The following is a 55,434-nucleotide window of genomic DNA, read 5'->3' as shown; positions in this document are numbered from 1 at the left end:
CAGGACCTGGAAGCCGCGCCCGACGGCCGCCGGGTCGATGACGGCCCGGTAGCCGCTGATCACCCCCGACTCCTCAAGGTTGCGGACGCGGCGCAGACAGGGCGAGGGGGTGAGCCTCACCCGCTCGGCGAGTTCGAGGTTGCTGAGCCTGCCCTCCACCTGGAGAAGGCCGATGATTGCGCGATCTGTGGCATCCATGGCATCGGATGCTATCCACTCAGCAGCGGACAATAAATATTGACATCATATTTCGGACAGCCTGACATAACCTTGCGGCAACCAAAGTGCACCACGGCAAGACGGGACCACCGATCATGACGATCTCCGCCGAAACCCGCGCAACGGCTCCCGACGACCGATACGCCCTCGAAGAGGGCCAGGTGTTCATGACCGGCACGCAGGCCCTGGTCCGCGTGATCCTCGACCAGATGCGCGCCGACCGCGTGGCCGGTCTCGAAACCGGCGCCATGGTCTCCGGCTATCCCGGTTCCCCCCTCGGGGGCTTCGACCTCGAACTCTCCCGCTCGCGGCGGCACGCCGAGCCCCTGGACGTCGTGCACCGTCCCGGCCAGAACGAGGAGCTCGGCGCCACGGCCGTCTGGGGCAGCCAGCTCGTCCCCGGCCTGCCCCGGCCGCGCAAGGCCGGCGTCCTCGGCGTCTGGTACGGCAAGGCCCCCGGTGTCGACCGCGCCGCCGACGCGCTGCGGCACGGCAACTTCGTCGGCGCCCACCCCGACGGCGGCCTGATCGCCCTGTGCGGGGACGACCCGATCTGCAAGTCCTCCACGCTCCCCTCCGCGACGGAGAGCACACTGGCCTCCTTCGGCATGCCGATCGTCCATCCGGGAAGCGTCCAGGAGCTGCTCGACCTCGGCCGTCACGCCATCGCCGCCTCCCGGGCAAGTGGCCTGTGGGTGGCCGTCAAGACGGTGACCGACGTCGTCGACGCCAGCGGCACGGTCGAGGTGGGGCCCGGCCGTGTGGTCCCGGTCATGCCCGTCGTCGAGTACCAGGGCAGGCCGTACCGGCACGTGCCCGACGCGACCCTGCTCACGCCGTGGTCACTGGAGATGGAGCGGACCCTCACCGGCCCGCGCCTCGACCTCGCCCGCGCCTACGCCAGGGAGAACGGCCTCAACCGCGTCACCGTCGACCCCCGGGACGCCTGGCTCGGCGTCGTGGCCTCCGGCACCGCCTACTACGACGTGTGCGAGGCCTTCCGCAGGCTGGGCGTCGACCCGGCGGAGCTCGGCGTCCGCGTCCTCAAGATAGGCATGATCTGGCCGCTCGAACCGGAGATCGTCAGGACCTTCGCCAGGGGGCTCAAGGAGATCCTCGTCGTCGAGGAGAAGGACCCGCTGCTCGAGGGCCTGGTCAAGGACGTCCTGTACGGCACCGCCGACGCCCCCCGCGTGCTGGGCAAGCTCGACGAGAACGGCGCCCCGCTGATCCCGAGGAGCGGCGGCGTCGACGCCGACCTGGCGGCGAAGGCGCTGGCCTTCCGGCTGCGCAGGGCCGGGCTCGACCCGGCGGCCGGCGACCGGGTCGACAGGGGGCTGGCGGTGATCTCCCGTCCGGCGCCGCTGAAGCTGCTCGGCCCGCAGCGCACCCCCTTCTTCTGCTCCGGCTGCCCGCACAACCGCTCGACCGCGGTGCCCGACGGCGCCCCCGTCGGCGCGGGGATCGGCTGCCACACGATGATCGTGATCAACCGCGAGGGCAAGGGCACGCTGACCGGCCTGACCCAGATGGGCGGCGAGGGGGCGCAGTGGATCGGGCAGGCGCCTTTCACCGACACCCCGCACATCTTCCAGAACCTGGGGGACGGCACCTTCCACCACTCGGGCTCGCTGGCCGTACGGGCGGCCGTCGGGGCGGGGGTCAACATCACCTACAAGCTGCTCTACAACAGCGCGGTCGCGATGACCGGCGGGCAGACGATCACCCCGTCGCTCGCGGTGGCCGACCTGACCCGCTGGCTGGAGACCGAGGGCGTGCGCAGGGTGATCGTCACGACCGACGAGCCCGAGCGTTACCGGGGGGTCAGGCTCTCCCGGATCGCCGAGGTCCGCGACCGGAGCGCGCTCGAGCAGGCGCAGCGGGAGCTGGCCTCGGTCCCCGGCGTGACCGTGCTGGTCCACGACCAGCAGTGCGCGGCGGAGAAGCGGCGGCTGCGCAAACGGGGCGAACTGCCCGACCCGGTCAGGCGGGTGGCCATCAACCAGCGGGTGTGCGAGGGCTGCGGCGACTGCGGGCAGAAGTCGGAGTGCCTGTCCGTGCTCCCGGTCGAGACGGAGTTCGGCCGCAAGACCGAGATCCACCAGTCCTCGTGCAACAAGGACTACTCGTGCGTCGAGGGCGACTGCCCGTCCTTCGTGACCGTCGTGCCCGGCAAGGACACCCGGCGGCGCCGGGCCGTACCCGTGCCGCCCGAACTGCCCGCGCCCGAGCCCCGCACCGGGGAGACGACGATCAGGCTGGTCGGCATCGGCGGGACCGGGGTGGTCTCCGTGGCGCAGATGCTCGGCACCGCGGCGATGCTGGACGGCAAGCGCTCACGCGGGCTCGACCAGACCGGCCTGGCCCAGAAGGGCGGCACCGTGGTCTCCGACGTCCGGATCTTCGAGGACGGCGAGGACCGCTCCGCGCGGGCGGGCACCGGCGCAGTCGACGCCTACCTGGCGCTCGACCTGCTCGGCGCGACCGACCCCAAGCACCTGAGCGCCGCCGATCCCGGACGGACCGTCGCGGTGGTCTCGACCAGCCTGGTCCCCACCGGTTCCATGGTCGTCGACCCGTCCAGGCACGTCACCGAGCTCGGCTCACCGATCGGCGCGCTGGAGTCACGCACCAGGAGCGAGCTGAACGTCTACCTCGACGCCGAGGACCTGGCCCAGGCGCTGTTCGGCGACCACATGCCGGCCAACACGATCGTGGTCGGCGCGGCCTGGCAGCGCGGGCTCATCCCGCTCAGCCTGGAGTCGATCGAGCGGGCCGTACGGCAGGGCGGGGGCAAGACCGTCGACCTGACGATCGCCGCCTTCCACTGGGGCAGGGCCGTCGTCGCCGCCCCCGAGGCCGTCGCCGAGGCCGCCCGCCCGCCCGCGCCGCCCGCCTCCCGTCCCGACCCGGAGCTCGCCCGGCTCGTCGGCTCGATCGCCGAGCCCGGCACCGAGCTGCACCGCCTCCTGACGGTCAGGGTGCCCGATCTGGCCGCCTACCAGAACCCGCGCTACGCGGCCGGGTACGCCGAGGCGGTGCGCGCGGTCAAGGCCGAGGAGGCGAAGGTCTCCGGGAGTGCCGCCGGGGACTCGCTGCCGATCACCGAGGCCTACGCCCGCCACCTGCACCGGCTCATGGCCTACAAGGACGAGTACGAGGTCGCCAGGCTGCACCTCGACCCCGCCGAGCGGGCCAGGATCGCCGCCGAGTTCGGGCCGGGCGCGAAGGTCTCCTACAACCTGCACCCGCCGGTGCTGCGTGCCATGGGCATGAACCGCAAGATCCGCCTCGGCACCTGGTTCGACCCCGCCTTCCGCCTGCTGTACGGCATGCGCGGGCTGCGCGGCACCCGGCTGGACCCGTTCGGCATGGCCGGGGTGCGCAGGACCGAACGGGCGCTGGTCGCGGAGTACACCCGCGACGTGCGGCGGGCCCTGTCCCACCTGACCCCCGAGACCGCGGCGACGGTCCTGGAACTGGCCGAACTGCCGGACGTCGTGCGCGGTTACGAGCACGTCAAGATGCGCAACGTGGCCACCTATCGGGCCTCCGCCGCCTCCCTTCTCGGCCGCCTGTCCGGCGGCCGCAGGCCCGGCTCCCCCGAGCGGGGGTGAGCCGGGGCCGTGAGGCCCTCCGCACCGGTCAACGGCGCCCGGTGCGGAGAGGCGGCCCGCCTCCGGCAGGCCGGGCCTCTTGCCCGCCTCCGGCAGGGCTAACGGTTCACCAGCGGGCCGGAGCCGGTCGAGCGGCGCACGACCAGCTCGGGCTGGAAGACCAGTTCGACGTTCCTGCCCCGGGTGCCGCTGATCTCCTCGATGAGGGCCGCGACGGCGGCCGCGGCCATCGCGCCGACGGGCTTGCGGACGGTGGTCAGCGGCGGGTCGGTGAAGGCGATCAGCGGCGAGTCGTCGAAGCCGACCACCGAGACGTCCTCGGGCACGGACAGCCCCCGTTCCCGGCAGGCTCTGATCACGCCGAGCGCCATCAGGTCGGAGGCGCAGACGATCCCGGTGCACCCCTGTTCGAGCAGCCGGACCGCGGCGGCCTGACCGCCCTCGACGGAGAACAGCGAGTGCGAGATCAGCTCGTCGGTCTCGTCCGCGCCGAGCAGGTGCGCCATCGCCTGGCGGTAGCCCTCGATCTTGCGGATCACCGGCACGTACCGGCGCGGCCCGAGGGCCATGCCGATCCGCTCGTGCCCGAGGTCCACCAGGTGCTGTACGGCCAGCCCCGCCGCCGCCCTGTCGTCAGGGGAGATGAAGGGGGCCTCGATCCGGTCGCTGTAGCCGTCCAGCAGCACGATCGGCAGGCCCCGGCCGACCAGGCGGGTGTAGCGCTCGACGTCGGCGGTGGTGTCGGCGTGCAGCCCGGAGACGAAGACGATGCCGCTGGCCCCCCGCTCCGTCAGCATCTCGGTGAACTCGTCCTCGGGGGCGCCGCCGGGAAGCTGGGTGCACAGCATCGGCGTGTAGCCGTGCTGGGTCAGCTCTCTGCCGATCGCCTGGGCGAACGCGGGGAAGATCGGGTTGTCCAGCTCGGGGATCACCAGGCCGACCACCCCGTTGCTGCTCCCGCGCGGGCGCTGCGGGCGCTCGTAGCCGAGCACGTCCAGCGCGGCCAGCACCGCCTGCCTGGTCGTGACCGCCACGCCCGGCCTGCCGTTGAGCACCCGGCTGACCGTGGCCTCGCTCACTCCCGCCCGCACCGCGATGTCGGCCAGTCTGACGCCCGCGCCGTCGAGGCGGGGCCGGGGGACCCGCGGGAGTTCGCCGTCCATCACAAGCACCCCACCATGCGGCCGAGCGGGGCGCAAGCCAGACGGCATCCGGCCCCCGTGAAAGGGTTCGCACAACTTTTCGCAAACTGTAACATTCAGCGACCGTCATCACGATCAGCACCTGAACCCCTTGTCGTCGCGACGTCGGCCACCCGGAGCCGGGCTCCGGAAGTGGCCCGAAGGCAAGCGATTTCTAACCACATCTATGGACACACAGGTGAATGTCGCGATGTACTACCTCATCAATCACACGGCTGGATCCGGGCGGCGGAGTCCGGGAGGAACGAGCGCGCATGAGTACCGTCGTCCTCGACAATGTGACCAAGGTCTACCCCGGCGGGTACCTCGCGGTTGACCGCATCAACCTGCGCGCCGAGAACGGGGAGTTCCTTGTCCTGCTGGGGCCCTCGGGATGCGGTAAGTCCACGCTGCTGCGGATGATCGCCGGGCTTGAGGAGGTCACCTCGGGCGACCTGTGGCTCGGCGGCACCCTCGCCAACGACCTGCCGCCGCGTGAGCGTGACGTCGCCATGGTCTTCCAGAACGGCGCGCTCTACCCGCACCGCACCGTGCGGGGCAACATGGCCTTCCCCCTGGAGATCGCCAAGGCCGACCCCGCCCTGGTGCGCGAGCGGGTGACCGAGCTGTCGAAGGCGCTGCACATCGACGAGACCCTCGACCGCCGCCCTGGAACGCTCTCCGGTGGCCAGCGCCAGCGTGTCGCGATGGGCAGGGCGATCGTCCGCCAGCCGTCGCTGTTCCTGATGGACGAGCCGCTGTCCAACCTCGACGCGGGCATGCGCACCGAGATGCGCATGGAGATCTCCTCGCTGGTCCGCTCCCTCGGCGTGACCACCATCTACGTCACCCACGACCAGGTCGAGGCTCTGACCCTGGCCGACCGCATCGCCATCATGAACCGCGGCGTGCTCCAGGACCTGGGCACCCCTGGGCAGGTCTACAACGACCCGGCGACCGCCTTCACCGCGGCCTTCCTCAGCTCCCAGCAGCTCAACCTGCTGTCGGCCGTGGTCAAGACCCCGCAGAACCAGTTCATCATGCTGGACTTCGGGCCCCATCAGATCACCATTCCTTGGACCGATCCCAGGGCGTACGTGATCTCCCAGCACGTCGGCCGTCAGATCATCGTCGGTCTGCGTCCCGACTGCCTCGCCCCGGTGCCGGAGACGTTCGAGGGCCCGGTCTTCTTCGGCCGGGTCAGGGCGCTTGAGTACCACGGCCACGAGTGGCTCGCCTACGTCGAGAGCGGCATCCAGTCCGTCGCCGTCCCCGAGCCGCCCGACCCGCGCCACAACGCCCACGCGATGGCCGCCTCCGGTGGTCGTGCGATGGCGGCCATCCGCAGGCTGCTGCCCGGCCGGTCCGCACAGGCCGAGACCGAGTACGGGAACGAGCAGGCGAGCGGGACCCATCGCCGGGCCGACCTCATCGTCCGGCTCGGCGCGCGCCCCGTCTGGCGGGCGGGGGAGCCCGCCAGGGTCGGCGTGGACGCCAGCCGGTTGATGCTCTTCACCGTGGACGGCTCGCGCATCGACCCGCCTCGCCGCTGAGCGGGACCGGACGCTTCCCGGCCGGGCCCGGGGACCTGGATGACGGCAAAGCCCGGGTGAACGGGCCTCAGACGCCCTGAGGGGTCTGCGGCGCGGTGCTGCGGCCGATGATGGAGACGATCTCCACGACACGGACCGCGCGGTCCAGCTCGGCGCGGTGGAACGGAGGTCCCTCCGTGCGCGCGAGGACCAGGTGGAGTCCCGCGCCGGGGACGGGCACGCTCATGAAGCGGTGACGTCCCCCGGTGAGCGCGCAGGGGCGCAGGGCGGTGAGGTCGGCCGATCCGATCCCGGACAGGCCTCCCCGTTCGTCGAGGAACTCCGGCGCCTGCCAGCTGCGGTGGACGAGCTCGCCGCTCTCGGAGGAGACGACGACCGCCCACTCGGCGCTCACCAGGTCCGGGATGGCGTCGACCAGGGTGGCGAAGGCTCGCCCCGGCTCCGCGACGACGTGCCTGAGCAGGTCGTAGTCGGGGGACGTCCCCGGGATCTCCTTGGTCCGCCAGACGGCCTCGACACGGATGCCCGGCACGGCGGAGAGCCGATCCCTGACGCCCTCCGGGCCGAACGGTCCCGGCCAGGAGACGGTGAAGTCGTCGACGACCCGCCCCGCCTCACGTTCCAGCACCGTCACCTGGAGGATGTCGGCGCCCAGCGTGCCGAGCACCCGGGCCACCTGGCCCAGGGCTCCCGGCCTGTCGGGAAAGGACACCCGCAGTCGCAACATCATCGTCGATCCCCCCTCTCCGAACACAGGGTGTCCTAGACAGGTTTCACGGATGTTCCGGGGAGATGTCCAAGATAAGACCTTAAATCCGAAAAATTCGGAAAGCTTAGTGCTGGTAGGCGCCCGCGTCGGGAACCACCGAAGGGGCCTTCCCCGCCAGGTCACGGGCCTGGGAGGCGCCGCCGTACCAGGCCGGGTTGAGTTTGAGGCCCCGGCCGAGGGCCGGGGAGCCCGGGCGCAGGCGCAGGTCGTTCCCGCCCCTGAAGCGCGGATCGGCGACGACGGACTGCGAACCGAGCCTGAACCCGCGGGACCTGCCCCGGTAGACGCTGCCGCCCTCGTCGGCCCCCGCGCCGTCCTCGTAGCCCATCTGGCCGCCGACCACGATGACGTTGTTGCGCAGTTTGAGGATGGCCGGGGAACAGCCGTCGTGACACGACCAGCCGATGGTGTCGCGGGCGGGGAGGTAGACCGAGTTCTGCACCGCCACCGTGCCGAGCACCGGCCCGACCACATGCCCGGCGCCCCGGGTGATCAGGAAGGAGCCGCGTTTGCGCGAGGAGGTCACCACGTTGAAGGCGAACACGTTCCCGGTCGCGGTCTTGCCCTTGCGCGCGCCCAGCTCCGCGAAGGTCTCGTTGTCGCGGGCGATGTTCCTGACCACCCGGTTGCGGTCACCGTTGAACACCTCGACCGCGGCGCCGTCGGTGCCGTAGTCCTGGCTGGCGGCGTAGCTGCCGGTGATGACGTTGTCGGAGACCAGGTTGTCGTCGCCGTTGAGCAGCACGCCGAAGGCACCGGAGTCGTTGTCACCGCCGTTGTCGTTGACGCTCATGCGGTCGTTGCGGGTCAGCACGCTGTTCCTCAGGACGTTGCGCGCTCCGACGAGGTTGACACCGCTGGCGTTGCGGTCGGCCAGGACTCCGTCGAGCTCGTTGTCGTCCCCGGTCACCTCGAAGCCCGCCCACTCGCAGCCGCTCGCGCGCACCCCGGTCACCCGCAGGTGGGAGCCGCCGAGCACCACGCAGCTCTCCGTGCCCTCGCCGCCGATCCTCGGCGCCGAGCCCTTGCCGTACGGCTCGACCACGACGGGCCGCGCCGCGGTGCCCTTGGCGCCGAGCCGCAGCGGTCCCCGCCACGTTCCGCCGCGTCCGAGCCGCACCACGTCGCCGGGGCGCAACTTGGCGTCGTTGACCTTGTCCAGGGAACGCCACGCCTGCTCCGGCGAGGTGCCCGCGGCCGTGTCGTCGCCCTTCTTGGAGTCGACGTAGTAGACGCCGCCCGCCCGCGCCTCGGCCGGGCCGGGGACCGCGACGAGGAGGCCGCCCACGGTGAACACCGCGAGGGCGGGAACGGTCCATCGCGGAATGATCGACTCCATGTAGGCACGTCCCATCGCTGAGTGACGGTCAGCGGAGATCCTGGCACAGGGAGCCGCCGCCCGACCATCGGGGACGGCGGTACCCAGCGAACCGTTACAACTCTTTCACCGGCGTTGAGGTAGACGTTGCCCGGCGAACGGGCGCTCTCACGCGCCCTCGCGCTCCCACCAGACCGCGGAGTCGGGGGCGAGCCGCGCCAGACCGCCCTCGACGACCGGCTCCTCGCTGGCCAGCAGGACACGTCCCGGCGAGGGCAGTTCGACCGGCTCACCGGTCAGGTTGACCGTGCAGGCGAACCCCTCGCCACGGGCGAAGGCCAGCGTCCCCTCCGGGGAGGGCAGCCACGTCAGGGGGTCCTCGCCGAAGGAGCCCCAGGCTCGCCTGACCTCCAGCGCCCGCCGGTACAGGTTGAGCGTGGAGGAGGGGTCGGCCAGCTGCGACTCGACGCTGAGCGGTCCCCACGAGGCGGGTATCGGCAGCCAGGGGTCCTCGCCGCCCGGCAGGCCGAAGCCGAGGTGCGGCTCGTCCTCGTTCCACGGCAGGGGCACCCGGCAGCCGTCCCTGCCCGCCTCCGGGTCGCGCAGCCGCTGCGGGTCGTGCAGGAACTCCTCCGGCAGGTCGAGGACCTCGGGCAGGCCGAGTTCCTCCCCCTGGTAGACGTAGGCCGATCCGGGCAGGCCGAGCGTCAGCAGCGCCGCGGCGCGGGCCCTGCGCAGGCCCGTCCCGCCGCCGCCGTAGCGGGTGACGTGCCGTTTGACGTCGTGGTTGGACAGCACCCAGGTGGTCGGGGCGCCGACCGACCCGGCGGTGTCCAGGGACTCCTGGATCACCGCGCGGAACGCCGCCGCCTCCCACGGGGCCCCCAGGAAGTGGAAGTTGAAGGCCTGGTGCAGCTCGTCGGGACGGACGTAGCGGGCCAGCCGTCCCGGGGAGGGCGCCCACGCCTCGGCGACGCCGATCCGCTCGCCGGGGTAGGAGTCCAGCAGCCTGCGCCAGGCCCGGTGGATGTCGTGGACGCCGTCCTGGTCGAAGAACGGCACCACGTCGGTGCCGATCATCCGGATCTGGTCGGGGTGGCCGACGTCGGGCAGTCCCGGCGCCTTGACCATGCCGTGCGCCACGTCCACCCGGAAGCCGTCGACGCCCAGGTCGAGCCAGAAGCGCAGGACCGACTCGAACTCGGCGTGGACCTCGGGATTCTCCCAGTTCAGGTCGGGCTGCTCGGGGGCGAACAGGTGGAGGTACCACTCGCCGTCCGGCAGCCGGGTCCAGGCGCGCCCCCCGAAGATCGACTCCCAGTCGTTCGGCGGCAGCTCCCCGTTCTCGCCCCTGCCCTCGCGGAAGACGTAGCGCTCCCGCTCCTGGCTGCCCGGTCCCGCCTCGATCGCCTTCCGGAACCAGGCGTGCCGGTCGGAGGTGTGGTTGGGCACGACGTCCACGATCACCCTCAGCCCGTACCGATGCGCCTCCTCGACGAGCGCGGCGGCGTCGGCCAGCGTCCCGAAGATCGGATCGACGTCCCGGTAGTCCGCCACGTCGTAGCCGAAGTCGGCCATCGGCGAGGTGTAGAACGGGGTCAGCCAGACGGCGTCGACCCCCAGGTCCGCGAGGTACGGCAGGCGCCCGCGCACCCCGAGCAGGTCACCGATCCCGTCCCCGTTGCCGTCGGCGAAGCTGCGCACGTAGACCTGGTAGATCACCGCGTCGCGCCACCAGCGGGTGGCCGTCCCGTCTGCTCCGCCGAGGCGGTGGGATTGGGCGAGTTCGGTCATGGGGGTCCCCCGATCAGACGACTGTCAGACCGTGACGCCCGGCGGGCCCACGGTATGGCGGTCCCCGCCGCGGGCCGGGGATGGACCGCCGGGCCGGGCAGGATACGCCGGACGTTACGCGGCGGTAAGCAGGAGCGAAAGAATTTGCCGCAACTTTCTGCAAACTTGTTACAGGAAGATGTCAAGACAGGGCTCGGAGCACTCACCAGAAAAGTCACCATATATCCGTCTAGCTGCGTGTTTCTCACGCCGGAGACACCGAGGTCTCCCGATGAAACCCCCGCAACCGCTTGCGTCACGGCCGCCTCGCGGGGAACGAGGAGGTCAGGAAAGCGTGCCCGTGAGGCGAGGAGACCGCGAACGTGAGCCAGGCAACGGAGCACGACGGCGCAGGGGGTGACATCGATCCCGGCCGGGCGTGGGCGCACTGGATCGACGGCAGGACCGTCGTCTGGGACCTGGACGGGGACCCGGCCGGGTTCGGCCACAGTCTGCTCCTGTCCGGCGAGGGCGGCATCGCCCGCACGGGCGGGGACCTGACCGGCGCCCTCGGGGTCATCCGCCTGTCCCCCGGCTCGCTCACCGCCGCGCAGCTTGCCGTACGGCCTCACCTGGCCGGGCGGACGGCCTTCACGGTCGATCCGCGTGACACGGGCCTGGTCCCCTCAGCGCTGCGCGGCCAGGTGGTCGCCGTACGGCGGGACCCGGCGGGGGCGCCGCTGGCCGCGACCGGGGTGCAGATCGCGGGGGTGCTCGACGACCTCTACCGGGCGGCGGCCGACGCCGAGTTGGGCCCGGTCTGGGAGGACGGCGTTCCCAGGGTCTCGGTCTGGGCCCCGACCGCCAGGGAGGTACGGCTGGCGCTGTACGACACCCCCTCCGGGACGGGCCGTACCGTGCGTCCGATGCTGCGCGACGACGGGACGGGCGTCTGGTCGGTCACCGGCGGCCCGTCGTGGAAGGGTCGCTACTACACCTTCCTGGTCACGGTTCACGCCCCGGCCGCGGGAAAGGTCGTCGTCAACGAGGTCACCGACCCCTACGGCCTGTCGCTGTCGGCCGGCTCAACGCGCAGCCAGTTCGCCGACCTCGCCGACCCCGCCCTGGCCCCGGAGGGCTGGGCCGAACTGCGCAAGCCTCCCGTCACCCGGCACCGGCCGGTGATCCACGAACTGCACGTGCGCGACTTCTCCGCCGGTGACCCGTCGGTCCCCGAGGAGGAGCGGGGCACCTACGCCGCCTTCGCCCGGGACTCCGCGGGGACGGCGGAGCTGCGCTCCCTGGCCCGGGACGGCCTGACCCACGTGCACCTGCTGCCGGTCTTCGACTTCGCCACCGTCCCCGACCGCCGGTCCGAGCGGACCGAGCCGGACGGCGACCTGGCCTCGATGCCGCCGGACTCCGAGCTGCAGCAGGAACGCGTGGCCCTGACCGCGGCGCGGGACTCCTACAACTGGGGCTACGACCCGCTGCACCACACGGTGCCCGAGGGTTCCTACGCCTCCGACCCCGACGGGACGGCGCGGATCGTGGAGTTCCGGCGGATGGTCGCCGAACTGAACCGGATGGGGCTGCGGGTGGTCATGGACGTGGTCTACAACCACGCCTACGCCTGCGGTCAGCACCCCTCGGCCGTGCTCGACCGGCTCGTGCCCGGCTACTACCACCGGTTGCTCGACGACGGCACGGTCGCCACCTCGACCTGCTGCGCGAACACCGCCCCCGAGCACCTCATGATGGGCAGGCTCGTCGTCGACTCCGTCGTCACCTGGGCCCGCGAGTACAAGGTGGACGGCTTCAGGTTCGACCTGATGGGCCACCACCCGAAGGCGAACCTCCTGGCGGTGCGCGAGGCCCTCGACCGGCTCACCCCCGGCGCCGACGGCGTGGACGGCGCCTCGGTCCTGCTGTACGGCGAAGGCTGGGACTTCGGCGAGGTCGCGGGCGGAGCCCGTTTCGAGCAGGCGACCCAGACCGCCATGGCGGGCACCGGGATCGCCACCTTCAGCGACCGGCTGCGGGACGCGGTGCGCGGCGGCGGCCCGTTCGACGCCGACCCGAGGGTGCGGGGCTTCGGCTCCGGCCTGGCGGGACCGCCCGGCGACTCACCCGTGGACGGCACACCCGAGCAGCGGCGGGGGCGGCTGCTGTACTACCAGGACCTGATCAAGGCGGGGCTCGCGGGCAACCTGCGCGACTACGCCTTCACTGCCTCGGACGGCAGGTGGACGCGGGCCTCGGAGATCGGCTACAACGGCGCCCCCGCCGGGTACACCGCCTCACCCGGCGAGGTCGTCACCTATGTGGACGCCCACGACAACGAGACGCTGTTCGACGCGCTGGCCTACAAGCTGCCCAGATCGACGACGATGGCCGACCGGGTGCGGATGCAGACGCTCTCGCTGGCCACCGTACTGTTCGGGCAGGGCCTCGCGTTCGTGCACGCGGGCAGCGAACGGCTCCGCTCCAAGTCCTTCGACCGCAACTCCTACGACTCGGGCGACTGGTTCAACCGGCTGCTGTGGGACCCCGCGCAGGGCAACGGGTTCGGCGCGGGCCTTCCCCCGAGGGCGGGCAACGAGGCCAGGTGGGAGTACGCCAGGCCGCTGCTGGCCGACCCCGCCCTCAGACCGGGCCGCGCGGCGATCCGCTCGGCCAGGGCGAGGTACGGCGAGCTGCTGAGGATCCGCGCCTCGTCCCCCGCCTTCGCGCTCGGCTCCCTCGACGAGGTGCAGGCGCGCCTGTCCTTCCCCGCCGCCGGGACGCGGGAGATCCCCGGCGTGGTGACCATGCATCTGGACTCCGCCGGCCTCGACCCGCACCGGACGTCGCTGACGGTCGTCTTCAACGCGACGCCGGGGACCGTGACGCAGACCGTCGCGGAGCTGGCGGGCGCCCGGGTGAACCTGCACCCCGTCCAGGCCGGCGGCGGCGACCCCGTCGTCCGGAGGTCCGGCTTCGACTCCGCGACCGGCACGCTGAGCGTCCCCGCCCGCACGGTCGCCGTCTTCGTACGGCCCGCGCCCTGAGAGGGGATCACCAGGCCGGGGAGGCGTCCCCGCTCATCAGCCTGGCCAGACCCGGGTAGTCGGCGACGACGCCGTCCCCGTCGAGGGTGAGGTCGGCGCCGAAGCCCTCGCCCTCGAAGCGCACCCGGCCCCGCGCCAGGTGGACGTAACGCTGCGGGTGGCGGGTCACGTGCAGGTGGGGCACCCCGACCCAGGCCGTGACGAGGTCGATCCGCCCGTCGTTGGCGTCGAGACCGTGGCGCAGGATCGGCATGGTGTTGGTCAGCGGAGACAGCGCGAGGTCGCAGTCGAGCGCGTCGCCCAGGGCGTTCACGTCGCCGCCCGGGGACGGCCCGCCCAGGCTCCCCTCCTCCTTGGTCTCGCAGGACCAGGCGCCGTGCACGGAACGGCGCAGGTCGAGCGCCCGGTGCCAGCCCGCGCCGTGGACCCGCACCGACAGCAGCTCGGTGACGTATCCGGTCAGGGTGCGCAGGGTGTACTCAAGGCGGTAGGGCACGGGATCGGTGCCGATCGCCACCCCGACCGCCGTCAGCTCCGCCCCGAGGTCCACTTCGGCGTACTCGGCGCCCCCGTCCTTCATCCACACCAGCCCGCGCATCCGCCGTCCCCTCTCCCCGGATGTCCCCGACCCCTGCGGAACGGCCGTACCCCGGCAGACCATGACGAACCATTGCTCCACGGCGTGTCGCCGCCCGCCCGGCACTTCCGGTGATCGCGAAGTTTCGCCAGGATTGGTCCCGTGAACCGCACAGCCGCACGCCTCGGAGTCCTCCTGCTCGCCGGAGCGGCCGTGGCGGCCGTGCTCCTGGCGCTGCTGACCCCCTTCTCCTCCGGCGGGACACCGCGTGGCCCGAAGATGTCCCCGCCCGGCTCCGGACCGGCGAGCGTCCACGTCAACCGGCTGAGCGAGCGCGACCACGAGCTCACGATCCGCTCGGCCGCGCTGGGACGCGAGGGCATGGTCCGGGTGCTGCTGCCCGGCGGGTGGCGCCCCGGATCGGGGCCGTGGCCGGTGCTGTACCTGCTCAACGGGTGCTGCCAGTCCGAGTACGACGCGTGGACGACCCAGGGGGAGGCCGCCAGGCTCACCTCGGCCTATCCGGTGATCGTGGTCATCCCCGAAGGGGGCCAGGTGGGCTTCTACTCGGACTGGCGGGAGGGCCCCGCCTGGGAGACCTTCCACCTCACCGAGGTCCGCCGCGTCCTGGAGCGCGACTACGGCGCCGGGGACCGCAGGGCGGTGGCGGGGCTGTCCATGGGCGGGCTCGGCGCGATGTCCTACGCGGCCCGTCACCCGGGGATGTTCCGGGCGGCGGCCTCCTTCTCCGGCGTGCTGAACACCCTTGACGGCAACAACGGCGTCGACTGGCTGCTCAACGAGTACGGCGAGGACTCCGCCGACCTGTGGGGCGGCCACCGCGACCCCGCCTGGGCCGAGCACAACCCGGCCGACCTGACCGCCGGGCTGCGCGGGGTCCGGCTCTTCGTCTCCTGCGGGGACGGCACCCCCGGGTCTCTCGACCCGCTGGGCACCGCCCCCGACCGCGGGGAGGCCACCCTGCTGCGTCAGGCGCAGACCTTCGTCAACCGGGCCCAGGCGAACGGCGCGCAGGTCGTGACCGACTTCTACGGCGCCGGAACCCACAGCTGGCCGTACTGGCGGCAGAGCCTGGAACGGGCGTTGCCCATGCTCATGGACTCCATCGGCGCGAGCGCCTGACCGCGTACGGCGACACATCCGGTATGCCCCACACCGCCCTCCGTGTTGGAGCCCCCGGCTCTCCGGAAAGTTAAGACGACCGACTCTGGGCGTTCAGCTCAGTCACCCCTGTCCGGTCACCCCCGTGACTAGCGTTCCTAAAACGCCCCAGCTCAGGGGCATTTGCCGCATGTCACGAGGAGCAACCTTGCGAGTCCTGGCCGTTGTCCCCGCCCGTGGAGGATCAGCGGGCGTCCCGCTGAAGAACCTGGCCGCGGTCGGCGGCACTCCCCTGGTCGCCCGCGCGGTCAAGGCCTGCCTGCGGGCCGAACTGATCGACGAGGTGGTGGTCAGCACCGACCACAGGGGGATCGCCGAGGCGGCCCGTGAGGCGGGGGCGACCGTGATCGAACGTCCCGAGGAGCTGAGCGGCGCGACCGCCTCAAGCGAGTCGGCCGTCCTGCACGTCCTCGACCACCTGTCCGACGTGCCGGACGTGGTCGTCCTGGTGCAGTGCACCAGCGCGTTCATCGACCCGGCCGACCTGGACAGCGCGATCGTCAAGGTCCTCGACGGCACCGCGGACGTGGTGTTCTCCGGGCTGGAGACGCACGAGTTCCTGTGGAGCCCGGCGGGCGCGGGCATCAACCACGACCCCGCGCACCGGCCGCGCCGACAGGACCGCGAGCCCGACTACCGCGAGACCGGCGCCTTCTACGTGATGCGCACCGAGGGCCTGCGCGAGCACGGTCACCGCTTCTTCGGCGCCGTCTCCGTGCAGCCCGTCCCCGCCAGGCACGCCGTCGAGATCGACTCCCCCGAGGACCTGGAGATCGTCAGGGCTCTCGCGCCGTTCGTCGACCTGCCCGAGCCCATCGACGTGGACGCGGTGATCACCGACTTCGACGGCGTGCACACCGACGACCGCGCCTACGTGGACCAGGACGGCCACGAGACGGTCGCGGTCAGCCGCTCCGACGGCATGGGCGTCTCCCTGCTGCGCAGGGCGGGCGTCAAGCTGATGATCATGTCGACCGAGCAGAACCCGGTGGTCACGGCCCGCGCCCGCAAGCTCGGCGTGCCCGTCCTGCAGGGGCTGACCGACAAGCGGACCGTGCTGCGCGACTGGCTGGCCATCGAGGGCATCGACCCCTCCCGCGTCGCCTACGTCGGCAACGACGTCAACGACCTCGGCCCGATGGGCGACGTCGGCTGGCCCGTCGCGGTCCCCGACGCCCACCCCAAGGTCCGCGCCGCCGCCAGGACCGTGCTGACCAGGCCCGGCGGGGCCGGGGCCGTACGGGAACTGTGCGACCGCGTCCTGGCCGCGCGCCCCGCGGCGGAGACGGCCATGGCCCCCGCCCCCAGGACCGAGCTGCGGCTCTCCCCGGTCGCCAAGCCGGTCCAGATCGGCGACGCGCTGGTCGGCTCGGGCCAGCCGGTCTACGTGATCGGCGAGATCGGCATCAACCACAACGGCGACATCGACATCGCGCGCAGGCTCATCGACGTGGCCGCAGAGGCGGGCTGCCAGGCGGTCAAGTTCCAGAAGCGCACCCCGGAGATCTGCGTGCCGCTTGAGCAGCGCGACCAGATCCGGCAGACGCCGTGGGGCGAGATGACCTACATGGAGTACAAGGTCAGGACCGAGTTCGGTCTCGACGAGTACACCGAGATCGCCAGGTACTGCCAGGAGCGCGGCCTGCACTGGTTCGCCTCGCCGTGGGACGTTCCCTCGGTCGAGTTCCTCGAGGCCATGGACGTCGTCACGCACAAGGTCGCCTCGGCCAGCGTCACCGACGTGGAGCTGCTGGAGGCACTGGCCGCGACCAGCAAGCCGATCATCCTCTCGACCGGCATGTCCACCCTTGAGGAGATCGACAGGGCGGTGGAGATCCTCGGCACCTCCAAGCTGGTGCTGATGCACGCGACCTCCACCTACCCCCTGCCGCCCGAGGAGGCCAACCTCCGCACGATCGTCACCCTCCAGGAGCGCTACGGCGTGCCCGTCGGCTACTCCGGCCACGAGCGCGGCCTGCAGATCTCCCTGGCCGCGGTGACGCTGGGCGCGGTGACCGTCGAGCGGCACATCACGCTGGACCGCACCATGTGGGGCTCCGACCACGCCGCCTCGCTCGAACCCTCGGGCCTGGAGCACCTGGTCCGTGACATCCGCATCATCGAGACCGCCCTCGGCGACGGCGTCAAGCGCGTCTTCCCCGGCGAGGAGGCCCCGAAGGCCCGGCTGCGGAGGGTGCGGGTCTGAGTTGCGGCTGTGTCCCCTTGCGCCGCCTTCGGCGTCGCGGGTTGCGCCTCTTTGCGCCGCCTTCGGCGTCGCGGGCTTGGGCGCCTCCGAGTCGGCGCTTTCCCTCGTCACTCCGTCGCTGCGCTCCCGCGTTCCTCAGTCCAAGCACCGACGGCGCCCAAGCCGGACGCTCCTCACGCTTGGCGCCGGTAAGGCACAAGCCTCAACTCCTCACGCGTAGGGCTTAGGAAGTTCTCGCGTGGGGGGTCGAATCACCAGAGAAAACAGAAAAGGGAAAACTTGATCACGTTGTCCGTCGTCGTCCCGGTCAAGGACGCCGAGCTCTACATCTCCGACGCGTTGACCTCCCTGGTCAGGAACGCGCGCAGGGACTTCGAGTTCATCGTGGTCGACGACGGATCGACGGACGCCACCGGGCAGATCATCGAGGACTTCCGCGACGAGCTGCCCGGCCTGGTCGTACTGCACAACGACAGGCCGGTCGGGCTCGCCGACGCCCGCAACCTCGGGACCTCGCTGGCCTCCGGGCGCTACCTGACCTTCATGGACGGCGACGACTGGCTGGCGCCCGGCTACCTCACCGAACTGACCGGGGCGATCGAACGGCTCGGATGTGACTTCGTCCGGGTGGACCACGTCCAGGCCGAGGGGCGCAAACGGGTGATCCACCGGGCGCCGCTCGCCGTACGGGAGACGGTGCTGAAGCCCCGCGACCACATCCTGCCCACCGGGGTGAAGACGATGGTCGACTACCCCTACGCGTGGGCCGGGATCTACCGCCGCGACCTGGGTGAGCTGCTGACCTTCCCCGGGCACCTGCACACCGCCGAGGACCGGCCGTGGATCTGGCGCCTGCACCGGCAGGCGGGCTCGTTCGCGGTGGTCTCGCTCGCGGGCCTGTTCTACCGCAGGATGGTCACCGGCTCGCTGACCCAGGTGGGCGACGCCAGGCAGCTGCACTTCTTCGACGCCTTCGACCTGGTCCTCTCCGATCTGGAGGAGGAGTTCGCCCCGAAGGCGGTGCGCACCTTCTGCGCCCTCCTGGCCCACCACCTGGAGCTGGCCGACCGCTTCTCCCCCGACCTGCGCGCCCGCTTCGAGAAGCGCGGCGCCGACGCCCTCAGGCGGTTACCCTCCGACCTGCTCGCCGCGGGCCGGCTGGAGCCGGAGCGCGACCAGATCCTGCGGACACTGCTGGAGACCCGATGACACAGCTGTTCTACGCCTCGACGCTGTTCGGCGCGATGACGCTCGGGGCGGCGATCGACGAGGGGCTCTTCGGCCCGCACCCGGGCCGAAGGATCCTGCTGGTCTCGAACAACGCGGCCATCCCGGAGATCACCCCCTCCCTCGACCAGGCCCCCGGCTTCGCCGCGCTGCGCCCCCGGTTCGACGAGGTGTGGTCGTGGAACGACATCGTGGCGCCGCTGCACCCCTCCGACTGGAAGGCCCGCATCATCGAGGTCCCGATGCTGGGCCGTCTCCTGCGTTCCCATCTCTCCCTTGAGGAAGGGCCCCAGGAACTGGTCCTGGAGTCCATCGCGGTGCCGCCCGCCAGGACGATCGCCGGTCTGGTCAAGGACTGCCCGATCACGGTCTACTCCGACGGCCTGATGAGCTACGGCCCGACCCGCGACCCCCTGCCGCAGGAGATCTCGGGGCGGATCACCCGCCTGCTCCACCTGGACCTCGTGCCTGGTCTGTCGCCGCTGCTGCTCTCCGAGTACGGCGTACCCGCGGTCTCCCTGCCCGACCGGGCCTTCCTTGACGTCCTCGCCCAGGCGGAACGGCTCGCGCACGGCACACGGGATCTTCCCCGCGGTCAGGCGATCATCCTCGGCCAGTACCTGTCGGCGCTCGACATCGTCACCCAGGACGAGGAGGCCGGATTGCACGCGGACATGCTGCGCGGCCTGGCCGCCAGAGGGTTCCGCTCTGTGCTGTTCAAGCCGCACCCGGCGGGCGGGCGGCGGCACGCCCAGCGGCTTCGCGAGACGGCCGCGGAGCTGGGGGTGGAGCTGACGGTCGTCGGGGAGAGCGTCCCCGCCGAGTCGTGTTTCGCCGCGCTTGAACCCGAGCTGGTCGTCGGCTGCTTCTCCACCGCCCTGGTGACCGCGAGCAGGCAGTTCGGGCTGCCGGTCGCGACGTTCGGAGGCGACCTGGTGCTCGAACGGCTGGCGCCGTACGAGAACAGCAACCGTGTCCCGGTCACGATCACCGACGCCCTGCTCCCCCGCCTGTCCCCCGACGGGTCGCTGGAGGAGCCGCCCCCGGTCGATCTTCCCGCGCTGGTGGGCGCCGTCGGCTACTGCATGCAGAGCACCGTCCACCCCGGGCTGCGTGAGCGGGCCGTCGCGTATCTGGAGGCCAACGGCCCCGCCCGCTACTTCAAGCGTCAGCGCCTGACGGCCCTGGACCTGCTCCCCACCGCGCCTTCCCCGGAGCCGGGCCCCCTGGGCAAAATCCGCCGCCGTCTCTCCAAAGCCCTCTCCTGACCCCTCGGCACCCCGCTCCCGGCCCCCAGCGTGAGGGGTTTGGTCTTGCGCCCTACCGGCCTACCGGCCCCCAGCGTGAGGGGTTCCGGCTTGGGCGCGTCGGTGCTTGGACTGAGGAACGCAGGAGCGAAGCGACGGAGTGACGAGGGAAAGCACCGACCCGAAGGCGCCCAAGCCCCGCGACGCCGCAGGCGGCGCAAAGAGGCACTTCCTACAGCTTCAGGTAGCGGCGCATGCGGCGTTTGGCTCGGTAGCCGACTCGGAGGACGTTGGGCGGCACCTCCACGCGCAGGCGGGCGCGCCGGCGGGCGGCGGCGTACTGCGGGCCGTCCAGCAGGGAGGTCGCGGGGACGAGGCGTCCCGAGCGGGACTGGCCGACGAGGGCGACCATCTGCGACACCCAGTCGCTCTCGCCGTTCGGGTGGAAGTAGTTCGCCCTGCACCAGGCCTCGTCCGGAGTGTGGAAGCGGCCCTGAGCCAGGTCGTCCATGGTGCCGAGCAGACCGCTTCCCTCGAAGACCAGGTTGATCATCTCGGCGCTGACGCCGAAGTCGGACAGCACCAGCAGCGGCACGTCCTGGGCGATGGCCTCCAGCGCGGCGGTCGAGCTGACGGTGACGAACCCGGCGGCGTGCGCCAGGTGCTCGTGCATGGCTCCGGCGGCGAAACGCACCGCGCCGGGACGGACCCGGCCCTCGGCCTCCAGGGCCTGCCACAGGCGCTGGTAGTTGTGGCGTTCGTTGTGCGTCTGGCGTTCGTTGTCCAGGGCGCGCAGTTTGACGACCACGTCCAGGTCGGGGCGCCGTCCGGCCAGGTCGGCCAGCGCGAGCAGGATCCGCTCCCTGTCCTCCCTGCGCTTGGGCACCTTGGCCTGGGTGGCGAACACGACGCGGTCGCGGGGCCCCGCCGCGGGGACCTGCCCGCTGTCGCGCAGGAACGGCAGCCGGGTGAGGCCGATCTGTCCTCCGCCGCCGAGTTCCTTGCCGATGGTGGAGAACTCCTCGACCTCCCGCCCGCTGTGCAGGACGAACAGGTCGCATCCGCTGCGGAAGATCCATGCCTTCTCGGTCGCCGGGATGGAGATGCCCGGCAGGCCGGAGACGAAGACGGGCCGTGGCGTGAGGCCGGAGAGGACCTCGCTGACCAGCACGTCCACCACGGGCCCGGTGCAGGCGACCAGCACCACGTCGGGCTTGAACCGCTCGGCGGCCCTGCGCAGGGCTCTGGCGGACAGCACCGGCGGGTCACCGGCCGCGCCGGCCACGGCCGCGTGGATCTGGGCCGGTGAGGGCGTGATGGGGGTACGGATCACCGTCAGCTCCGCCGTACAGCCCGAGGGCAGGCCCTCAAGCAGGTAGGCGGCCCACTTCAGGTAGGAATCCGAGTCGGCCACGGCCAGGACCTTCAACCTGTGACTCCAGTGTCGTGATGGGCGAACATCGATAGGTGCGTTCTGAGGGAGGGCGCCGCCTGGGCGGTCCACCACTCGTCGGGGACGTCCACGGTCTCCACGACGACGCCGCGGGCCGAAAGCAGGACGCGCAGGGAGGTGACCGCGGTCGAGGGCAGGCTCAGGACCCGCTGCTCGGCCTCCAGCCCGCGCAGCGTCATCTCCGCGGGGGCGCCGCCGTCGTAGACGGTGATCCCGGGCTGCCGTCCGACCCTGGCGAGGTCGCCGGGGTCCTCTCTGCGGTGCGGGAAGTAGGCGACGGGCCCGGTCGAGCCGAGTCCGGCCAGCCAGCCGAAGTAGTGCTCGCGGTGGATGAGGCCGTTGCGGACCAGGGAGGTGCCCAGGACGACGGTGCGTTCCCTCGGCCCCGGTCTGCGCATGGGCTGGGACCTGAGCCAGGCGAAGTCGTGGGTGACCAGTTCGGCCCCTCGTGCGCGTACGGCCCGCGCCAGGTCGTCGGGGACGGGAAGCGCCGTGAAGATCGACAGGCGGCCTGACCGGGCGGCCGCCCGCAGCCGTATGCCCGCGGCCGAGCCGAGCACCTTCCTGAGCGGTCCCGGGGTGGCTCTGGCCCGGAGCAGGGGCGTCCAGAACCGCCCGGTGAGCAGTTCCAGGAGCCTGATCGTGGCGAGCCCGTCGTCGACGATCACGATCCGTCCGGGCAGGGCGGTGAGCCAGGCCGCCTGGACCTTGCCGGAGAAGGCGTCGCCGACCGCCCAGCTCGTGCCCCTGCGGGGCCTGGGCATCTCGGGTGAGGGCTCGTCGAGTTCGAGCCCGGCCGGTGGGCCGAGTTTGGCGATCTCACGGCGGGTGACGGCCAGCGGGCGCAGCCCGGCCCTGGGCACCACCCGTGCGTGGGCGCCGAGCAGCCCCGCGTGGTGGGCCTCCACGGCGCAGAGCATCTGCAGCGGGGACTCCACCCAGGCAACGGCCGAACCCTGCTCCCGCGCGTGGTCTCGACCGTCCTCCACGCCGGGCGATGACCCGTTCACGACCGCCTCACCGTAACCCGGACGTCTTACGGCGCCGGGAACTACGGGTGAACACACGAATATGCCCTCTTGCGGGGCGTACCCGTGACGATCCGCCGTCATGTACGAAACCGTTTCGTACAGCCGGCCTCGGAGGTGCCGATCATGCGGACCGCTGATGACATCCCCGGCTGTCCGGCAGTACGGCACCGGTCACGGGTGACGGCAGTGGGATGGGGCCGCCGCCGCTTCGGCGCCTACCGCAGGCCCAAACCGGCCGATCCGCTGTTCGCCCTCGAACCGCGGCGCCCGGCCGGCGGCGAACCGCTCAGCCCGGCCGCTGTGGATCGCCTCCGAGGAGCTCACGGGCGTACGGTTCGCCGCACTCGCGTCACGCCCCTGACCGGCCGGGGCCGGGAGCGCCCCCTCCGGACGGGTAAAGGGACCCCCTCTTGACCCGGCGAAGGAGAGGTCGGCCAAAAGATCTACGTTTACCTGGCACGCGAAGTCCTCACCCTTGCCCTTTACCGTGCCCGGCATGACGGGATCCCCTTTCCCGCAGGGGATCGCGTCACCAAAAGGGAGATCGTCCCGGGCGGGTGAGGGCCCAGTCTTCCCCCTCGAACGGGGCCCATTCCCAAGCCAAGGCAATGTGTCGGACTTGTAATCGTCTGTCCGGTTCGCGTACGTTCAACGAATTCGCGGCGAACGCCCAGACCTTCGCAGGTCAGCGCATTGCCACGACATTGCCCGACCGTGCTCCACCAGGGGGACATCCGCCTGATGGACACGGCCGCCGAATCCGCAAGTCTCGCGGAACCGGGGACCCAAGTCCTTTGGGGTGAATCAGCGCATATGCGCTGTAGGACACTTTCCAGTCCGAACCCGTCAGCTAACCCGGTAGGCGGCATGGAAGCGACGCAAGGAGCAGTACCCCATGGCCAAGCACCGCCTTACCTCCACCCCCAAGACGCACTACCTGGCCCGTGTCGTCCTCGGCACCGCCATCGCCCTCAGCGGCGGGATCGTCGCCGGTGGACCCGCCCTGGCGGACACCCCCGAGCAGACGTCCGCCGCCGTCCAGAACGCGAGCGTGGACACCGCCAAGACCGGCCTCCAGGCCACGGCCGAGCGCCTGCCCAAGGTGACCGCCCAGCAGGTTCTGAACATCGCCTCCCAGCAGATCGGCGTCAGCGAGAACGCCCAGGGCGGCGGCACCAAGTTCCACTCCTGGTACATGTCCAGTGAGCGCGCCAAGGAGACCACCGCCCGCGACGGCGGCCGCGTCCAGGACTACGCCAACGCCCCCTGGTGCGCGATGTTCGTCTCCTGGGTCGGCGAGCAGGCCGGCATCCGCCCCACCATGGGCTGGGACGCCTACACCGTCACCCACGCCAAGTGGTTCAGGGACAACGGTCACTGGGGCACCACTCCCAAGCCCGGCGCCGTCGTCTACTTCGACTGGAAGGGCGGCAAGGACCTCGACGGGATCGACCACGTCGGCTTCGTGAAGCAGGACAACGGCAACGGCACGATCACCACGATCGAGGGCAACACCGGCAACGGCAAGGTCGAGCAGCGCATCCGTCCGACCTCCCAGGTCGTCGGCTACGGCTACCCGGTCTACAGCGGCTGACCCCACCCCTCCCTCCGTACGGCCCCCGCCGTACGAGACCCCCATCCGCGGCGGACTCCCCGCCCGCCGCGGCGGTGATCCCCCGAATCCGGAAAGGGCCGTGGCTCCCCGAGCCACGGCCCTTTCGGCATCCCACCCTCCGGTCAATATGGGAGCGCTCCCAAAAGGGAGTACGTCCGCTTTGTAGCCATTTATGCCCATGAGTCGCGAGATATTCGGACAGGGGTAACGGTTGCGTCTCGCCGTATTGACGTCTGCCCACCCGTCGGCCACGCTTCGTGGGAGCGCTCCCAACACGTTGAGGAACCGCCTCGTCGCAGAGCCGCGTCTGTCGGGGACCGGCCCGCGGCGACACCTCCCACCGATTCGGGCGAACGACCTGAGAGGGGTCCGGAATGTTGAACCACAGGCGGCGCGGCAGGCTCGCCGCGGTCACGACGGTCACGGCCGCGGCGCTGGCCTTGACCTCGTGCGGTTCCGGCGGGACGGACGGGCCCGCGTCCACGGTGGCCGAACCGGTCACCGTCACCGTGCACACCTTCGGCGGCGGCGAGAACTTCGGCTACGACAAGGCCGCCCAGACCTGGAACGCCGCCCACCCCGGCATCCAGATCAGATACCAGAACCTGACCGACCGCTTCGAGGACGTCTACCTGCCCCAGTTGCTCCAGCGGTTGCAGGCGGGCAGCGGCGCGGCCGACGTGGTCGCCCTGGACGAGGGCGCGATGGGCCTGATGAAGGCCCGCCCGCAGTTCTTCACCGACCTCGGGCAGTACGGCCTCGGAAGCCGCAAGGCCGACTTCCCCCTGGCCAAGTGGGACAACGGCGTCAACGCCGAGGGCAAGCTGTTCGCCCTCGGCACCGACATCGGCGGCATGACCATGTGCTACCGCACCGACCTGTTCGGGAAGGCGGGCCTGCCCACGGACCGCGAGGAGGTCGGCAGGCTCTGGCCCGACTGGAAGTCCTTCATGGACGTCGGCAGGAAATTCCAGGCCGCCAATCCCGGAAAGGACGCGCCGCGCTTCCTGGACGGCCCGAACACCCTCTACAACGTGATCCTCGCCCAGGAGGCGCAGAAGAACGGCGACATCACCTACATCGACACGTCCAACAAGCTCGTCATCGACGCCAACCCCGCCGTGAGGACCGCCTTCGACACGGTCAGGAGCTTCAGCGAGGCCGGGCTGACCGCCAAGCTGGCCTCCTTCACCCCGCCCTGGAACGCCGCCATCAAGAAGGGCGGCTTCGCCACGATGGGCTGCCCCGCCTGGATGCTCGGCGTGGTCTCCGGCGCCGCGGGCGAGTCGGGCAAGGGGAAGTGGGACGTCGCGACGGTGCCGGGAGGCGCGGGCAACTGGGGCGGCTCCTACCTGGCCGTGCCGAAGCAGAGCAAGCACCCGAAGGAGGCCGCCGAGGTGGTGAACTACCTCACCGGCAAGGAGGGCCAGGTCATGGCCTTCCAGGAGGCCGCCGCCTTCCCCAGTTCCCTGCCCGCCCAGCGGGACCCGGCGGTCGGGGACCTGAGGAACCCGTTCTTCAACGACGCGCCGACCGGCCGGATCTTCGGCGCGTCGGTCGAGAACCTGCAGCCGGTCTTCCTCGGCGAGAAGCACGCCCAGGTGAAGACCGCGGTCGAGAAGATCCTTGAGGGCATGGACCAGGGCTCGGTCCCCTACGACCAGGCCTGGCAGAGGTTCCTCGACGCCGGGGTCAAGGCGGCCGGCTGATCCACTTCCCCACCGGTCCCGTCGCCCCGGGACCGGTGGGGCCCGCAGAGAAACCAGCCAGGAAAGCCCCCGAAAGGCCGATCGATGACCCCGTACGCCGAAACCCCGGCCCAGGCCGGGCCCGGTGAGCGCCCGCCCGACGCGAGGAGACGGGACGGCGCGCTGTTCGCCAGGTTCGACCTGTTGGTCACCCCCTATCTCTTTGTCTCGCCGTACTTCGTGTTGTTCGTCCTCTTCGGGGTCTTCCCGCTCGGCTACACCCTGTGGGTCTCGCTGCACGACTGGGAGCTCGCCGGGGACAGGACCTTCGTGGGGGCGGGCAACTACCTGTCCCTGGTCGCCGACGAGGCCTTCTGGAACGCGGTGGTCAACACACTCGGGATGTTCGTCATCTCGACGATCCCGCAGCTCGTGCTGGCGCTGCTGCTGGCCAACGCCCTCAACAAGCGCATCCGGGGCAGGCTCGCCCTCCGCATGGGCGTGCTGCTGCCGCTGGTGACCTCCGTCGTCGCGGTCGCCGTCGTCTTCACCCAGCTCTACGGGCGTGACTACGGCATGGTCAACTGGTTCCTCGGCCTCTTCGGAGTCGACGCGGTCAACTGGCAGAACGAGAAGTGGTCCGCGTGGATCGCGATCTCCACGATGGTCGACTGGCGCTGGACCGGCTACAACGCGATCATCCTGCTGGCCGCCATGCAGACCATCCCCAGGGACCTGTACGAGGCGGCCTCCCTCGACGGCGCGAGCGTCAGGCGGCAGTTCTGGCGGATCACCGTCCCGATGCTGCGCCCGACGATCGTCTTCACCGTGTTCGTCTCGACCATCGGCGGCCTGACGCTGTTCACCGAACCGGTCATGTTCGACGGCAACCCGACGATGAGCGGCGGCGCGACCGGCCAGTACCAGACGGTGGCGATGTTCGTCGTCAAGGAGGCCTTCCGTGACTTCGACCTCGGATACGCCTCCGCCGCCGCCTGGCTGCTGTTCGTGCTGATCCTGCTCGGCACGCTCGTCAACCACCTGTTCACCCGCCGCATCGGAGGCGCCGGATGAGCCGCCCAGGGGACGCGGGACCGCTGACGAGGGCCACGCTCGCCCTCGCCGTCGTGATCTCCGCCTTTCCCGTCTACTACATGTTCGTCATGGCCACCCGGACCAACGAGGAGGCGATCGATGTTCCCCCGCCGCTGCTGCCCGGCGGCCACCTGGGGGAGAACGTCGCCCGGCTGCTCGCGGCCGAGGACGCCCACTTCCTCACCGGCCTGGTCAACTCGGCCGTCGTCTCGGTCACCGTGACCGTCTCGGTCGTGTTCATCTCCACGCTGGCCGGGTTCGCCTTCGCCAAGCTGCGTTTCCGGGGCGGGCGGGCGCTGCTCGGGCTGATCCTGGTGACGATGATGGTCCCGCTCCAGCAGATGGGCGTGGTCCCGCTGTACGAGCTCATGGTGACCCTCGGCTGGACCGGTCAGCTCAAGGCGGTGATCCTGCCCTTCCTGGTCAACGGGTTCGGGGTCTTCATGATGACCCAGTACGCCTCCCAGGCGGTGCCGGACGAACTGGTCGAGGCCGCCCGCGTCGACGGCGCCTCGACGGCGGGCGTCTACGCCCGGGTGATCCTGCCCGCGCTCAGGCCGGGCATGGCCGTACTGGCGCTGCTGGTCTTCATGCAGACCTGGAACGAGTTCATGTGGCCGTTGATCGTGCTGGACCCGGACAACCCCGTGGTGCAGACCTCGATCGCCGCGCTCAACCAGGCCCACGGTACCGACTACGTCATGTTGTTCACCGGCACGGCGGTCTCGGTCCTGCCTCTTTTCATTGTTTTCGTCGTGTTCGGCCGTCAGATCGTCGGCGGTCTCATGGAAGGTGCGGTCAAGGCGTGACGACGCAGCAGACACAGGATCAGGAGCTGAGGTTCCCGGAGGGATTCGCCTGGGGAGCGGCGACCTCCGCCTACCAGATCGAGGGCGCGGTCTCCGAGGACGGACGCGGCAGGTCCATCTGGGACACCTTCGCCCGCCTGCCGGGGCGGGTGGTGAACGGTGAGAACGCCGACGTCGCCGTCGACCACTACCACCGCTACCGCGACGACGTCCGGCTGATGGCCCGGCTCGGCCTGGGCGCCTACCGCTTCTCCGTCTCCTGGCCGCGCGTCCAGCCGGACGGCGCGGGAGCGGTCAACCAGCGGGGGCTCGACTTCTACCGCAGGCTGGTCGACGAGTTGCTCGGCCAGGGGATCGACCCGTGGGTGACGCTCTACCACTGGGACCTGCCCCAGGCCCTGGAGGACGCGGGAGGCTGGCCCGCGCGGGACACCGCCCTGCGGTTCGCCGACTACGCGGCGGCCGTACACGACGCGCTCGGCGACCGGGTGCGCAACTGGAGCACGGTCAACGAGCCGTGGTGCGCGGCCTTCCTCGGTTACGCCTCCGGGGAGCACGCCCCAGGGCGGCGGGAACCCGCGCGGGCGGTCCGGGCCGCCCACCACCTGCTGCTCGGCCACGGGCTGGCCATGGCCGCCATGCGTGCCCAGCGGGCCAGCAGCCGGATCGGCGGCTGCGTGAACCTCTACGCCGTCTCGCCGCTGACGCGCTCGGCGACCGACCTGGACGCCGCCCGCCGCATCGACGGCCTGCAGAACCGTCTCTTCCTGGACGCGCTGCTCAGGGGGGAGTATCCGGCGGACGTCCTGGCGGACCTCGGGGAGGCCGCTGAGGGGCTCGCCGAGGAGGGGGACATGGAGATCGTCTCCGCCCCGATGGACATGCTGCTGATCAACTACTACAGCCGGTTCACCGTCTCCGGGACCCCGGGGGGCGCGGTCTCTGCCGCGGCGGCGCCGACGGACACCGGCTCGCCCTGGGTGGGCAGCGAGCACGTCTCGTTCGCCGGAAGCGGGCGGCCGGTGACCGGCATGGGCTGGGAGATCGACCACGACGGGCTGCGGGAGGTCCTGCTGCGGGTCGCCGGGGACTACCCCCGGATCCCCCTGGTGGTCTCCGAGAACGGCGCGGCCTTCGACGACGTCGCCGACGCCGACGGCTTCGTGCGGGACCCGGAGCGCAGGGACTACATCGAGGCCCACCTGCGCGCCTGTCACGCCGCGATCGGGCAGGGGGCGCCGCTCGTCGGCTACTTCGCCTGGTCGCTGCTGGACAACTTCGAGTGGGCCTGGGGGTACGGCAAGCGCTTCGGGCTGGTGCGCGTCGACTACCCGACGCAGCGCAGAGTTCCCAAGGAGAGCGCCCTTTGGTATGCCGAGACAATCAGGCGTGGAGGCCTGACCGGTCCTGCACAATGAAGTCCGGAGAATCTTTCATGGGGGCGAGAAACATGAACGGCGACCGTCGTCCGACCCTTGAGGCGGTCGCGGCCCTGGCCGGAGTCGGGCGCGGCACGGTCTCCCGGGTGATCAACGGTTCGCCGAAGGTGAGTGAGAGGGCTCGCGACGCGGTACAGCAGGCGATCAGGGAGCTGGGCTACGTCCCGAACCGGGCCGCCCGCACTCTGGTCACCCGGCGCACGGACACCGTCGCGCTGGTCGTCTCCGAGTCGGAGCTGCGGGTCTTCGACGAGCCCTACTTCGCCGGAACCATCCGCGGCATCGGCTCGGCGCTGTCGGAGACGGGTCTGCAGCTGATCCTGGCGATGGCCCAGTCCAGGCAGGACCACGATCGTCTTGAGCACTACCTGACGGGCCAGCACGTCGACGGGGTGCTGCTGATCTCACTGCACGGGGCCGACCCGCTGCCCGGAAGGCTGGAGGAGATGGGCGTGCCGACCGTCATCGGCGGCAAGCCCGTCGGGCTCGACCCCTACTGTTACGTCGACGTGGACAACAGGGCAGGGGCCAGGCAGGCGGTGAAGTACCTCCTGGGCAGGGGCCGCAGGCGGATCGCCACCATCGCGGGCCCGCAGGACATGGGGGTCGGCGTCGACCGGCTCGCGGGCTACCGCGACGCGCTGAGCGCCACGGGCGTGCCGGAGATCGTGGCCTACGGCGACTTCAGCGAGGACAGCGGCGCGCGGGCCATGTGCGGGCTCCTGGCCGAGCATCCGGACCTGGACGCGGTCTTCACCGCCTCCGACCCGATGGCGCTGGGCGCGCTGCGGGTGCTGCGGCACGAGGGCAAAGACGTCCCCGGCGACGTGGCGGTGATCGGGTTCGACGACTCCCCCGCCGGGGCCCACTCCTCTCCCCCGCTGACCACCGTGCACCAGCCGACCGAGGAGATGGGCCGTCAGATGGCCCATCTCCTGGTCTCCCGCATCAACGGTGAGCACCTGGAGCAGCCGGTTGTGATCCTCGACACGCATCTGGTCGAGCGGGCCTCCGCCTGAGCGGCGCGCCCCTTCCCCGGTGAAAGGACAGTTGTGCCCCGGCAGTTCATCCTTCGTGACGGCGACATGTACGCCGAGGTCAGTCAGTTCGCGGCGGCCGTGCGCGTGCTCAGGCACGACGGGCGCGACCTGGTGGCGGACTGGCCGCCGGAGGGGCCCGTCCCCTTCTACAGCGGCACCCTGCTGGCCCCGTGGCCCAACCGGATCGGCGGGGCGCGCTACACCTTCGGCGGCGTGACCCACCGCCTCGTCGCGAACGAGGGGTCCAGGGGCAACGCCCTGCACGGGCTGGTCGCCGACGTCAGGTGGTCACCGGTCGAGATCGGCCCCTCCCACGTACGGCTGGCGCATGCCGTGACCCCGGTGCCCGGCTACCCGTTCACCCTGGCCCTGCGGGTGCTCCACCATCTGACCCCCGGCGGCCTGACCACCACGCTGACCGCCGAGAACACCGGCGAGCGCGCCGCGCCGTACGGCTGCGCGCCGCATCCCTGGCTGCTGGCGGGCGAGGACGCCGGGGAGTACGAGCTGCTGCTGCCCGCGGACAGGGTGCTGCTGCCCGACGAGCGGATGCTGCCCGCCTTTCTTGAGGACGTCTCCGGCACGCCGTACGACTTCAGGGAGCCCAGACGGCTCGGGGGCACGGTCGTCGACCACGCCTTCACCGGCCTGAGGCCCGGGGCGGACGGCCTGGCCAGGGTGCGGGTACGGGGGCCGGAGGGCGGGGTCGAGGTGAGCTGGCGGGCCTCGGTCCTGCCGTGGGCGCAGGTGTGCGGCGGCACCGGGTCCGGCTATCGGGGGCTGGCGGTCGAGCCGATGACCTGCCCGCCGGACGCCTTCAACTCGGGTACCGACCTGATCGTGCTCCAGCCGGGCGAGACGGCCGAGACCTCCTGGACGATCTCCCCGCTCTGAGGCCGTTTCCCCGCCCTTGATCTGACGCGTGCCGTACCGGACTCCGGGGGACGGTTTCCTTGGCGACCCGGCTGTGCGAGAATTTCATTGGGTGATGAATTATGACTCGGAACACGTGTGTGATCGCGGGGGGCGGTCCCGCCGGGGCCGTACTCGCGCTGCTGCTGGCCAGAGCGGGCGTCCAGGTGACACTGCTGGAGAAACACTCCGACTTCCTGCGTGACTTCAGGGGCGACACCATCCACCCCTCGACGCTGCAGGTCCTGCACGAGATCGGCCTGGCCGAGGAGTTCCTGCGGCTGCCGCACCACAAGGCGTACGGCATGGCCATGCACACCGACGAGGGGACGGTGCCGGTCGCCGACCTGTCCAAACTGGGAGGTGAGTACCGCTACATCGCTTTCGTCCCACAGTGGGACTTCCTCAACCTGGTGACCACCGCCGCCGCGCGTTATCCCACCTTCCGCCTTCTCATGAACGCCGAGGTACACGGCGTGATCCGGGAGGGGAACGCGGTGCGCGGGGTCCGCTACCGCGACCCCGACGGCGAGCACGAGCTTCGGGCCACGCTGACCGTGGCCGCCGACGGCCGCCACTCCGACGTACGGCGCGCCGCCGGGCTCGTCCCGGTCGAACACGGCGCGCCGATGGACGTGGTGTGGTTCCGGCTGCCGCGCGAGGAGAACGACCCGGACGAGACGTTCCTGCGCCTGTCCTCGGGCCGGATCATGGTGGTGATCGACCGGGGAACCTACTGGCAGCTGGCCTACGCCATCCCCAAGGGCGGCTTCGAGAAGCTACGGGCGGCCGGCATCGAGACGCTGCGGGAGCAGGTGGCGGACCTGCTGCCGTTCCTGGCGGGCCGTACCGGGCCGCTGACCGGCTTCGACGACGTCAGCGTGCTCTCGGTCGCGCTCAACCGGCTGCGCCGCTGGCACCGGCCCGGCCTGCTCGTCATCGGGGACGCCGCGCACGCCATGTCGCCGGTCTTCGGCGTCGGCATCAACCTGGCCGTGCAGGACGCCGTCGCGACGGCCAACCTGCTGGCCGGGCCGCTGGCCTCCGGCGCGGAGATCCCCGAATCGCTGCTGGCCAAGATCCAGCGCCGCCGTACGGTGCCGACCGTGGTGACCCAGTTCGCCCAGCGGGTGGTGCAGGACCGGCTCATCCGGCCGACCCTGGACGGGCGGGGCGCTCCGGAGCGGCTGCCGCGCGACCTGTCCCGCCTTCCGGTGGTCGGCGCCCTGACCCGCCGGTTCATCGGCCTCGGTGTCCTTCCCGAACACGTCAAGAGTCCCTCCTGACCTCCTCCCCCGTCCGAAGGCGGGGGGGTTCCAACGGCAACCACCCCATGAGGAGGAGGTCGCGTCGAGGTCCGCGGTTCACCGGCCCACCCAACGGTGGGCCTCCCCGTGGGACACGGCATGCCCTACCGCGTGGCGAATGTTCCCGGTCGCGTTCGCATCGGCGTTGCCTGCGTGTCCGCGGGACCGGCACCGGAACTCGACGGGCCAGATTCCACACCTATCGGGCGTGCCCGCGATGCTCCGGCGACTCCCGCTCCTGGGCGGGCGTGGGCTGGAGCCGGTAGCGGGACACGCCCTCGAAACCACCGATCGCCACCGACAAAACCAGGAGACCGAAATGTCCGACCATGCCATGTTTCCTCCCCGCCCTGAGGCACGGGGCATCCACGCTGTAGGCGCCTGGTGACAAAGAGGTTCTCAATCTGTGGACGTTGAGGTGGGTTCGCCCACGAGGTTGCAATAGCCTGGTATGTCGTGAGCAACTACCTCGATTCCTGGCGGGAGCTTCCCGCGGCGCAGCAGCCCGAGTGGCCCGACCGCGGCGAGCTGGACAAGGTCGTCGCCGAACTCTCCGCGCTTCCCCCGCTCGTCTTCGCGGGGGAATGCGACAACCTCAAGGCCGAACTCGCGGCGGTGACGCGAGGTGAGGCCTTCGTGCTGCAGGGTGGTGACTGCGCCGAGACCTTCGCCGGAGCCACCGCCGACACCGTCCGCAACAAGCTGAAGACGCTGCTGCAGATGGCGATCGTGCTCACCTACGCGGGGAGGGTCCCCGTGGTGAAGATCGGCCGGATAGCGGGGCAGTTCGCCAAGCCCCGCTCGAAGGGAACCGAGGTACGCGGCGGCGTCGAGCTGCCCGCCTACCGGGGCGACATGGTCAACGGTCTCGACTTCACCCCTGAGTCCCGTCTGCCGGACCCGGGACGGCTGCTGCGCGCCTACCACTCCTCCGCGGTGACGCTGAACCTGATCCGCGCCTTCACCAAGGGCGGTTACGCCGACCTGCGGCAGGTGCACGCCTGGAACCAGGATTTCGTCAGCGAGTCCCCCGCGGGCAAGCGCTACGAGCGGCTGGCCGGGGAGATCGACCAGGCGCTGGCGTTCATGCACGCCTGCGGGGCCGACCCGGCGGAGTTCCACGGCGTGGAGTTCTACTCCTCGCACGAGGCGCTCATCCTCGACTACGACAGGGCGCTGACCAGGATCGACTCCAGGACCGGCCAGCCGTACGACGTGTCGGCGCACATGGTCTGGATCGGCGAGCGCACCCGCCAGCTCGACAGCGCGCACGTGGAGTTCTTCTCCCGCATCCGCAACCCGATCGGCGTGAAGCTGGGCCCGACCACGACGGCCGAGGAGGCCCTGGCGCTGGTCGAGAAGCTGAACCCCGACAACGAGCCCGGCCGCCTGACCTTCATCACCAGGATGGGCGCCTCCAAGATCCGCGAGCACCTGCCCGCGCTGGTGGAGAAGGTCACCGCGAACGGCGCCCAGGTCGCCTGGATCTGCGACCCGATGCACGGCAACACCTTCGAGGCCCCCAGCGGCCACAAGACCCGGAGCCTGGACGACGTGCTGAACGAGGTCGCGGGCTTCTTCGAGGTGCACCGGGACCTCGGCACCCACCCGGGCGGCATCCACATCGAGTTCACCGGCGACGACGTCACCGAGTGTGTGGGCGGCGCCGACGAGGTCGCGGAGGGCGATCTGGCGCTGCGCTACGAGACGGCCTGCGACCCCCGCCTCAACCGGAGCCAGTCGCTCGACATGGCCTTCCGGGTCGCGGAGCTCTACCGCTCCTCCTGAGCTCTGAGCTGCGGTCCGCCGTGAACGGCACCGCGAGACACACGAGGGTCCCACGCCTGTGGTGCGGGACCCTTCGTCGTTTCGGGCTCAGTCCTTCTGCGCGCGAAGCTCGTTGGCCAGCTCGGCGCGGATCGCGTCCATGTCGAGCGCCCGGACCTGACCGATGAGGTCCTCAAGGGCGGGCGCGGGCAGCACCCCGGGCTGAGCGAAGACGACAATGCCGTCACGGATGGCCATGACCGTGGGGATCGAGGTGATTTCGAAGCCCTGCGCGAGCCCCTGCTCGGCCTCGGTGTCGATCTTCCCGAACTTGATGTCGCCGTGCTTCTCCGAGGACTTCTCGAAAATCGGCCCGAACGTGCGGCACGGCGCGCACCAGGACGCCCAGAAGTCCAGCAGGACGATCCCCTCGTCGGCGATTTCGTTGAAGTTCTTCTCGGTTACCTCAATGGTCGCCACCTGTGGCTCCTCTTGTCGTCACGTCTTGTATGGCTCGCATAACCACTTCCCTCCCCCGGACATTCCATCCCGACGCCCACCCCGGCGACGCCCGGACCGCCCCCGTTCAAGGGTGCCGATCCGAACGCCGCCGTACCGGATATGGGGGATTCCCCGCCTCATGTGTGAAGGGTTTCGGGTTGTGCTTCACCGGTGCCAAGTATGAGGCTTCTGCCCTTACGCCTTACCGGTGCCGTGTGAGAGGAGTGTCCGGTTCGGGCGCGCCGGCTCAAGGCGCCCGGACCCGCGACGCCGCAGGCGGAGCGAAGAATCACAACCTCAGCCCGACCACCAAAGGATCATGGTCCGACGACCGGAACGCGTCAGGCCGGTAGAGCTGAGGCGGGTTGTACTCGGTGTTGTAGTCGAGGATGCGGCTCTCGTCGGCGTTGACGTGCCAGATGGTCGTGCCGGTCACCTTCCTGAGCAGGTCCCGGCCCGCCAGGGCGTGGTCGAGTTCTCCGCTGCGGCCGTCGAAGAGGTAGCTGTAGCGCAGCGGCGCGGGGACGAACCGCTTGCTGAGACCGGTCAGCCCGCCCGCCTCCAGCGTGTCGATCGGGTCCTCCTCGCCGTAGGCGTTGAGGTCGCCGAGCACCAGCGCGTTGGGCAGCCTGAGGCTCTCGACGAGGGCCAGTGTCGCCTTGGCCTGGCGGACGCGTTCACCGTTGTAGCAGCCCTGGCCGTCGCCCAGGTCGGCGTCGGGACCGGTGGCGGCGGTGTCGCAGCCCTTCGACTTGAAGTGGTTGACGACCATCGTGAACGGCTGGCCGCCCCGGACCCGGCGGAAGGTCTGGATCAGCGGGGGGCGCCTGAAGACGGGGTCGGCCGAGGAGCGGGCCGGGCCGACGGGCTTGAGCCTGGCGGGCTTGTAGATCACCGCGACGTGGATCAGGTCGGTGCCCGGGTTGGGGTGGGTCAGCGCGGCGTAGGTGCCCGCGCCCACTTCGGCGTTGAGCGCGTCGACCAGTGCCTGGACGGCGGTCTGGCCGTTGTTCTGGACCTCCATGAGGCCGACCGCGTCGGCGTTCAGGCCCTTGAGCGTGGCGACCAGCTTGGTCAGCTGCCGCTGCTGTTCCTCGGTGGTGTTCGCACCGCGTGAACCCAGGGTGGTGAACCAGTTGAGGGTGTTGAGGCTGGCCACCCTGACGTTGCCGAACACCGGCGGCGGCGCGGGCAGGCGGGGGTTGGTCCGCAGGAAGGTGACCGGTTTGGTCGGCTGGAGGCGGTAGACGCCGAAGCCGTAGCCCAGGACGCCGGTGGCGCCGAGCGTGGTGTCCCCGAGGCGGACGACGCGCGGGTCGGTGTAGGGGATGGTCTGGGGGTTCTCCCTGGTCGAGCCGTCGTCGAGGAGCAGGCTGCGGCGCCGGTTCGCGGCCTCGTCCACGCCGGTCCTGTCGGTGGCCTGGAACAGGCGTCCTCCTGAGGAGAGGGTGAGTTCGCCGAAGCGGCCCAGGTTGTAGTGGTCGGTGACGGTCAGCGGCCCGGTGACGGTGACGAGCATGCTCTCGACGGGTTCGAGGGTCGAGCCCTCGGCGCGCGGCAGGCTCAGCCTGGCCGGGGCGACGGTGCCGGTGCCGCAGACGTCGACGGCGGTGACGGGTGAGAGCTCGGTCCAGCCGTTGTACTCCACGACCTTGCCGGTGACCAGCACCCGGTCGCCGGCCTTGACGTCCCTGAAGGTGTCGCGGGCGTAGGCGAACAGGCCTTCCGAGGTGGCGGGGTCGGCGTCGGGGACGGGGTCCTGCAGGAAGAACCCGCCGAGCTGGTCGGCCCGCTGGAAGTCGCCGGTCACCACGCCCTGGACGCGTACGGTCCGGCCCGCCAGCGGGCTGGTGTCCCCGCTGCCCTGTACCTGGGCGATCGGATGGGTCGCGGGCGTCTGGCACGGCTCCCCGGTCGGCGTGACCGTCGGTGTGACCGTGGGACTGACCGTGGGGGTGGGAGTCGGCGTGGGGGTGGGCTCCGGGGTTCCGCACGGCGCGGCGGCCGTGGTCCCGTTGCGCGGCGCGGGGGACGCGCTCACCAGGTCGGTGCCGTTGACGTCGGTGTCGGCGCAGCCGTGGTCCGCACGCAGGGCCGCGGTGGTCGTGGACAGGGCGGGGGCCGGGATGCCCTCGGCGTAGGTGGCGGTGCCGTACCCGACGAGATCGGCGATGAGGGCGCTCTGCTCGGGTGTGCAGGGGGTCGAGCCGCCGTTGCAGGCCAGTCCCTGCGCGGAGCGGACCAGGACGACCTTGCCCGAGGTCGCGCTCATGTTGGCCGTCCCGGTCGTGTCCGGGACGGGGAGCGGGGCGCCCGTGCCTCCCCCGGCGAGCTGGACCAGGTGGTAGCGGCCGGGTTCCAGCGTGCCGGACAGCGGCGCGACGGGGTTGGCGGCGAAGTTCCCCGTGCCGGTCGCGCTGCCGTACTGGACGGACCAGCCGTCCAGTGCGACCGGCGCGGAGCTCCGGTTGAACAGTTCGACGAAGTCGTTGGCGAGCGGTGCGCCGCTGTTGCCGCCCGCGCCGTAGACCTGGCTGATGACGACGGTTCCCGGTTCTGCCAGGGCGGGTGCCGGGGGGAGGGCGGTGACCGTGGCCGCGGCGGCGCCGAGGACGGCCAGAGCGGAGATGACTCGGGATAAGGCACGCATGAGGCGGAGCGTAGAACCGGTTTGATCTGCTGACACTTACTTAGAAATGGCCAGATGGTGAAATCAACGAATCTTGACACTAAGTGCTGACTAAAGGCATCAGTTATAGCTTGCTATGACGTAGATCTCGCGTAAGGCTTCGTCTGGGGTATCACTGTTTTATGAGAACTCTGGACGTGGGTTGGATGACCTGCGCCGCCTCCCCTGAGTGCGCGGGATCGGCCCGGCAGCCGTACGGGCGCTGCCTGGCCCATCTGGAGCATCACGAGCTCGACGAGGTCCTCCGTGGCCTCTCCCCCGGCTCCGCGATCGATCTGCGGGGCACCGTCATCGGCAAGGACCTGCTGGAACGAGTCCTCGCCCCGACCCGTGGGCGTCTCGGCAGGGCCAGGTTCGACCTGGCCGTCTTCCCCGAGGACGTCAGGTTCTGCGACGTCGTCTTCAGTGGGGACGTCTCCTTCGACCAGGCCCGCTTCCATCGCCTGGCCTCGTTCGTCGGCGCAAGATTCGCCGGAAATGTCTCTTTCAGGGAGGTCAAGTTCGTCAGGGAGGTCTCCCTGCACGACGTCCACGTCGCCGGGCACGCCGCTTTCGACCGGGTGTCCGCGGGCCGGGACGCCCTGTTCGGTTCGGCGAGGTTCGCACGGACCGTCTCCTTCGAGGGGGCCGAGTTCCACGATTTCGCCACCTTCGACGGCACCCTCTTCCAGGGGGACGTGACCTTCCGCGGCTGCCGGTTCGGCAGGGCGGTCTCCTTCAGGAGGACGGAGTTCGGCGGTCTGGCCGGGTTCGAGGCCACGCGGTTCTGGGCGGGCGGCTACCTGGCCCCCGTCTCGGTCGGCCGCCGTCTCACCCTCGCCGGGGCGTGGGCGGGCAACGGCCTCGACCTGACGGTCCGCGACTGCCCGGTCGACCTGCGGCGCATCCGGGTGACGGGCCGTCTGAGCGTGCGGCTGGACGGCGCGGTCGCCGACCTCGAAGAGGCGACGCTGCGTGGCCAGGCCACGGTCAGCGGGAACGGCACGGCCGCGGTGACCTCCGTGCGCGGGCTTGAGGCGGAGGCGCTCCAGCTGAGCGCCGTCGATCTCAGCACCTGCCGTTTCACCGGTATCCGCACCCCGGAACGGCTCAGGCTGACCGGTTGCGTGTTCGCCACGACCCCGCGCGGCGTGCGGATCACACCGCACTGGCCGCCGCTGCGCTGGTGGACCCTCCGGCGGACGCTGGCCGACGAGCACGCCTGGCGCGGCTGGTCGGACGAGGAGCAGGACGTGCCCGCTCCGCACCGCCTCGCCGTCCTGTACTCGCGGCTGCGCGCCGGGATCGACGACAAGGCGACCGCGGCCGACTTCGCCTTCGGCGCCATGGAGATGCGCCGTGCGACCAGCCGTTCCTCCGGCCGCTGGCTGTTGTCGCTGCACTGGGTCATCAGCGGGTACGGCCTGCGGATGGGACGGGTCGTCGGCTGGTTCGCCCTGCTGGCGGCGATCACCGTGGGCAGCCTGCTGATGGGTTCGGCCTCGCACTCGGCCCGCCGGGCGAGCGCGCCGAGAACGCCGAACCTCTCCATCCAGTTGTCGCCGTAACGGCCTGTCCGTTTTCCCGGAATCGGCGATTTCCCGGGCTCGGAGAAGGCGTCCGCGGGGGCGCGAGACGGTGGCTCCGGGTTGTGTCCGGGTTATCCCGGATGCGCCGACCCCACCTCCACCCCGACGATGTACGGTGATGACCGCACAGGGAGTACGGGGGTGGAGGTGGGCGTGGCCGGAGCCGGGGTGATCGACGACTACGTGGCCAGGCTCAGCCGTACGCTCAGCGGGCCGCGAGGACCGAAACTCGACATGGTCACCGAGGCCCGCGACAGCCTGCTCGACACCGCGGAGGCTCTGGAGCTCGACGGGCTCGGCAGGGCCGAGGCCGAGCGGGTCGCGGTCGAGGAGTTCGGCCCGGTGGAGGAGATCGCGCCGGGCTACCAGGAGGAGCTGTCGATCTCGGCGGGACGCAGGCTCGCGGCTCTGCTGTTCATCAGCGTGCCGCTGACCATCATGGCCTGGAGCCTGGTGTGGCGCTTCTCCTCCCAGGACCCGATCGCCTACGAGCGATGGCCCGCGTGGTTCATGCCGGTCTCCCGCGGCCTTGACTATCTGCAGCTGGCGGTCGCCCTGCTCGGCGGGGCCGGGTTGTTCGCGCTCGGCCGGGGCCTGCGCAGGATCAGGCGGCCCAGGCTCGTCACCCGGTCGCTGGGAGTGCTGGTGCTGATCGTGCTGCCGGTCACGGGCGCCCTCGGGTTGCTGCTGACCTACGGCGCGCAGCGCGACGACTTCTTCGACCACCCGCTGAACCTCGGCGTCGAGACGCTGAGCCTCGGGCTGTCGCTGCTGCAGCTGTACGGCGCGGCCCGCTGCCTGATGATCACCCGCAGGCGCCGCGCCCCGGTCCTCGGCCGGTCCTAGCGGCCCGGCCGCTCCCCGGTGCCGCCGGGGTCGAGCACACCGCCGATCACACCGGTGAACTCCCGCCAGGCCGCGCGCTCCCCCGCCAGGGCCCGGTGACCCGAGGAGGTCAGCCGGTAGGTGCGCCGCCTGCGCCCGCTGACCGTCGCCCACTCGCTGGCGAGGTATCCCGCCTGTTCGAGCCGTCGCAGCGCCGGATAGACCGTGCCGGTCGGCACGTTCAGTGAGCCGCCGCTGCGTGCCTGCAGGGCCTCGATGATCGCGTAACCGTGCAGAGGTTCCTCCTCGAGCACGGACAACAGCAGGGCGTCCATGTGCCCGCGAAGCGTGTCGGCGTTCACCTCGCGCCCTCCGCCCGCCCTACGGCGGCTCGATCGTTCACGCCCTCACCCTACCCTTCCTCAGACAGGCTACATGTAGCCGTTCTACATGTAGAGTGTCTATAGGTAGACAGACACAACAACGGAGGTGAGCCGTGGGCGTGCTCGACCTGGCGCGGACACAGTTCGCGGTGACGGGGAGCATCCACTTCCTGTTCGTCGTGCTGACGCTGGGCCTGGCCCCGATCATCGCGATCATGCACACCCGGCACGCCGTGACCGGCAGGCCCGAGCACGAGCGCGCCACCCGCTTCTGGGGTCAGATCTACGTGACCAACTACGCGCTCGGCGTCTTCACCGGCCTGGTGATGGAGTTCCAGTTCGGGCTGAGCTGGAGTGGCCTGTCCGAGTACGCGGGAGACGTCTTCGGCGCCCCCCTGGCGATCGAGACGCTCGGCGCCTTCTTCCTCGAGTCCACCTTCCTCGGCCTGTGGATCTTCGGCTGGAACAGGCTGAACCGTTGGGCGCACCTGGCGTGCATCTGGATGGTGACGCTGACCGCCTACGTCTCCGCCTTCTGGATCATGGTCGCGAACTCGTTCCTGCAGAACCCGGTGGGGGCCGTCGAGCGCGGCGGCCGTCTGGTGCTGACCGACTTCGGCGCGCTGCTGAGCAACCCGGCGCTGGTCAACTCGCTCCCCCACGTGATCGGCGCCGGTCTGTGGGCCGCGGGCTCCGTGGTCATGGGGGCCTCCGCCTACCAGCTGTTCCGCCGGACCCCTGAGCGGGAGTTCTTCACCTCCGCCCTCCGCACGGGCCTGCTCGTCTCCTTCTGCGGGTCGCTGGTCACGGTCGCCTTCGGCTACGCCCAGTTCGGCGCGATCGGCCTCTACCAGCCGGACAAGTTCCGCGTCCCGCTGGCCGGGATCGCCCTGGCGGCCATGATGGGGATCGGGCAGCTGGCGCAGTTCCTCCTGCTCCTGCTGGCGCCCCTGACCTACTGGCTGCCGCGCTGGCGCTGGGCGCAGCCGCTGCTGGTGATCCTCACCCCGGCGCCGTTCCTGGCCGCGATCTGCGGCTGGCTGACCCGTGAGGTCGGCCGCCAGCCGTGGCTGATCAACGGCAGGCTCACCGTCGCCGACGCCATGTCCCACGGCCTCACCCCGGGCATGGTCACCGTCTCCCTCGTCGGGTTCACCGGGGTACTCGGCCTGCTGGCCGTCACCGACTACCTCCTGATCGCCAGAACCGTACGGCGCGGCCCCGGCACCGTCGCCCTCGGCGCGGACGACGAACCCGCCCCCGCCGTTCTCGAGCCCGCGCTCAGCCACTAGACATCCCGCCACGGAAGGTGAGGAACCCATGGACGTCCTCTGGCTGGGCGTGCTCGCCCTGCTGCTGATCGGCTACTTCGCCCTGGAGGGGTTCGACATCGGCCTCGGCATGCTGCTGCCCGTGCTCGGCCGTACCCAGCGGGACCGTGACACGATCGTCTCGGCCATGGCCCCGTTCGTCCTGGCCAACGAGGTGTGGCTGGTCGCCGTCGCGGGCGTGCTCTTCGGCGCCTTCCCCGAGGTCGAGGGACGGGTGCTGTACGGCCTCTACCCGCTGGTCGTCGCCCTGCTGATCTCGTGGATCCTGCGCGACGCGGGGCTGTGGTTCCGCCGCCGCCTCGACGGGGCCGGCTGGCGGGCCGCCTGGGACTGGGCCGTCTGCGCCGGATCGTACGGCCTGGCGCTGAGCTGGGGAATGATCCTGGCCTCCGTCGCCCAGGGCCTGCCGGAGTCGCCCTCCCCGCTCGCCGGGATCGCCTGCGTCGCCGTCGTCGCCGGGGCGTTCGCCTTCCACGGCTGGACCTTCGCCTCCTGGGCGCTGCCGGGACGGGTGACCGGGAGGAGTCGTGACGGCGTGGCGCTGCTGGTCTCGGCGTGCGCCGCCGCCCTGCCCGCCGCGGTGCCGCTGGCCGTACTGGCGCCGTGGTTGCTCGAACACGCCGCGCCCGAGGGCACACTGGGTGTGCTCAGTCTCATAATCGTGCCTTTGACGCCGGTCATGGCGGGTGCGCAAGTATGGACATGGCGCACGTTCGGTCCCAAGCGTGCGGCCGGTCGGTTGCCGTCGTTCTTCTAGGGTTCACATGCACAAGGATCTCCTTCGGCTGGTCCGCGGCGAGCGGGCGGTCCGCCGCCACCTGGCGGTCTGCCTGGCCGCCGCGGTCGTGGCCGGGCTGCTCGTGCTGGTCCAGGCGGAGGTGCTGTCCGGGGTGCTCTCCGGCCGCTTCGCCCCCGCCGCGCTGACCGTGCTCGCGCTCGTCGTCGGCGCCCGCGCCCTGCTCGGCCTGGTGCAGGGGGTGGCCGCGGGGCACACGAGCACCGGCGTGAAGACGGCGCTGCGCCACCGGCTGCTGTCGCGGCTGCGGGAGCTCGGCCCCGCCGGTCTCGCCTCGCGCCGCTCGGGCGAGCTGGTCACGCTGGCCGGTCGCGGCCTGGACGCCCTCGACCCCTACCTGTCCGGTTACCTGCCCGCGGCGGCGGTCGCGGCCGTCGTGCCGGTCGCCGTGCTGGTACGGCTGTTCGCGGCCGACCTGACCAGCGCGGTGATCGTACTCGTCACGCTGCCCCTCATCCCGCTGTTCGGCGCGCTGGTGGGGATGCGCACCAAGGAGGTCACCGAACGGCAGTGGCGGGCGCTGGCCCATCTCGGCGGGCACTTCCTCGACGTGGTCAGGGGGCTGCCCACGCTGCGCGCCTTCGGCAGGGCCCGCTACCAGGCCGAGGTGATCGGCCGGGTGGCCCAGGAGCACCGGGAGGCCACGATGCGCACCCTGCGGGTGGCCTTCCTGTCGTCGCTGGTGCTCGAACTGGCCGCGTCGCTCTCCCTGGCGCTGGTCGCCGTCCCGGTCGGGCTGCGGCTGCTGTCCGGGTCGATGGAGCTGCCCACGGCGCTGCTGGTGCTGCTGCTCGCCCCGGAGGCGTACCTGCCGCTGCGCACCATGGGCAACAGGTTCCACGCCGCGATGGAGGGGGTCGCCGCCGCCGACGAGGCGTTCGCCGTCCTGGACGGCCAGGCGTCCGCCCCCGCCGTACGGGACACCCCGGCCGGGACGGCGGGCCGGGCCGGGTGCGGCGCGCCGGAGATCCGCCTGGAGAACGTCACCGTGCGCTACCCGGGCCGGCAGGAGGCGGCGCTGGAGAACGTCTCGCTGACGATCGCGCCGGGCGAGCGGGTCGCGCTGGTCGGCGAGAGCGGGGCGGGCAAGAGCACCCTGCTGCACCTGCTGCTCGGCTTCGTCGTCCCGGACAGCGGGCGCGTCCTGATCGACGGCGTGGCCCTCACCGCCGACGACGCCTGGCGGGAACGGCTGGCGTTCGTGCCGCAGCGCCCCCACCTGTTCGCCGTCTCGGTCGCCGACAACGTCCGCCTCGGCTTCCCCGGCGCCACGATCGAGGAGGTACGGCGGGCGGCCGGGGCCGCGCACGCCGACGAGTTCGTGACGGCGCTGCCCGAGGGCTACGAGACGGTGCTCGGCGAACGCGGCGCGAACCTGTCCGCCGGGCAGCGGCAGCGGGTCGCGCTCGCCCGCGCCTTCTGCCGTCCCGGCACCGACCTGCTGCTCCTCGACGAACCGACCGCGCGGCTCGACGGCCGCAGCGAGGCGGCGATCGTGGCCGCGACCGGTGAGCTGGCCGAGGGAAGAACCGCGGTGATCGTGGCGCACCGGCCCGCGATGATCGACCTGGCCGACCGGGTGATCCGGCTGGCCGAGGGGCGTGTGGTCTCCGCCGAACTGATCGGAGAGTCCCGATGACGGGCGTCAAGGACATGAAAGGCCGGACGGCCCTGGCGATCTCCTCGGGCGCGGCGGCCGAACTCGCCGGGCTCGGGCTGATCGGGTCCGCGGCCTGGCTGATCACCAGGGCCGCGGAGCATCCCCCGCTGGCCGCGCTGAGCGTGGCGATCGTCGGCGTCAGGGCCTTCGCGACCACCAAGGGCGTCTTCAGGTACGGCGAGCGCCTGGCCGGGCACGACGTCGCGCTGCGGGCACAGGCGGCGACCAGGCGGCGGCTCTACCGGGCGCTCATCCCGGCGGGGCCGCGTGACCGGCGGGGAGCCGACCTGCTCAGCCGGATGGTCGACGACACCGACGCGGCGCAGGACCTGCTGGTCCGCTGCCTGCTCCCCGCGGCGGCCGCTCTGGTGACCGGGGTCGCCGCGGTCGTGCTGGGGCTGTTCCTGCTGCCCGCCGCGGCGCTGGCGCTGCTGGCCGGGCTGCTGGTCGCCGGGGTGCTGATCCCGGCGGGTACGGCCGCCGCCGCCCGGCACCGGTCGGCGCGGATCGCGCCCGCGCGGGCGGAGCTGGCGGCCCGGGTCGCCGACCTGGTCCACGGTGCGGCCGACCTGGCCGCCTACGGGGCGGGAGGGCGCGCGCTGGCCGCCTGTGCCGAGGCCGACGCCCGCCTGGGCGCGCTGGAACGCCGCCAGGCCAGGGCCAACGCGGTCGCCGCCGCCCTCGGCACGCTCACGCAGGGCCTGACCGTGCTGGCGGTCGTCTGGATCGCCGGGGGCTCACAGGCGGGCCGGGTCGCCACGACGGTCCTCGCGCTGGTCTCGCTGGTCGCCTTCGAGCCGGTGCTGCCGATGGCCGCGGCGGCGGAGCGGCTGACCGGGGTGCTCGCCGCCCTGCGCCGGTTGCGGGAGGTCCGCGCGACCCCGCCCGCCGTCGCCGAGCCGGTGAGTCCCGCCCCCGTGCCCGAGGAGCCGCCGACCGTGGAGATCCGCGACCTCGTGGTCCGGCACGGCCCCGGTCTGCCCGTGGCGCTCGACGGCGTCAGCCTGACCCTCACCCCGGGCAGGCGGGTCGCCCTGGTCGGCCCGAGCGGCGCCGGCAAGAGCACCCTGCTTTCGGCCCTCATGCGGCTGGTGGAACCCGAGTCCGGCACGATCCTGCTGAACGGGACCGACCTCGGGAAGATGACCTCCGACGACGCCAGGCGGGTCATGACGGGACTGACCCAGGATCCCTACGTGTTCCGGACGACGCTGCGGGACAACCTGCGCCTGGCCGGGCCGGAGGCGGGTCAGGACGAGCTGGCCGAGGCCGTACGGCGGGCCAGGCTCGACCGGTGGGTCGAGCGGACCGGCTGGGACACCGTGCTCGGGGAGGACGGGCGGACGGTCTCCGGCGGCCAGCTCCAGCGGCTGGCGCTGGCCAGGGCGCTGCTGAACGACCCTCCTGTGCTGCTGCTGGACGAGCCCGCCGAATCACTGGACGAGGCCACCGCGGACGCGCTCATGGCCGACCTGCTCGACGCCACGCGGGGCCGTACGACACTGCTGGTCACCCATCGGCTGCGAGGGCTCGAAGGGGTCGACGAGATCGTCGTGCTGGAGAACGGGGCGGTCGCGCAGCGGGGCACCCACGAGGAGCTGGTCGGGGCGCCCGGCTACTACCGTGACCTGTGGCGCTCCGAGGCGCTGACCGCCGGGCACTGACCCGTCTTCCCCGGCCGGTGCGTCGACCGGCCCCCGTCCGAGTCCTCGTTCGGGTTCTCGTCCGGGACATGAGGCCGGGCGCGGTCCGGATTTTCCGATCAGGAGCACAGGGGCTCCCGGGAGGCCGCCGGGGCGGGCGGGAGACGGATGCGCCGCCGGGGTCCGCAGCGTCCCCGGCGGCGCATCGGCCCTGGCGAGACTACTGCCCGGTCTTCTCGACGAGAGTCGCGGTGGCGGTCTGGGGCCTGCCGTCGCGGAGGTAGGTGATGGTCACCTTGTCCCCCGGCTTGAGCCCCCTGATCGCGCCGACCACCGTCGAGCCGTCGTCGACCGGCGTCTCGTTGATCTTGGTGATCAGGTCACCCTGCCTGATTCCGGCCTGGGCGGCCGGGCTGCCGGCGGTGACCTGGTTGACCAGCGCCCCGGCCACGTCGCCGGTCGCGTCGGCGAGGCTGACGCCCAGGAAGGCGTGACTGACCTTGCCGGTGTCGATGAGCTGCTTGGCGACCTGCTTGGCGGTGTTGATGGGGATGGCGAAGCCGACACCGATGTTGCCCTCGCCGCCGTTGGTGGCGATGGCGCTGTTGATGCCGATCACCTCTCCGGCCGCGTTGACCAGGGCACCGCCCGAGTTGCCGGGGTTGATCGCCGCGTCGGTCTGGATGGCCCCGCCGATGGTCGTCGTTCCGCCGCCCTGCTGTTGCTGCTGCTCCATGCCGCCCCAGCCCGGCGGGAGCTGCTGCCGCTGCTCGCCGCCGACGGTCACCGTACGGTTCAGGGCGCTGACGATGCCCGCGGTGACCGAGCCGGACAGGCCCAGCGGGCTGCCGATGGCGAGCACCGAGTCGCCCACCCTGACCTTGTCGCTGTCACCGATCGTGGCCTTGGTCAGGTTGGAGACGTTCTCCGCCCGGATGACGGCGAGGTCGGTCGCCGGGTCGGTCCCGACGACCCTGGCGGAGGCGGTCTTGCCGTCGCTGAACTTGACGGTCATCGAGCCGTTCGTCCCCGCCTGACCACCCAGCGTGACCACGTGGTTGTTGGTCAGGATGAGGCCGTCGGCCGAGAGCAGCACGCCCGATCCGTCACCGCTGCCGTTGGCGCTCTTGACCTCGATGGAGACCACCGAGGGCTGGACCGCCTTGGCCACGTCGGCGACCGTGGCGAAGCTGCCGACCTGGCGCACCTCGGCCGAGGAGGGGACGGACGAGGCCGTGACCGTACCGGCCCCGGCGATCGAGGTCGCGATGAAGGCCCCCGCGACTCCACCTCCCACGGCCATCGCGGCCAGCGCCAGCCCGGCTCCCAGCTTCTGCCTGCCGGTGAGCGACCCCCGCTGGGCGGGGATCCGCAGGGACTCCGCCGCGTCCGGAACCGGATGGATCAGCGTCGGCTGCGGCCCGGTGTCCCGGCCCTCCGAGTAACCTCCGACACGCGGCGGCACCTTGCCGAACTGGCTCCATCCTTCGTTCTCGTGGGTCGCCTCGGCCGGGGTGCTTTCCTGCTCATTCTTGTTCGGGTCCATGTCTTCCCCCACGTCCTGCATCCGCTCGTGGACTGTCGGAGCGGCGACCGGCGGTTCCGGTACACCAGAACAATGCCTGACGGGGCGTAAGACCAGGTTAAGAGGATGATCGGAGCCCCCTCCCTTCTCTCACGCCCCCTTTATCCGCCGTGCTCAGAGGCCCTGTCGCTCCTCCAGAAGGGTCAGAAATCACTCGCGAATCGGCCGCGTATAGGTGACTACCCGAATAATCACTTCCCCAAGGCTTAACCCCTTTTTGTTGTCTTTCGCTCTGGCGAGGAGGTCTCGATGACCGAGAACGTGATCGAATTCGACCCGAACCGACGCCCTCGCCGGTCGCGGCGCACCACCGCGTCAGCCCCCGTCGGGACGGATCTGGAAGGGCTGATCGACTCCTGGAAGCGCGCCCTGGAAGCCAGCAACAAGGCCCCGTACACGATCTACCTGTACACACGATCCGTGACGGCCTTCTACGCCTACCTCCGCGCGAACGACCACCCTCATGACGCTGAGGGAGTGACCGCCGACCACGTGCGCCGTTTCCTGGCGGCGGAGCAGGCCCGGACCAGCGCCCACACCTCCGCAGCGCACCACTCCTACCTCGGGGTGTTCTTCAGGTGGCTCATTGCCGAGGAGGAGCGCAGTACCTTCTCGCCTGTGCTGCGTGCGGATCGGCCGCATGTGCCGAAGAAGGCCCGCAAGTATCTGAGCGACCAGGAGATCGCGGCGCTGCTGGCTGCATGCAAAGGTGCCGGTTTTGCGGAGCGCCGTGACACAGCCATGATCATGGTCCTGATCGACAACGGCGTGCGGGCGTCCGGCCTCGCGGGGATCCAGCTCGAAAACGTGGACCTACCGGGACGGCGGATCCTGATCGTGCTGAAGGGCGGGGACGAGCACTGGATCCCGATAGGCGCCAAGACGGTGGTGGCTCTGGATCGATATCTCAGGGTCCGGGCCAAGCACGGGTGGGCGTCGTCCCCCAATCTCTGGTTGGGGGTGCGCAGCAAGACGATGGGGAAGATGACGCGCGCCGGTGTGGCTCTGATGTTGAGCCGCCGCGGCGAGGAGGCCGGGGTGGCGGGGGTGCACCCGCATCGTTTTCGGGGGACGGCGGCGCATCTTCTGCTGGAGGCGGGGGCTGATCCGGACTCCGTGCGGCGGATTCTCGGCTGGAAGTCCTACGACATGTTGAAGCACTACACGGAGGAGCTCGCGGATGAGCGGGCGCGGGCGACGCACACGAGGCTGTCGCCTGGCGATCGGTTCTGAGAGGGGTTCCGCGGGGTCCTGGCCTGCCTGGGCAGCGTCACAGGGGGCTGGGGTCCGGCGGGGTGGCCGCGCTCACAGGTGATGCTGTGAGCGTGGCTGGCGGGGGCGCGGTGTCGGTCGCGCGGGCGCCGCCGGGGTCAAGCGGCGTTGCGTTCGCCGTCCTCGTATCCGTCGCGGTAGCCGACTCGGTACTGCAGGCGCGGGTGGCGCAGGATCCAGGCGAGGGTGATGGTGGCGCTGGCAGCGAGCAGCAGGTGATGGAGAGAGATCGGCAGGGAGTGGCCGGGTATGAGGGCGTCCAGCGCCACGTAGGCGACGCTGAGGGCCCATAGGGCGATGGTGACCAGTGCGAGGAGCATGGAGCCTCCTGAGGGGGGACTGCTGACAGCACATGGCCGGGCGGCGTTAGGGCCTGCACGACGCTGTGCTTACGGCAGTCCTATATAACACTGCACCAGAAGAAAAATCCGCCTCCTGAGTGACAAAAATCCCTGCCCAAGTGGCAGTTTTTCCCGTCTCCCCTGGTCACGCTAGGGACAGCGCATCGAAAATTTTTTCGATGATCGCCCGTTTCGGGCGGCACATTCGCGGGTCAGCCGAGCTCGTCGCGCAGGATCTTCGCAATCCGGGAGAGGTTCCGCTCATAGTCCTCGCGAGCGCGCTCGTACCGTTCCCGCTCCTCTTCTCGCCACCGCGAGAGTTCCTGCCGACGCTCCTCAGGCAGGCGGGCGAGCAGCTCGTCGAGGGTGCCGTCGGTTGCGGCCTCCCCCACGGCGGCCGCCTCCGGGTCGAGACCCGCCAGGGCGAAAGCCTCGTCGCGCGGGATGCCCAGGGTGTCGGCGAGCGCGACCACTGTGGCCGGCCGGGGACGTCGGCGCTGGGTCGCCAGGTTGTTGATCGTGCTTCGGGCTACGCCCGATCGGCGATGTAGGTCTGTGGCTGTCCAGGTGCGGGCGATGCGCTCCGTCTCGATGCGTTTCCAGAAGGGCAGACCTGGTGGACCAGTTTCGTGCTCCATGAAGCATGTTGTAGCACGGTGGAGCGTATTGAGCATCGGATCATGACGTAAATCACGGGAAACTCTTGACTGTCCATGTAGCGATATGCCTTGAGATGTAGCGTATTGAATCGAGATGTAGCATCTTGTAGCGTATTGGCAGTGAAGGAAGGAGGTCAGATGGACAACCTCACATCCGAGACCATGCTGACCGTGGAGGAGGCCGCTGCCCGCTTGCGGGTCAGTCAGTGGACTATCCGCCGCGCTATCCGACGCGGTGAGTTGAGTGCGACCAAGACGTCCTCGGCCCGGAACGGACGGTGGCGGATCCCCGCCTCCTCGTTCGCGACGTACACGGCGCCGAGCAGCTGATGGCCACCCCCGAACAGCGCAGCCGCGCCGCCCGGATCGCGGCTCACGTGCAGTGGGCGCGCACTCCTCACCGGGGTGAGCGGACGGAGGCGGCCCGCCGGGCGTCGCCGGTGTCACTGGACTACTGGATCGCGAAGATCACAGCCGAGGGCAAGGTGCGCGCGAAGGACATCCCGGCCGCGGCGGTGAACGCGCACCGGGCGTACATGGGTCAGCTGTCGCTGAAGGCGAGCGCTGCCCGTAGCAGGAAGGCCGCCGAGCGCAGCGTGCGCCGGTCGGCGTAACCGGGCGGCCCGGGCCGGGCCAACGGCCGGGCGCCCGTAGACCCAACCCCCACAGCGAAGAGAAGAAGAGGTCAGGCCATGCCTGAACAGTACCGAATCGGCGAGCACGTCCGCGTCATCGTCGCCGGTCGCATCACGCACATCGCCCCTGCAACCAGCGCGTTCCCCGAGATGCTCAAGGTCGAGGTGGAGCACTCGGCGGGCATGTACGACGTGACCGTCCCGCTCGACACCGCTCAGATCGAGCGCCTGGTCCCGGCCGACGGCGTCCCCCAGCCCGGGGAGTTGTGGCGGGACCGGCACGGACGCACGTGGTTCGCGCACGAGAACATCCCCAACGCGGATATCGCGCTCCGTAGCACGGACGGCACCTGCCACCTGTGGCGGTCCGCGAACATGAACTACGGCCCGCTGGTGCGCACCTACCCGCCCGCCGTGGCCGAGCAGCCCATCGCCTTCCCGGAGTTGCGCGTCGGGGACCTGTGGGAGGACCACGCCGGTGACGTGTGGCGGGTGGTCGAGCGTGCCGGTCGGGTGCTGTTGTTCTTCGGCGGGGAGTACCTCCCGTGGGAGGACGTCAGCGCGAAGTACAAGCCGCTGAAGCGTGTGGGGCCGAAGCCCGCCGAGCCGGAGCCGTACGACGACTTCGAGAACGGCCCCGCCACCGGCCCTCTCCCCGGCGGTGCGGCATGACGTTCGGCGAACTCACCCCCGGAACCCTCGCCCGGATCCCCGGCGTGGCCGACCTCGCCCCCGGCCTCCTCGCCCGCATCCCCGGCGGGGCCGACCCCCTCATCACCCCGACCAGCGCGCTGCCGCCCGCGGTACAGGTCCTCACTCACCCCACCCCCTGCCGCCGCCGCGGCTGCGAGGCGGTGGAGGTGATGGCGCGACCGATCAGCGGTGGCCGCCCCCGCCTGTACCACCGGCTGCCGTCCCGGCCGGTCGTCCTCATCACCATCGCGCAGACCGAGGAGGTCTGACATGTCCGACGCGCCTGACCGCCTGCTCACCCCCAAGGAAGTCGCCGCCCTGTTCGGCGTCGACCCGAAGACCGTCTCCCGGTGGGCGCTGGCGGGGAAGCTCACGTCCTTCCGCACGCTCGGCGGCCACCGCCGGTTCCGCGAGGCCGAGATCCTCGCCCACATCAACCCCACCCCCACCCAGGCCGAGGAGGTCTGACCGTGTTTTCGTCGCAGACGATCACCATCGTCACCGAGCAGCTCAGGCGGCTGCAGGACAACGTGACCACCGCCGAACAGGCGTTGGAGGAGGCGCGCGGCGCCGTCGCGGAGTGGTCGGAACTGCTCGCCCTCGTCGAGCAGCACCCGGCGGCCCCGCTCCCGATCGTGGCCGACCAGTGGAGGGCGGCGTTGCACGGGGGCGCAACTCCCCCGGCGGCGGCCCCCGGCCCGGAGCGTGGCCCCGGCTGGTGCGCGTGCGGCTGGTTCGGGGTCGGTGGCATGGTGCACGGGTCCGACTCGTGCGTGCCGCTCGACACCCCGCCGACCGCGACCGCGGTCCTCCCCACCCCGGGGCGGGCGCCGTTCGAGCCGTACGTCCCGTCGGCTGACCGGGAGCAGGCGTGACCGCCCCGAAGATGTCCGGCCGCCGCCCGCTGGCGTGGCTGCTCGCGACCGTCATGGTGCACCTGCTCGCGGCCTGGGCCCTGACCCGGCTGACCCGTGCGCTGCACGACTGGTCCCACGCGATCCCCCCGATCGGGTACGGCGCGGCCCTCCTGGTGCTGGTGCTGCCGGTGCTCACCCTCGCCGCCGTGGCCTACACGTCCAAGGACGCGTCGTGACTGCCGCCCTCCCCCTCATGCTCGCCGTGGCCGCCGCCCTCCTCGGGGTGGCGGCGGCCCGCCGCGGCCGCTGGCTCCACGCCACCTGCTGCGGCGTCGCCGCCCTGCTCGCCGTGTACGTCGGGCTGCTCGTCGGCCTGCCGGTCGAGCTGATCCCGCTCGCGGCCGCGGCCATCCCCTTCCCGCTCGACGACCCCGACGACCACCAGTGGGTTCGCCCGGCCCCGGCCGACTGCCCGGACTGCGACTGCTGCACGGCCCAGCTGTGCGAGCAGGGCCGAGTGAACTCGTTCGGGTGCGTCATGGTCGCCCAGCCCGCCGACAAGGAGCGGGTGCATGGGTGTCCGTGCAGCGCGGAAACCACCCCGGGCACCACGGCCTACGCCGCCGCGCAGGTCCGGGCCGCGAAACGCGCCCAGCAGGAAGGCAGGTAAGCGATGACCCGAGAGACTCGTCTGCGCTGCATCAGCAGCGAGGCCGCCGCCGCGGTCGTCGCCGAGGCCACCCAGCCCGGCGACACCGTCCACACCGTCCGCCAGGAGGGCGGCCAGGTCGTCATCGGCTACCACGACCTCCGGTTCCCGATGGACGTCGCCGAGTGGGCGCACGAGAACGGGCACGCACACGACGCCGACGCCGCGCAGGTCATCGTCAACGTTCAGGTGGGGCTGTGACCGCCCCTCACATGCCCGCCGCCGACCTCACCACAGGCCCGGCGGCGGGCGCCCGCACCTGGACCATCACCCTCCCCGCCGGACTGCCGCTGCTGAACGCCAACAACCGCCTACACCACGCCCCGAAAGCGCGTCTCACCGCGGCGATCCGCGCGGCCGGGAAGCAAGCCACCGAAGCCGCAGGTGTGCCCAAGCTCGCCCGGGCGCACGTGTTCGGCATCCTCCACCCCGCCACCCGGGGCCGCCGCGACCCGGCGAACTGGTACCCGTCCTTCAAGGCCGCGATCGACGGCCTGGTCGACGCCGGGGTCCTCGTCGACGACGACGACACACACCTGGTCGGCCCGGACATGCGGCTCGGCGACGTCGTGCGCGGCGGTCAACTCCGCTTGCTCGTCATCGAGTTGCCCGCCCTCGAGGCGGTGGACCGGTGATGACCGCAGCCGAAGCCGTCTGGGTGCGCGAGCACGCCTGGACCGGCGCCATGCGCAAGACCTACAAGGAAGTCCCGGGCTTCTACACCCGGTGCGCGTGCGAGTGGTCCGGCCCGTGCCTCAACGACCCCCGCCGCCCCGGCGTGCACGAAACGTGCCACATGGGCACCCCCATATACAACTACGAAACGATCATCAGCGTCCGGGGCGGTGTCGGTGTCGCTGCCTTCAAGCAGCCGTACCGGTACCCCACCGCGAGCGCGACCGGCTGGCACCTCTCGCCCCTGGCGATGGTGTGGATCGCCGACCGACGATGCCGTTGGCAGTGCACCTGCCCCTGCGACCACCGCCGTGATGTCGCCCACGCCCCCGAGTGCAACCCGATGCGGCCGATCCGGTACGAGGTCGTCGAGTTGCCTGGCCTCCTCGAGGCGGTGGGCCGATGAGACGCCGCCGCACCGTGCTGTGCGTCTGCTGTGCGACACCCGGCCAGGTCATGGGGCGGGGCCTGATCACCGCCTGCTACCAGCGCCACCGCAGCAACGGCACCCTCGACCAGTTCCCGATGCTCGGCGCACCCCCGAAGGAAGCCGGTGAGGCTGCCCGGGAGGCGCGGCTCGGCCGTGTGCAGGACTACGCGGAGCTCCTCACGTGGGGGCTGTCGCAGCGGGAAGCCACCGCCCGCCTTGGTATCTGCCGCCGTACGGCGGAGCGGTACAACGCCGCCCTCAAGGCCCTCAAGAAGCAGGAGGCGCGGTGACCCCTCACCCGATCATGCAGGCCCTCGCCCACCGGCGCCGAGAGCTCGGCCTCACCCAGGACGAGCTGGCTGAGCGGTTGCACCTGGCGCGCCGCGGGGTCGGGATCTCGCGCCGGGAGACCGGCCGCACCGTCCCTGACCTGATCGCTCTCGACGCCCACGCGCGGGCCCTCGGCCTGCGCCTGGCTCTTGTCCCCCTCGAATCCTCTGGAAGGAAATCAGCGTGACCAATCAGGTTCGGCCGTTCGCGACCATCCTGCAGGACCTCCGCCGCGGCGCCGTACTCGACGAGGCCGCCGTACTGCTGCAGGAAGTGGTCGCCTCAGTCCAGGACACCGGGAAGAAGGGCAAGCTCACCCTCGTCGTGGAGATCGCCCCGATGAAGGGCGACGACGCTTCCCTCACCGTGGCCGCCTCGGTGACCGCGACCAAGCCGAAGTCCACGCCGAAGGCCGCGGTGTTCTTCGCCGATGCCGACCACAACCTCGTCCGCGACGACCCCCGGCAGGCTTCCTTGCCCGGCCTGCGCGTACTCGACAAGACCACCGACATCGAGCTGAAGGACATCGCCAAGTGACCATCCGTACGGAGAACGACGCCCTCATCGACGCCCTGACCGACGCGCAGCTCTCCGAGCAGCTGACCCCCGGCAACGTCTACGCCTTCAAGCTGCGCGACCGCGTCGAGACCATCGACCTGCGTGACCCCGACGAGACGCGGCCAGCCCGGAAGAAGGGCACCGTCCGCGTCGACGACCTGGCCAGCTTCGTCCACTACTACGCCAAGCACTGCGATGACGCCAGCGAGGTGTACGTCGACATTGACGCTGGACGCGTCACCGCGGTGTTGGACGCCCACGAGGGCAACCAGGACGTCGCGGGCACCGACGGGGTGCCGGCCGCGCGGTGGGGCGAGCACCGGCTGGTGCTGACCATGGCCCAGACCGACAAGTGGAAGCGGTGGACCGGCATCGACCGCAAGATGCTCCTGCAGGAGCAGTTCGCGGACTTCATCGACGACAACCGTGAGGACATCCGTGTCCCTCAGCCTGCCGAGATGCTGGAGCTGGTGCAGCACTTCCAGGCGCAGACGAAGGTGACGTTCAACTCGGCCACGGTGCTGTCGAACGGGAACCGTCGCCTCACCTTCACTGAGGAGACCACCGCGGGTGCGGGCGCCAAGCAGCAGCTGGAGGTCCCCAGCGTGCTGGAGCTCGGGATCGCCCCATTCGAGGATGTCGACCCGTACGTCGTCCACGCCCGGTTCCGGTACCGCATCTCCGGCGGAGACCTCCTCATGGGCGTCTGGCTCGACAACGCGGTCGACGTGCGCCGCGACGCCGTGAAGACCGTCGTGACGAGGCTCCAGGAGGAGCTCGGCGTCGTCGTGATGCGGGGCACACCCGCGTGATGAGTACGAGCACCACGCCCTCCACCGGTGCATCTGGTGGGGGGCTTCCCTCTGTCGTGCTCCCCCGGGACGCGCAGATCACCATCGCGAACCGCGTCGGCACCCGGGTCACGACGACCACGTGGCCAGTCTGCAGCGGTGTCGCGGCCTTCATCACACGCCTGCTTGGAGAACCCCATGATTCGTGACTGGTTCCGCGCCCGGGCCGCCCTGATCCGTGAGCTCGAGGAGACGCGTGAGGAGGCCGCCGAGCTGGCCTCTGTCGCGGGTGCGGATCGAGGGACTGTCCTCCGGCAGGCCGCCACGATCCGCGCCCTGGAGTCGCGGCTCGACGTCCTGCAGCGGGCAAACATGGCACGCGACCGTGTTCGGTAGGTGCCTGATCTTCTGGCACCGGTGGGTATCGG

Annotated in this window: 54 protein-coding genes and 1 riboswitch (1 of these 55 running past the window's edge); of the genes, 39 read left to right on the top strand and 15 right to left on the bottom strand. The window is 71.0% G+C overall.

All coding sequences use genetic code 11. The features are described from left to right. Positions 1–198, bottom strand: the 5' end (the start) of a protein-coding gene (locus ACFYY8_RS06645) for an Lrp/AsnC family transcriptional regulator (protein WP_390037857.1). It extends 255 nt beyond the left edge of the window; the window shows 198 of its 453 coding nt (coding positions 1–198); the start codon lies at positions 196–198; the stop codon falls past the left edge of the window. A gap of 116 nt (positions 199–314) precedes the next feature. Between ACFYY8_RS06645 and ACFYY8_RS06640 the strand changes: the two genes are divergently transcribed. Continuing rightward, positions 315–3,836 (top strand): indolepyruvate ferredoxin oxidoreductase family protein, encoded by a 3,522-nt coding sequence (locus ACFYY8_RS06640; RefSeq protein ID WP_390037855.1) that lies wholly within the window; start codon positions 315–317, stop codon positions 3,834–3,836. A gap of 98 nt (positions 3,837–3,934) precedes the next feature. Here ACFYY8_RS06640 and ACFYY8_RS06635 read toward each other — a convergent pair whose 3' ends face one another. Continuing rightward, positions 3,935–4,999, bottom strand: coding sequence for a LacI family DNA-binding transcriptional regulator (locus ACFYY8_RS06635; RefSeq protein ID WP_390037853.1), 1,065 nt, complete (start codon positions 4,997–4,999; stop codon positions 3,935–3,937). A 293-nt stretch (positions 5,000–5,292) separates the two neighbouring features. Between ACFYY8_RS06635 and ACFYY8_RS06630 the strand changes: the two genes are divergently transcribed. Beyond that, positions 5,293–6,570: an ATP-binding cassette domain-containing protein gene (locus ACFYY8_RS06630; RefSeq protein ID WP_352009343.1), complete on the top strand. Its 1,278-nt coding sequence runs from the start codon at positions 5,293–5,295 to the stop codon at positions 6,568–6,570. 67 nt (positions 6,571–6,637) lie between these two features. Here the strand turns inward: ACFYY8_RS06630 and ACFYY8_RS06625 are convergent, their stop codons facing one another. The 3 genes from ACFYY8_RS06625 to ACFYY8_RS06615 all read right to left on the bottom strand — a co-directional run bounded on the left by ACFYY8_RS06625 (position 6,638) and on the right by ACFYY8_RS06615 (position 10,451). Next, a complete protein-coding gene (locus tag ACFYY8_RS06625; RefSeq protein ID WP_390037850.1) occupies positions 6,638–7,300 on the bottom strand; it encodes an amino acid-binding protein in 663 nt (220 codons plus the stop codon). 103 nt (positions 7,301–7,403) lie between these two features. Beyond that, a complete protein-coding gene (locus ACFYY8_RS06620) occupies positions 7,404–8,678 on the bottom strand; it encodes a hypothetical protein (RefSeq protein WP_390037848.1) in 1,275 nt (424 codons plus the stop codon). 147 nt (positions 8,679–8,825) lie between these two features. Further along, complete coding sequence (locus tag ACFYY8_RS06615) at positions 8,826–10,451, bottom strand: glycoside hydrolase family 13 protein (RefSeq protein WP_390037846.1); 1,626 nt, start codon at positions 10,449–10,451, stop codon at positions 8,826–8,828. Positions 10,452–10,813: 362 nt separating this feature from the next. On the opposite strand from ACFYY8_RS06615, the gene pulA reads away from it, so the two are divergent. Beyond that, positions 10,814–13,480 carry a pullulanase-type alpha-1,6-glucosidase gene (gene pulA, locus ACFYY8_RS06610; RefSeq protein WP_390037844.1) on the top strand — a complete coding sequence of 889 codons (2,667 nt, stop codon included), beginning with the start codon at positions 10,814–10,816 and terminating at the stop codon, positions 13,478–13,480. Positions 13,481–13,487: 7 nt separating this feature from the next. Here pulA and ACFYY8_RS06605 read toward each other — a convergent pair whose 3' ends face one another. After that, on the bottom strand, positions 13,488–14,078 hold the full coding sequence (locus ACFYY8_RS06605; RefSeq protein WP_390037842.1) for a putative glycolipid-binding domain-containing protein: 591 nt from the start codon (positions 14,076–14,078) through the stop codon (positions 13,488–13,490). 141 nt (positions 14,079–14,219) lie between these two features. Here ACFYY8_RS06605 and ACFYY8_RS06600 point away from each other — a divergent pair, with 141 nt between their 5' ends. From ACFYY8_RS06600 to ACFYY8_RS06585, 4 genes are all read left to right on the top strand, one after another. Further along, positions 14,220–15,200 (top strand): alpha/beta hydrolase, encoded by a 981-nt coding sequence (locus ACFYY8_RS06600; RefSeq protein WP_390037840.1) that lies wholly within the window; start codon positions 14,220–14,222, stop codon positions 15,198–15,200. 187 nt (positions 15,201–15,387) lie between these two features. After that, on the top strand, positions 15,388–17,445 hold the full coding sequence (locus ACFYY8_RS06595) for an N-acetylneuraminate synthase family protein (RefSeq protein ID WP_390037838.1): 2,058 nt from the start codon (positions 15,388–15,390) through the stop codon (positions 17,443–17,445). A gap of 279 nt (positions 17,446–17,724) precedes the next feature. Beyond that, positions 17,725–18,654, top strand: coding sequence for a glycosyltransferase family 2 protein (locus ACFYY8_RS06590; RefSeq protein ID WP_390037836.1), 930 nt, complete (start codon positions 17,725–17,727; stop codon positions 18,652–18,654). Next, positions 18,651–19,940 (top strand): polysialyltransferase family glycosyltransferase, encoded by a 1,290-nt coding sequence (locus ACFYY8_RS06585; RefSeq protein ID WP_390037834.1) that lies wholly within the window; start codon positions 18,651–18,653, stop codon positions 19,938–19,940. The genes ACFYY8_RS06590 and ACFYY8_RS06585 overlap by 4 nt, the downstream gene beginning before the upstream one ends. Positions 19,941–20,151: 211 nt before the next feature. On the opposite strand, the gene ACFYY8_RS06580 is transcribed toward ACFYY8_RS06585, so the two are convergent. Beyond that, positions 20,152–21,333, bottom strand: a complete 1,182-nt coding sequence (locus ACFYY8_RS06580; protein WP_390037832.1) for a DUF6716 putative glycosyltransferase — start codon at positions 21,331–21,333, stop codon at positions 20,152–20,154. 11 nt (positions 21,334–21,344) lie between these two features. Beyond that, positions 21,345–22,382: a hypothetical protein gene (locus ACFYY8_RS06575; protein ID WP_390037830.1), complete on the bottom strand. Its 1,038-nt coding sequence runs from the start codon at positions 22,380–22,382 to the stop codon at positions 21,345–21,347. Between the two features lie 763 nt (positions 22,383–23,145). Further along, positions 23,146–23,283: riboswitch (cyclic di-AMP (ydaO/yuaA leader) on the top strand. Positions 23,284–23,298: 15 nt separating this feature from the next. On the opposite strand from ACFYY8_RS06575, the gene ACFYY8_RS06570 reads away from it, so the two are divergent. The 8 genes from ACFYY8_RS06570 (at position 23,299) to ACFYY8_RS06535 (ending at position 32,287) form a co-directional block, all read left to right on the top strand. After that, the gene (locus ACFYY8_RS06570; protein ID WP_390037828.1) at positions 23,299–23,997 is read left to right on the top strand and encodes a CHAP domain-containing protein; all 699 of its coding nucleotides are present in this window, start codon (positions 23,299–23,301) and stop codon (positions 23,995–23,997) included. A gap of 395 nt (positions 23,998–24,392) precedes the next feature. After that, positions 24,393–25,727 (top strand): ABC transporter substrate-binding protein, encoded by a 1,335-nt coding sequence (locus tag ACFYY8_RS06565; RefSeq protein WP_390037826.1) that lies wholly within the window; start codon positions 24,393–24,395, stop codon positions 25,725–25,727. Positions 25,728–25,811: 84 nt separating this feature from the next. Then, positions 25,812–26,780 (top strand): carbohydrate ABC transporter permease, encoded by a 969-nt coding sequence (locus ACFYY8_RS06560; RefSeq protein WP_390037824.1) that lies wholly within the window; start codon positions 25,812–25,814, stop codon positions 26,778–26,780. Then, positions 26,777–27,610 carry a carbohydrate ABC transporter permease gene (locus ACFYY8_RS06555; protein WP_390037822.1) on the top strand — a complete coding sequence of 278 codons (834 nt, stop codon included), beginning with the start codon at positions 26,777–26,779 and terminating at the stop codon, positions 27,608–27,610. Before ACFYY8_RS06560 ends, ACFYY8_RS06555 begins: the two co-directional genes overlap by 4 nt. Next, positions 27,607–29,028 carry a GH1 family beta-glucosidase gene (locus tag ACFYY8_RS06550; RefSeq protein ID WP_390037820.1) on the top strand — a complete coding sequence of 474 codons (1,422 nt, stop codon included), beginning with the start codon at positions 27,607–27,609 and terminating at the stop codon, positions 29,026–29,028. Before ACFYY8_RS06555 ends, ACFYY8_RS06550 begins: the two co-directional genes overlap by 4 nt. Before the next feature lie 32 nt (positions 29,029–29,060). Beyond that, entirely contained in the window at positions 29,061–30,068 is a 1,008-nt protein-coding gene (locus ACFYY8_RS06545; RefSeq protein WP_390037818.1) for a LacI family DNA-binding transcriptional regulator, read from the top strand. Positions 30,069–30,101: 33 nt separating this feature from the next. Continuing rightward, positions 30,102–30,983 carry an aldose 1-epimerase family protein gene (locus ACFYY8_RS06540; protein WP_390037816.1) on the top strand — a complete coding sequence of 294 codons (882 nt, stop codon included), beginning with the start codon at positions 30,102–30,104 and terminating at the stop codon, positions 30,981–30,983. A 101-nt stretch (positions 30,984–31,084) separates the two neighbouring features. After that, a complete protein-coding gene (locus tag ACFYY8_RS06535; RefSeq protein WP_390037814.1) occupies positions 31,085–32,287 on the top strand; it encodes an FAD-dependent oxidoreductase in 1,203 nt (400 codons plus the stop codon). 220 nt (positions 32,288–32,507) lie between these two features. Here ACFYY8_RS06535 and ACFYY8_RS06530 read toward each other — a convergent pair whose 3' ends face one another. After that, positions 32,508–32,639: a hypothetical protein gene (locus ACFYY8_RS06530; protein WP_390037812.1), complete on the bottom strand. Its 132-nt coding sequence runs from the start codon at positions 32,637–32,639 to the stop codon at positions 32,508–32,510. A gap of 125 nt (positions 32,640–32,764) precedes the next feature. On the opposite strand from ACFYY8_RS06530, the gene ACFYY8_RS06525 reads away from it, so the two are divergent. Next, positions 32,765–34,096: a class II 3-deoxy-7-phosphoheptulonate synthase gene (locus ACFYY8_RS06525; protein WP_352009323.1), complete on the top strand. Its 1,332-nt coding sequence runs from the start codon at positions 32,765–32,767 to the stop codon at positions 34,094–34,096. Between the two features lie 87 nt (positions 34,097–34,183). Here the strand turns inward: ACFYY8_RS06525 and ACFYY8_RS06520 are convergent, their stop codons facing one another. Both ACFYY8_RS06520 and ACFYY8_RS06515 read right to left on the bottom strand, forming a co-directional pair. After that, a complete protein-coding gene (locus ACFYY8_RS06520) occupies positions 34,184–34,555 on the bottom strand; it encodes a thioredoxin domain-containing protein (RefSeq protein ID WP_352009322.1) in 372 nt (123 codons plus the stop codon). A gap of 310 nt (positions 34,556–34,865) precedes the next feature. Beyond that, positions 34,866–37,226 carry an ExeM/NucH family extracellular endonuclease gene (locus ACFYY8_RS06515; protein ID WP_390037809.1) on the bottom strand — a complete coding sequence of 787 codons (2,361 nt, stop codon included), beginning with the start codon at positions 37,224–37,226 and terminating at the stop codon, positions 34,866–34,868. Between the two features lie 161 nt (positions 37,227–37,387). Here ACFYY8_RS06515 and ACFYY8_RS06510 point away from each other — a divergent pair, with 161 nt between their 5' ends. Both ACFYY8_RS06510 and ACFYY8_RS06505 read left to right on the top strand, forming a co-directional pair. After that, complete coding sequence (locus ACFYY8_RS06510; protein ID WP_390037807.1) at positions 37,388–38,812, top strand: pentapeptide repeat-containing protein; 1,425 nt, start codon at positions 37,388–37,390, stop codon at positions 38,810–38,812. A gap of 162 nt (positions 38,813–38,974) precedes the next feature. Further along, entirely contained in the window at positions 38,975–39,679 is a 705-nt protein-coding gene (locus ACFYY8_RS06505) for a permease prefix domain 1-containing protein (RefSeq protein WP_390037805.1), read from the top strand. On the opposite strand, the gene ACFYY8_RS06500 is transcribed toward ACFYY8_RS06505, so the two are convergent. Next, positions 39,676–40,020 (bottom strand): PadR family transcriptional regulator, encoded by a 345-nt coding sequence (locus tag ACFYY8_RS06500; protein WP_390037803.1) that lies wholly within the window; start codon positions 40,018–40,020, stop codon positions 39,676–39,678. The genes ACFYY8_RS06505 and ACFYY8_RS06500 overlap by 4 nt on opposite strands. A 134-nt stretch (positions 40,021–40,154) precedes the next feature. On the opposite strand from ACFYY8_RS06500, the gene ACFYY8_RS06495 reads away from it, so the two are divergent. From ACFYY8_RS06495 to cydC, 4 genes are read left to right on the top strand one after another with little or no spacing between them, the layout of a single operon-like run. Continuing rightward, a complete protein-coding gene (locus ACFYY8_RS06495; RefSeq protein WP_390037801.1) occupies positions 40,155–41,333 on the top strand; it encodes a cytochrome ubiquinol oxidase subunit I in 1,179 nt (392 codons plus the stop codon). A gap of 28 nt (positions 41,334–41,361) precedes the next feature. Next, positions 41,362–42,129 (top strand): cytochrome d ubiquinol oxidase subunit II, encoded by a 768-nt coding sequence (locus ACFYY8_RS06490; protein ID WP_390037799.1) that lies wholly within the window; start codon positions 41,362–41,364, stop codon positions 42,127–42,129. Between the two features lie 7 nt (positions 42,130–42,136). Next, positions 42,137–43,807, top strand: a complete 1,671-nt coding sequence (gene cydD, locus ACFYY8_RS06485) for a thiol reductant ABC exporter subunit CydD (RefSeq protein WP_390037797.1) — start codon at positions 42,137–42,139, stop codon at positions 43,805–43,807. After that, positions 43,804–45,492 (top strand): thiol reductant ABC exporter subunit CydC, encoded by a 1,689-nt coding sequence (gene cydC / locus ACFYY8_RS06480; protein WP_390037795.1) that lies wholly within the window; start codon positions 43,804–43,806, stop codon positions 45,490–45,492. Before cydD ends, cydC begins: the two co-directional genes overlap by 4 nt. A 199-nt stretch (positions 45,493–45,691) precedes the next feature. Here the strand turns inward: cydC and ACFYY8_RS06475 are convergent, their stop codons facing one another. Further along, the gene (locus tag ACFYY8_RS06475) at positions 45,692–47,017 is read right to left on the bottom strand and encodes a S1C family serine protease (protein ID WP_390037793.1); all 1,326 of its coding nucleotides are present in this window, start codon (positions 47,015–47,017) and stop codon (positions 45,692–45,694) included. A gap of 288 nt (positions 47,018–47,305) precedes the next feature. Here ACFYY8_RS06475 and ACFYY8_RS06470 point away from each other — a divergent pair, with 288 nt between their 5' ends. Further along, on the top strand, positions 47,306–48,289 hold the full coding sequence (locus ACFYY8_RS06470; protein WP_390037791.1) for a tyrosine-type recombinase/integrase: 984 nt from the start codon (positions 47,306–47,308) through the stop codon (positions 48,287–48,289). A 137-nt stretch (positions 48,290–48,426) separates the two neighbouring features. Here ACFYY8_RS06470 and ACFYY8_RS06465 read toward each other — a convergent pair whose 3' ends face one another. Both ACFYY8_RS06465 and ACFYY8_RS06460 read right to left on the bottom strand, forming a co-directional pair. Continuing rightward, positions 48,427–48,648, bottom strand: a complete 222-nt coding sequence (locus ACFYY8_RS06465) for a hypothetical protein (RefSeq protein ID WP_386189213.1) — start codon at positions 48,646–48,648, stop codon at positions 48,427–48,429. A 233-nt stretch (positions 48,649–48,881) separates the two neighbouring features. Next, a complete protein-coding gene (locus ACFYY8_RS06460; RefSeq protein ID WP_390037789.1) occupies positions 48,882–49,307 on the bottom strand; it encodes a helix-turn-helix domain-containing protein in 426 nt (141 codons plus the stop codon). A 159-nt stretch (positions 49,308–49,466) separates the two neighbouring features. Here ACFYY8_RS06460 and ACFYY8_RS06455 point away from each other — a divergent pair, with 159 nt between their 5' ends. The 16 genes from ACFYY8_RS06455 to ACFYY8_RS06380 all read left to right on the top strand — a co-directional run bounded on the left by ACFYY8_RS06455 (position 49,467) and on the right by ACFYY8_RS06380 (position 55,402). Continuing rightward, positions 49,467–49,658, top strand: a complete 192-nt coding sequence (locus ACFYY8_RS06455) for a helix-turn-helix domain-containing protein (protein ID WP_386189209.1) — start codon at positions 49,467–49,469, stop codon at positions 49,656–49,658. Next, positions 49,607–49,942 (top strand): hypothetical protein, encoded by a 336-nt coding sequence (locus tag ACFYY8_RS06450; protein WP_390037786.1) that lies wholly within the window; start codon positions 49,607–49,609, stop codon positions 49,940–49,942. Before ACFYY8_RS06455 ends, ACFYY8_RS06450 begins: the two co-directional genes overlap by 52 nt. 78 nt (positions 49,943–50,020) lie before the next feature. Further along, positions 50,021–50,635 carry a hypothetical protein gene (locus ACFYY8_RS06445; protein ID WP_390037784.1) on the top strand — a complete coding sequence of 205 codons (615 nt, stop codon included), beginning with the start codon at positions 50,021–50,023 and terminating at the stop codon, positions 50,633–50,635. Next, the gene (locus tag ACFYY8_RS06440) at positions 50,632–50,925 is read left to right on the top strand and encodes a hypothetical protein (protein WP_390037782.1); all 294 of its coding nucleotides are present in this window, start codon (positions 50,632–50,634) and stop codon (positions 50,923–50,925) included. Before ACFYY8_RS06445 ends, ACFYY8_RS06440 begins: the two co-directional genes overlap by 4 nt. Position 50,926: 1 nt before the next feature. Further along, positions 50,927–51,124 (top strand): BldC family transcriptional regulator, encoded by a 198-nt coding sequence (locus tag ACFYY8_RS06435; protein WP_390037780.1) that lies wholly within the window; start codon positions 50,927–50,929, stop codon positions 51,122–51,124. Between the two features lie 2 nt (positions 51,125–51,126). Further along, positions 51,127–51,531 (top strand): hypothetical protein, encoded by a 405-nt coding sequence (locus tag ACFYY8_RS06430; protein ID WP_390037778.1) that lies wholly within the window; start codon positions 51,127–51,129, stop codon positions 51,529–51,531. Beyond that, a complete protein-coding gene (locus ACFYY8_RS06425; RefSeq protein WP_390037776.1) occupies positions 51,528–51,749 on the top strand; it encodes a hypothetical protein in 222 nt (73 codons plus the stop codon). Before ACFYY8_RS06430 ends, ACFYY8_RS06425 begins: the two co-directional genes overlap by 4 nt. Beyond that, the gene (locus ACFYY8_RS06420) at positions 51,746–52,183 is read left to right on the top strand and encodes a hypothetical protein (RefSeq protein WP_390037774.1); all 438 of its coding nucleotides are present in this window, start codon (positions 51,746–51,748) and stop codon (positions 52,181–52,183) included. Before ACFYY8_RS06425 ends, ACFYY8_RS06420 begins: the two co-directional genes overlap by 4 nt. Before the next feature lie 3 nt (positions 52,184–52,186). Next, positions 52,187–52,423 (top strand): hypothetical protein, encoded by a 237-nt coding sequence (locus tag ACFYY8_RS06415; RefSeq protein WP_390037772.1) that lies wholly within the window; start codon positions 52,187–52,189, stop codon positions 52,421–52,423. Beyond that, positions 52,420–52,857, top strand: coding sequence for a hypothetical protein (locus ACFYY8_RS06410; protein ID WP_390037770.1), 438 nt, complete (start codon positions 52,420–52,422; stop codon positions 52,855–52,857). Before ACFYY8_RS06415 ends, ACFYY8_RS06410 begins: the two co-directional genes overlap by 4 nt. Further along, the gene (locus ACFYY8_RS06405) at positions 52,857–53,303 is read left to right on the top strand and encodes a DUF6248 family natural product biosynthesis protein (RefSeq protein ID WP_390037768.1); all 447 of its coding nucleotides are present in this window, start codon (positions 52,857–52,859) and stop codon (positions 53,301–53,303) included. The genes ACFYY8_RS06410 and ACFYY8_RS06405 overlap by 1 nt, the downstream gene beginning before the upstream one ends. Further along, a complete protein-coding gene (locus ACFYY8_RS06400; RefSeq protein WP_390037766.1) occupies positions 53,300–53,617 on the top strand; it encodes a hypothetical protein in 318 nt (105 codons plus the stop codon). The genes ACFYY8_RS06405 and ACFYY8_RS06400 overlap by 4 nt, the downstream gene beginning before the upstream one ends. Then, complete coding sequence (locus tag ACFYY8_RS06395) at positions 53,614–53,844, top strand: helix-turn-helix transcriptional regulator (protein ID WP_390037764.1); 231 nt, start codon at positions 53,614–53,616, stop codon at positions 53,842–53,844. The genes ACFYY8_RS06400 and ACFYY8_RS06395 overlap by 4 nt, the downstream gene beginning before the upstream one ends. After that, positions 53,841–54,194 (top strand): hypothetical protein, encoded by a 354-nt coding sequence (locus ACFYY8_RS06390; protein ID WP_352009298.1) that lies wholly within the window; start codon positions 53,841–53,843, stop codon positions 54,192–54,194. The genes ACFYY8_RS06395 and ACFYY8_RS06390 overlap by 4 nt, the downstream gene beginning before the upstream one ends. Continuing rightward, positions 54,191–55,027: a DUF2303 family protein gene (locus tag ACFYY8_RS06385; protein WP_390037762.1), complete on the top strand. Its 837-nt coding sequence runs from the start codon at positions 54,191–54,193 to the stop codon at positions 55,025–55,027. The genes ACFYY8_RS06390 and ACFYY8_RS06385 overlap by 4 nt, the downstream gene beginning before the upstream one ends. A 177-nt stretch (positions 55,028–55,204) precedes the next feature. Further along, on the top strand, positions 55,205–55,402 hold the full coding sequence (locus tag ACFYY8_RS06380) for a hypothetical protein (RefSeq protein ID WP_390037760.1): 198 nt from the start codon (positions 55,205–55,207) through the stop codon (positions 55,400–55,402). Positions 55,403–55,434: the final 32 nt, after the last annotated feature.

The organism is Streptosporangium sp. NPDC001559, from assembly GCF_042893955.1.
In the GTDB taxonomy this organism is placed as follows: domain Bacteria; phylum Actinomycetota; class Actinomycetes; order Streptosporangiales; family Streptosporangiaceae; genus Streptosporangium.
Note: the sequence above shows the minus strand (reverse complement) of the source record. Positions and strands in the feature narration are given on the sequence as shown.

Excerpts from the sequence above, each read along its gene's own strand:
- ACFYY8_RS06605 (WP_390037842.1), bottom strand. The coding sequence starts at position 14,078 with ATGCGCGGGCTGGTGTGGATGAAGGACGGGGGCGCCGAGTACGCCGAA.
- ACFYY8_RS06510 (WP_390037807.1), top strand. The coding sequence starts at position 37,388 with ATGAGAACTCTGGACGTGGGTTGGATGACCTGCGCCGCCTCCCCTGAG.
- ACFYY8_RS06640 (WP_390037855.1), top strand. The coding sequence starts at position 315 with ATGACGATCTCCGCCGAAACCCGCGCAACGGCTCCCGACGACCGATAC.
- ACFYY8_RS06455 (WP_386189209.1), top strand. The coding sequence starts at position 49,467 with ATGGACAACCTCACATCCGAGACCATGCTGACCGTGGAGGAGGCCGCT.
- ACFYY8_RS06585 (WP_390037834.1), top strand. The coding sequence starts at position 18,651 with ATGACACAGCTGTTCTACGCCTCGACGCTGTTCGGCGCGATGACGCTC.
- ACFYY8_RS06620 (WP_390037848.1), bottom strand. The coding sequence starts at position 8,678 with ATGGAGTCGATCATTCCGCGATGGACCGTTCCCGCCCTCGCGGTGTTC.
- ACFYY8_RS06440 (WP_390037782.1), top strand. The coding sequence starts at position 50,632 with ATGACGTTCGGCGAACTCACCCCCGGAACCCTCGCCCGGATCCCCGGC.
- ACFYY8_RS06475 (WP_390037793.1), bottom strand. The coding sequence starts at position 47,017 with ATGGACCCGAACAAGAATGAGCAGGAAAGCACCCCGGCCGAGGCGACC.
- ACFYY8_RS06535 (WP_390037814.1), top strand. The coding sequence starts at position 31,085 with ATGACTCGGAACACGTGTGTGATCGCGGGGGGCGGTCCCGCCGGGGCC.
- ACFYY8_RS06490 (WP_390037799.1), top strand. The coding sequence starts at position 41,362 with ATGGACGTCCTCTGGCTGGGCGTGCTCGCCCTGCTGCTGATCGGCTAC.
- cydC (WP_390037795.1), top strand. The coding sequence starts at position 43,804 with ATGACGGGCGTCAAGGACATGAAAGGCCGGACGGCCCTGGCGATCTCC.
- ACFYY8_RS06530 (WP_390037812.1), bottom strand. The coding sequence starts at position 32,639 with ATGGTCGGACATTTCGGTCTCCTGGTTTTGTCGGTGGCGATCGGTGGT.
- ACFYY8_RS06465 (WP_386189213.1), bottom strand. The coding sequence starts at position 48,648 with ATGCTCCTCGCACTGGTCACCATCGCCCTATGGGCCCTCAGCGTCGCC.
- ACFYY8_RS06570 (WP_390037828.1), top strand. The coding sequence starts at position 23,299 with ATGGCCAAGCACCGCCTTACCTCCACCCCCAAGACGCACTACCTGGCC.
- ACFYY8_RS06545 (WP_390037818.1), top strand. The coding sequence starts at position 29,061 with ATGAACGGCGACCGTCGTCCGACCCTTGAGGCGGTCGCGGCCCTGGCC.
- ACFYY8_RS06435 (WP_390037780.1), top strand. The coding sequence starts at position 50,927 with ATGTCCGACGCGCCTGACCGCCTGCTCACCCCCAAGGAAGTCGCCGCC.
- ACFYY8_RS06615 (WP_390037846.1), bottom strand. The coding sequence starts at position 10,451 with ATGACCGAACTCGCCCAATCCCACCGCCTCGGCGGAGCAGACGGGACG.
- ACFYY8_RS06555 (WP_390037822.1), top strand. The coding sequence starts at position 26,777 with ATGAGCCGCCCAGGGGACGCGGGACCGCTGACGAGGGCCACGCTCGCC.
- ACFYY8_RS06405 (WP_390037768.1), top strand. The coding sequence starts at position 52,857 with ATGACCGCAGCCGAAGCCGTCTGGGTGCGCGAGCACGCCTGGACCGGC.
- ACFYY8_RS06565 (WP_390037826.1), top strand. The coding sequence starts at position 24,393 with ATGTTGAACCACAGGCGGCGCGGCAGGCTCGCCGCGGTCACGACGGTC.
- ACFYY8_RS06400 (WP_390037766.1), top strand. The coding sequence starts at position 53,300 with ATGAGACGCCGCCGCACCGTGCTGTGCGTCTGCTGTGCGACACCCGGC.
- ACFYY8_RS06415 (WP_390037772.1), top strand. The coding sequence starts at position 52,187 with ATGACCCGAGAGACTCGTCTGCGCTGCATCAGCAGCGAGGCCGCCGCC.
- ACFYY8_RS06515 (WP_390037809.1), bottom strand. The coding sequence starts at position 37,226 with ATGCGTGCCTTATCCCGAGTCATCTCCGCTCTGGCCGTCCTCGGCGCC.
- cydD (WP_390037797.1), top strand. The coding sequence starts at position 42,137 with ATGCACAAGGATCTCCTTCGGCTGGTCCGCGGCGAGCGGGCGGTCCGC.
- ACFYY8_RS06460 (WP_390037789.1), bottom strand. The coding sequence starts at position 49,307 with ATGGAGCACGAAACTGGTCCACCAGGTCTGCCCTTCTGGAAACGCATC.
- ACFYY8_RS06635 (WP_390037853.1), bottom strand. The coding sequence starts at position 4,999 with ATGGACGGCGAACTCCCGCGGGTCCCCCGGCCCCGCCTCGACGGCGCG.
- ACFYY8_RS06445 (WP_390037784.1), top strand. The coding sequence starts at position 50,021 with ATGCCTGAACAGTACCGAATCGGCGAGCACGTCCGCGTCATCGTCGCC.
- ACFYY8_RS06470 (WP_390037791.1), top strand. The coding sequence starts at position 47,306 with ATGACCGAGAACGTGATCGAATTCGACCCGAACCGACGCCCTCGCCGG.
- ACFYY8_RS06625 (WP_390037850.1), bottom strand. The coding sequence starts at position 7,300 with ATGATGTTGCGACTGCGGGTGTCCTTTCCCGACAGGCCGGGAGCCCTG.
- ACFYY8_RS06630 (WP_352009343.1), top strand. The coding sequence starts at position 5,293 with ATGAGTACCGTCGTCCTCGACAATGTGACCAAGGTCTACCCCGGCGGG.
- ACFYY8_RS06560 (WP_390037824.1), top strand. The coding sequence starts at position 25,812 with ATGACCCCGTACGCCGAAACCCCGGCCCAGGCCGGGCCCGGTGAGCGC.
- ACFYY8_RS06380 (WP_390037760.1), top strand. The coding sequence starts at position 55,205 with ATGATTCGTGACTGGTTCCGCGCCCGGGCCGCCCTGATCCGTGAGCTC.